Here is a 57,671-nt window from a genome sequence, read left to right on the forward strand (position 1 = left end):
CTGTACCGTCAGGCACAGAAAATACATCCTGAACGGTGGTCAGGTAAAACGAGAAACTGGCAGCCGGAAGGTCCGGTGACCCTGAATCCGGACAGGGAAAAACAGGCGGCTTAAATTAACCGGGGGTGACAACTACCTTAACACTTACCGCAACGCTCAAGGTGAGCATTCTGCGGCGGCGGCAACGCCGATAGGTTCAGCGAGCATCAGGGCTTCATCGCAGAATTCGGGGGGGACTGTTCCCGACCCGGGCAGATCGGCAGTTACGTAAACTAATGTAAATAATCACGGCATATTCAGAATTATTCAATTTTCTGTTCATTTTTGACAGTTATTTACGGTATAAAAATTTATCCCTCTGCTGCCTGTGAGAAACGCTGCCGATGAGCCATATTCCTGCCCGTAAGATTATCACCTGCCTGTTGTTTGCCACCCTCGCCGGTTGCTCGTCCGGACCGAAGCATGCCGCGACTGCTGACACCCGGGGGGCGGAACAGCCGGATTTAATTCCGGTACTGGCGGCGTTACATGACCAGATGGATGCCTGGCAGGGGACCAGATATCAGTGGGGCGGAACGAAATTAACCGGTGTTGATTGCTCTGGCTTTGTCTGGCGGACTCTGAAAGATCGTTTTAATATTCCGATGGAGCGGGTAACCACCAGACAATTAATCAGTATGGGGCAGCCGGTTAAGCAGGCAGATTTGCTGCCCGGGGATTTAGTGTTCTTCAGGATAAAGAATGAATTACATGTCGGATTTTATGATACAGACCGGCAATTCCTCCATGCTTCCGTCAGCCGCGGGGTTGTCCGTTCGTCACTGAATAATCCTTACTGGAAATCGGTCTATTTAGAAGCCAGACGTTTGCCAAGAGAGTATAACTCTCAAATTACGTTTAACTATTCCCCCGTCACCGGCTGAACCGCGGAGCTGAATATTTCCCCGCTCATTTCTGCCAGCGACCGCACCTTCCCCCGGTAATGCCTGTGTTTTCCTGTTGCAGTGCACGGTTACAGGCCGTGTACTGACCTCGTTTTTTCTCCGGCCTTGCCCGCGTAAAACGACAGCATAGTTCACGTTATGCGTAACATCGTTTTATTAACACTGGTTAAATCGATATTCATCACAGTATTCACCGGTAAATAGCGCTCTTATACGCGGCTGAACGGAGGAATTTTGCGAGGATTTCCATGAACATCACAACAGACAGCTGTGTTATTCGCGGCAGGCATCAGGTCGGTGTTATCAGCCAGCAGCTCAATTATCAGGGAACCGGCACCCTGGTACGTATTACCCGTGGCGGGATTTGTGGTTCCGATTTGCACTATTACCAGCATGGCCGGGTCGGTAATTTTACGGTGAAAATGCCGATGATCCCGGGCCATGAAGTTACAGGGTATGTGGTGAAAAGTGATAACCCCGGGTTAGCGGAACATCAGAAAGTGGCGATTAACCCGGCAAAGGCATGCGGCCATTGCAAATACTGTGCAGCGCAGCAGGAAAACCAGTGTACCGGTATGCGTTTCTTTGGCAGTGCGATGTATTTTCCTCATGTTGACGGTGGTTTCAGCCAGTACATTATTGTCGACAGCGCCCAATGTATTCCTTTTGATCATCAGGCAGATGAGAAAGTGATGGTGTTCGCCGAACCACTGGCGGTCTGTCTTCATGCGACTTATCAGGCCGGTGAGTTACAGGGGAAAAAGGTGTTTATCTCCGGGGTCGGACCGATAGGCTGTCTGATTGCGGCGGCAGCAAAAGCCCGCGGAGCCACTGAAGTGGTGTGTACGGACATCAGCCCGCGTTCTCTGGCGATGGCACAACAGATGGGCGCAACCCTGACGCTTAATGCGGCAGACGGCGATTTTTCGCCTTATCTGGCGGAGAAAGGTTATTTCGATGTGTCTTTTGAAGCTTCCGGCCACCCGGCGTCTTTAATCCGCTGTCTGGATGTCACCCGGGCGAGAGGTACGCTGGTTCAGGTGGGAATGGGAGACGATATCCCGGGCTTCCCGCTGATGACGCTGATAGCAAAAGAGATCAGACTGACGGGGTCGTTCCGTTTTACCAGCGAATTCGCTCTGGCGGTTAAGTGGCTGGAGAACGGCACTGTCGATCCGCGGCCACTATTCAGCGGAGAATATCACTATAGCGCGATTGAGGCTGCCCTGATTTTTGCGGGTGATAAGCAACAAGCCGCCAAAGTACAGCTGACGTTCTGATGCCGGAGACGGTTCGCGGGACGGGGAGTTGCCCGGCCGCGTCCCCTGCGGGGCCCGGAGAAATCTGCGGCCTTACCTATTAGTTATTTTATCTGTACCTTTTATGGGAACTGAGATATGCCGATTACAATAATAGTCCTCGGGGTGATATTGCTGCTGGTGCTGATGATTGTCTTCAAAGCCAATGGCTTTCTGGCGCTGATTTTTGTTTCTGCGGTGGTGGGGATTGCCGAAGGCATGACGCCGCTGCAGGTGGTGACATCGATCCAGAAAGGCGTTGGCGGGACGCTGGGCAGCCTGGCAATGATCCTCGGTTTTGGTGCCATGCTAGGTAAGCTGGTATCCGATACGGGTGCCGCCCAGCGGGTGGCGACGACCCTGATTGCTGCGTTCGGTCAGCAGCGGGTCCAGTGGGCGTTAATGGTGACCGGACTGATTGTCGGTCTGGCGATGTTCTATGAAATAGGCTTTGTCCTGTTGTTGCCATTAGTGTTTACCGTGGTGGCTGCCACAGGTATGCCATTACTCTATGTCGGGGTGCCGATGGTGGCGGCCCTGTCTGTGACCCATTGCTTTCTGCCGCCGCACCCGGGCCCGACAGCGATAGCCACCATTTTCGGGGCGAACCTCGGTACGACCTTGTTGTACGGGATGATTATTACGATTCCGGCAGTGATTGTCGCCGGGCCAGTATTTTCCCGGTTCCTGCGTAACTTCGAGAAGTCGCCGCCGGAAGGGCTGTATAACCCGAAAATTTTTGCCGACCATGAAATGCCGGGTTTCCGGACCAGTATTTTTGCGGCGGTGATCCCAGTGATCCTGATGGCGATTGCTGCGCTATTTGAGCTGACTACCCCTGAAGGCAATCCTCTGCGGCAGTTTTTTGAGTTTATCGGTAACCCGGCGGTCGCCCTGTTTATTTCTGTGGTACTGGCGGTCTTTACCCTCGGGCTGCGTAATGGGCGTAAAATCGAAGAGGTGATGGAGATGTGCGGCTCGTCGATAGCCTCTATTGCGATGATTGTTTTTATTATTGCCGGCGGCGGGGCTTTCAAACAGGTGCTGGTGGATAGTGGTGTCGGTGAGTATATTGCCGGAATGATGAAAGGTTCAGCGTTGTCACCGTTGCTGATGTGCTGGACGGTAGCCGCCATGCTGCGGATTGCTCTGGGCTCGGCAACGGTAGCGGCAATTACCACCGCAGGGATTGTGGCGCCGATTATCGCTATCACCAATACGGATCCAGCACTGATGGTACTGGCGGTAGGGGCCGGCAGTGTGATTGCCTCCCATGTGAATGACCCCGGCTTCTGGCTATTCAAAGGCTACTTTAACCTCAGTGTTACCGAAACCCTGAAAACCTGGACGGTGATGGAAACACTGATTTCGCTGATGGGGCTGGCAGGCGTATTGCTGCTGAATGGCATTATTCACTGAGCTGCCGCGGGCTGAGAGGGCCAGCCCGCGAAAGCGTAAATATCAGGGGTTAAGGGGTTCAAATACCGGCGCGGTAGCGTGCTGGTATTGGGCCAGCGAGTAACGGTTATAGTTGAGGTCTGAATAACTGCGGATATATAGTTCCCCGCGGCTCAAATCTGACAGGCTGGTCCAGAGAGTATATTCCGACTGTGGCGTGCCAGTCGGGCCGGATTCTCCCATATCATCGGTGGTAATATTTTTCAGACGGTCAAACCGGTTCATAATATGTCCCAGAATATTGACCGCTTCTGCCGCTGAGTCTGCCTGCGGAGCATAGCTGGTATAGAAGACAGCACGGATAAAACGATCCACTGAGGTATCCGATGCCGGCAGGGCTGCGGTTGCAATACCACTGTCCGGCTGGACAACGCGGATATTCCCCAGGGTAGCGACGGAGCAATCTTTATTCGTCAGCTGGGTATAGTTGTTCAGGTTCATCAGATGCCATGAAAACTCCGGACTGTTGGTCATGGCGCGGGTCGGATTGTTATAGACCCGGAATTTGCCGTCTTTTGCCTCCACCACAATACTGCCGCCGTGTTTGTCATAGAACGCAAAATGGAACGGCGATACAGCCCCGCCGAGATCTTTGAGCACCGGCGACCAGAAACAGCCCTGATTAACCGCCTGTGTCACTTGTTCAACGTTACTGAATAAGCTCAGGGCCCATTCACCGAGGGCTGTCACCGGTATTGATTCCGGGTAATCGGCGGCTGCCAGCGGATCCAGTCGGGCCTCCCGGACCATATTGGCACTGAAGGATAAGCCTGCTCCGTTAAAGCCTTCGAGCATATTGTGCTGACCACCATCAAAATACATCGGGGTAGTGATAGCCAGCAGCGGGGAATGGTTACTGTAGCTGATTGCCTGGCTGCCATCGACAGCCAGTTTGCGGAAAGCGGTGCCTGTCGGGTAATAGGTCAGCTGGCAGGGTAATTCTTCTGTCAGTTCGAGGGTCCGGCCATGATAAAGATTACCGGCACTGTCACTGATCGCCAGGCTGGTACAGGCGAGAGCCGGGTGTGGCACCCGCGGAGATAATGCTGAGGGTAATGTCATAATGCACCTTATGATCTGCGCTAAACCGGATAACTGAATAAATATTATTAATGTTTATCTCAGAGTGTAGCCCGTTTCCATACATCCGGAGGGCCAGGGGGCAGATTAATCGTCAGGAAGATGCTATTCACCGGAGCGGAGCGGCAGATGGCGGGGGGGCAGGGTAAAGGGGCAGAATAACCGGCTGGCTTCTGCCAGCCGGTGTATGATCAGGGCATAAATTTCACATCGGTGGGTGAGCCGATCTGTACGGTGACCCCGGTGGAGTGCAGCGAACCGTCCTGTGTATTCCGCGACAGTTCGACAATATTATTGGAATAGACATTCGCCACCAGCATATATTGTCCGCTGCGGTCAAAGGCGAACGCCCGCGGTTCAATCCCCCCGGCAGAAAATGCCTGTTTTTCCGTCAGCCTGCCATTGTGCGGATCGGCTTTAAACACCAGGATTTCATTCCGTTGCTGGCGGTTGCCGATATATAAAAACTTTCCGTCGGGGCTGAACAATATGCCGGCCCCGCCTTTGTCCTGCGCGGAGGTGCTGTCGGTCAGGCTGACGGTCTGGATACTCTGCAGACGATCATGTTCTGCGCTGTAGACGTGTACCTGCGCCGCCATTTCAGTGACGATATAGGCGAATTTTCCGTCAGGAGAGAAGGTCATATGTCGTGGCCCGGCGCCGGCAGGGAAGCTGAGATCGGCGGCAGTTTCCGGCACAAACGGGGTTTTGCTGCCGGGCTGGTAGCGGTAAGCCCGTACCTTATCGGCCCCCAGGTCGGCGACAAATAACATTTTTCCGTCCGGGCTGATGGTGACTGAATGAGCATGTCCGCTGTCCTGACGCCCGTTAACTATCCCGGATCCTTTTTCAAACGGAATATGCTGCACCGGCTCACCGATTTTTCCCTGTGCCAGAATCGGGAACAGAATGAATCCGGCATTTTTTTTGCTGGCCGCATAGTTAGCCACCAGCAGGAATTTGCCGTCCGGGGTCAGGGTTGCGTGTGTAGGGTGCTGGCCCCGGGTGGATACGGCATTGATAAATTCAAGTCTGCCGTCGGCCAGTACTTTCATCGCACTGACTTCACCGTTATCACTTTCATTGGTCGTATACACATATTGATGGTCATGACTGATAACAATCCATGAAGGATTCTGCATTTTCAGTACATCCAGTGGCAACAGGGTGCCGTCCTGGTTCAGGCGTAAACGGTAAATACCTTCACTGGGATAAAAGATTTTTTCGGCCAGCGGGTTGCCGGAGGTGCCTGTCCAGCTACCGACCAGCAGTGTCTGAGGTTGCACGTTATGATGTTCCTGAGTCAGAGGGATACTTTCCTGAGCATACGCGATATTCATCGCCAGCAACATTGAGACAGAAGAAAGTCTGAAGACAGAACGCAGCCATTTTTTTTGTGATGTTGTCATGAACGCAATAACTCCTGAGGTGAAATAGTCATTATTTTTTTTACTAAGCGATTAGCACTTCAGTGCGTCTGCCGGACGGCGGGCAGGCCTGAAGGGGTAACAAACTATCACCTTGTATTTCAGAATGAAACCAAATGTTAATGATGCGGAACATTCTGAAGTCATGACCGGGATCACCGGCAGCAGCAAAGTAACGACAGGCAGAAGGAGAAATAACTGTAAGGCCCGTCCCGGCAACGGATGACAAAGGTCAGACATCTGTCGGGACGGAAACAGAGGAGCACTAACCGATCAGCAGGATAATCACCAGTCCCCATAACGTCAGAAAAGTATTACTGACCGCATACGGGACTGTATAGCCGAGCATCGGCACATTACTTTTTGCCGCGTCAGCAACCATCGCTACCGAGGCTGTACTGGTTCTTGCGCCGCCACAGCAGCCAAGGTTAATTGCCGGATCAAAGCGGAAAATATATTTACCGATTAACGGGGCGAGCAGCATTGGCATTGCGGTGGCAAACAATCCCCAGAAGAAGATGGTAAAACCGACATATTTCAGACCAGCGATAAAGGTTGGCCCGGCGGTAATACCGACCACCGCAATAAATATATTTAATCCGGCAGAATTCATAAACCACAGGGTTGACGCCGGGACGTTGCCCAGTTTGGGGATAAAAGTGCGTAACCAGCCGGTCACCAATCCGGCAATCAGTGCACCGCCGGAGGTTGATAATGTCAGCGGGATCCCCGCCACAGGGACGACAATCGCCCCCACCAGACCGCCAATTAAAATACCGGCCCCGACCAGAACCATATCGGTGGCACTTTTTGGCCGGTCGGCGTACCCAAAACGCTGACTGGCGGCATCAACATGTTTCCTGGTACCGACCAGGGTCACAATGTCACCGCGGTTGAGGACTGTTTGTGCCTGTACCGGAATGTCCACCCCGACAGAACCACGGCGGATACGGGTGAGATAGACCCCGTGCACGTCATCGTGCCGGGCAATTTCCAGCAGGGTTTTACCGTTTATCCATTTGTTGGTAATAAACAGATCCACCGATTCAACCGGGATATTCAGCAGTTCGGCGTCATTGACCTCTTCGGCACGTTGCGACCATTCAATCAGGGATTCATGCTTGCCGGAAACAGCGATAATATCGCCAATCTGCAGACGGGTGTCGGGGGTAAAAGGGATAATTTTTCCGTCGCGGCGCAGATTTTCAAGGAACAGGCGTTCGCCGGCGCTTTTTTCTGCTTCGGCCACGGTTTTTCCTTCGATAAGCCCGGGCTGATTGATTTTAAATGCCCGTATCACATACTGATTCCAGGCTGACATCATGCCGTCTGCCGGTGCGCCTGCTGAAAGCTGCTGTTCATAACGTTTGCACTCTTTTTCGAGGTCAATACGCAGTATTTTTGGGCCAGCAAACGCAATGATCCAGCCGGTACCGATGGTGCCAAATAAATAACAAACCGCATAGGCGACCGGAATTAAATCCAGTTGTTGTTTGGTTTGTTGCGGGGGAAGGCCCAGCTGGTTTATGGCATCCGTTGCCAGCCCGATGGATGCTGAAATTGTCTGTGAGCCGGCCAGCAGTCCTGCGGCCAGGCCGGGACCGTAGCCGGAGACTCTGGCTGCAATATATACCCCCAACAGGCAGAGTAACGAAATCACTACCGCAAACACGGCCTGTGGCAGGCCATCGTTAGCCAGTCCCCTGACAAACTGTGGTCCGACACCGAAACCCACCGCAAACAAAAACAGGATAAAAAAGATCGATTTTATCTGTGGGGATATATCGATTCCCAGCTGGCCGATCAGTACTCCGGCCAGTAAGGTGCCGGTGACCGGACCGAGACTGAAGCCACCAAATTTCAGTGATCCGACCCGGTAGCCGATGGCAAGGGTCAGAAATATTGCCAGCTCCGGATTCGCCCGTAGTGTTGCCGTCAGCCATATCCAAATAACCATAGTGATCTCCGTACTCTGCCCTGGGGGTTATCCACGTTTAATCGGTTGTTTTCAGGATCTGTAAACCGAGTCTGGCCTCATAGCCATGCACTTCTTTGACATCCAGTTTCCGCATAAAGGTAATGACGTCCTGGTTGATCACCTGACCCGGCACCAGAATCGGGAATCCCGGCGGGTAAGGGATAACCATTTTGGCGGAGACCATCAGCGGCCCTTCTTTCAGTCGACGATCACACTCCTCACTGTGCAGAGGGATATATTCATAAGATCGCGGATCCCAGCTACGGAAGAAGGCTGTACGGATATCACCTTCCACGGCGATTTTGCCGTCAGTGTCGTCACGGAATTGCTGGTCGAAATAACTGAAATTTGGCAGGTCAGGTACATCCTGCATCAGGCTTTGTACCCGCTGCTGAAACTGTTGTTGCCCCGCCGGACCGGCATGGCCCAGTTTGTCGTCAATATCGCGGGATATCTCCAGCAGAACATGAATAAGCTGTGCCACATCACTGCGGGTGTTATTGATGTTAGTCTGCAATAGCACGGAATTACGGGATGTTTTATTCAGCTGAATATCGTATTGATTAGCAAGAATATTTTTAAACTGAGTACCGTCGAAACCGGCCTGGCCACACAGCAGGGTGATACGGGTCGGGTCAAGGAAGAACTCGTCATCTCTGAGGGCCGGCAGGGTGTCGCTCCAGTGGGTATCGGGCGTCAGAAAATCACGGAATCCGCTTTCACGGAATTCAGCGGGGATCATTTCATCGGCTCCCAGAACGTGGAAATAGCGTGAGATCAGCGGATGGGTATTGATCTGATGACGAATATCCAGTGCGGTCTGGATCGCATTACTGACCAGGCCATAACCTTCCAGTTCCATCTGCCGGCGGGCCACGTCCATAGAAGCAATTAATTGCTGGTTAGGACTGGTGGTGGAGTGGGCAAAGACAGCTTCGTGTAACTGCGGTTCAATCAGATAAAAATCGACATCTTTTACCAGTACCATCGAGCCCTGCCGGATGGCTGACATGGATTTATGGGTGGAGTTGGTCTGATAGATACGCAGCCGTACCTGAGACGGATCGGGGATCAGCCGCGTCGCCAGCAACTGTTCATCTGTCGGGTGCTCACCCAGCGCCTGCTGTTGTTCGGCATAACGTTGTGCAGACTGAGGATCTTTCAGCCATTTTTCCAGTTCTGCAGCAGCGCCCATAGCGGTTCTTGGACGCAGGAACGGCGACCAGTGTGCAAAACCAAACCAGGCTTCGTCCCACAGAAAGACCAGGTCCGGTTTAATTGCCAGACATTCTTCCATTACGCGGCGGGTATTATAAATATGGCCGTCAAAAGTACAGTTGGTTAAATCAATCACCCTGACACGGTCCAGCTTATTTTCTGCTTTCAGGTTTAGCAGGGCTTGCTTAATGGTTTTCAGCGGCACTGCGCCGTACATGGAATAGGCTTTTAGCGGATAAGCTTCGACATAATAGGGTTTCAGCCCGCCAAGCACTGCACCGTAATGGTGTGATTTATGGCAATTCCGGTCGACGATAATAATATCTCCCGGCTGTGCCACTGCCATCAGTACCATTTTGTTGGAAGTACTGGTGCCGTTGGTGACAAAGAAACAGTGATCGGCACCAAAAGCGCGGGCCGCTTTTTGCTGGGCAATTTTAATATTACCGGTTGGTTCGAGCAGGCTGTCCAGTCCGCCGGTCGTGGCCGACGATTCGGCAAGGAACAGGTTACGGCCATAAAACTCGCCCATATCGCGGATCCAGTCCGATTTAAAAATCGATTTACCCCGGGCAATAGGTAAGGCATGGAAGGTACTGATCGGCCGGTAAGCGTACTTTTTCAGATTATTAAAAAATGGCGTGTCATATTTCTGGTTGATCCCTTCGAGGATCGATAAGTGCAATTCGGTAGGTTCTTCGACAGCATACAGGATCCGCCGGATATGGCTGGCCCGCGGATCACTGGCAATATCCTGCGGATGCTGATCGGTTAACAGATAAATATCCAGCTCCGGACGATGAAGGGCCAGCTGCTCTGTCAGTTGTAAAGCCAGATTATCTTCATCCACAGAAATATTCAGTGCTGCCATCATGTTATCTATCTGAGGTGTCGGGAAGCGGCTTTTAAAGCCGAATCCTTCAAAAATAGCCACAGCGCAGATATTGGTATTAGTGGCGATGGCGCAAAATGCATCCTGATAGCTGCTGACTAATACCGGTTCATAAATAAAAGCATCTTCTTTACGGCGCTGGCTGTGTAATAAGGTGACATTACGTTGTGTATGAGGTGTCTGAGGTGCCACGATCAGTAATTCAAAATAGGGTCTGCCCGGACGTTCGGCGTCATTATTCAGAATTTCATTTACCGGTGATTCACCGGGAGTGATCATCCATTCTGACGGATCATTTTTATAGTATTTTGCCAGAATGGAAAAAGAAATCCGGCCTGCTAATGTCAGAAATTCATCACTGCGCCCGGCAATTAATGCCTTTTCCATCGCATGAAGTAATAATGTCCCGGGGTACGCATGAAAAGATTCACTGGCAGAGAGGGCAGTGAATGCCTGTTCCAGTGGCTGTTTATCTGTTTCTCCGGCTATCCATTTACGGGTTAATGTGATAAGTGCACGCCACTGGTCAGGACGCTGGGCATTAAGAGTAAATATCTGGTCAATAGAAGGGGTATTCGCAGGGAGTGACGGTTTCATATCTCATCCTCAGGTTAATCCATAACATCGCAGTGGTTTATAACAGTCGTGCAATTTCATCCGCCGGATATATTCAGCAGAAGTCTTCAGGAGAGCAAAAGAGTAAATAAGAAAACAGATTAATGTTCTGCAACAGATGCAAAATTGTCAAGTTATTCCGGGAAGATATCAGGATGTTATAAAAATATCGCGTTTATTTAAAACTGCCTTTCTTAATAATTCAGTATTTAGCTCTGAAATCATAACTGTCAGTGATTTACAAATACTGCCGGAAATTATTTTCAGGATGACTGATTATTCGCAGACATTTATTCTGCGGAAAACAGCGTTAAATAATAATCCCGGCTCTTGTTTTTATTTAACCGGCTGTATCTGCATTTTCGGCACGGGTGCTGAACATACAAGCGGACCAACGGATATTCCGGAGAGCCGCTGGCGGTGATTTTTTACCGGCAGGCTGCCGCGAAAGGGATAAATACCGGCACCAGTCCCTGACTTTATCCGCAGTGGCTTCTAACCGGCCACTGACTGTGACTCCGGCGTGGTTACAGCGGGCCTTAACCCGCGACCTGCAGGCTGAAAGATATTATCGGTTGTCCGGTTTTTCCGGAGCGGACTTTGCGGCGGATAATCCATTGATCAGGTTAATGTTTGATGTCAGAGACCGGCCACGGATCTACGGTTTTTTTCCGGAGAAAGTTGTTTTGCATGGTCAGTTGTGGCCATTTATTTAGCATAAAAAACTATTTTCATCGCCTTCAGGGATATTTCTGTTAAACAGGATCCGCCTGTGGAATAGTGAACTATACTGTTTCCGATTCAGTAATACTTATGAATGTAGTGAATTCTGAGGCTTACCTGACGAGCCGGATGCTCAGGGCTATTGTGCGGGCTTTGTATAACAGAACACTGATTGACGGATGATGTTTGCTGCAGACAGGATGAATGATGATGTTCAGACAGCTGATAATGAGGCGTAACTACTGGATTTCCCGGGCGATGATGTCGGGAGTCTGTCTTCTGATATCCGGCTGTTCATTATCTCCGGCGATACCCGTATTAGGCGCGTCGTTTCCCTCCTGGCTTTTTTGCCTTATTGGCGCTTCAGTTTTATTAGCATTATTTCATGTACTGGTGGCCCGTAAACAGTGGCAGGAACATTTTTCTCCGCTGGTCGTCAGCTATTCGGGACTGCTGTTTTTATTCGCAGTAATACTGTGGTTTCTATTTTTTGTGAACTAAAACGATGATGACTGGCTCAGCGGCGGCAGCAATGCGAAAAAAATGGCCATTACTGGTGATAGTGGTGGCATGCATTATTGGTCTGATTGTGGTTATCTGGCAATTACAGACCTCTCCTGAAACCAATGATGCGACTGTGTATGCGGACACTATCAGTGTGGTTCCGCAGGTCAATGGCACCATTATTGATATGCCGGTAAGTGATAACCAGCGGGTCAGAAAAGGGGATTTATTATTCCGCATTGATCCGCGTATGTATCAGGATTTACTGGACGGTGCAGAAAGCCGGCTGGCAGCTCTGGATGCCCAAATAATGCTGACACGGCGGACTATACAGGCACAGCAGTATAACGCCGAATCTGTTTCCGCTGCGGTTGCCAGAGCGGAAGCGGTGGTCCGGCAAACCACTTCGACCCGCATACGGCTGGCCCCGCTGGTACCTAAAGGCTTTGCTTCTCAGCAGGATTTGGATCAGGCAATTACCGCCGAAAAAGCGGCGCGCGCGGACCTGGCCGCCACCCGGTTGCAGGCAATGCAGGCTTCTTCGGCCGTCAGTGGTGTACAGGCGCTGGAAGCACAGCGCGGTGATGTATTAGCGCAAATAGCCCTTGCCAGACTGCAACTGGAACATACTTATGTTACAGCCCCGTTTAACGGTATTGTGGTGGCGCTGAAAACCACCACCGGTCAGTATGCTTCGGCGCTGAAGCCTGTTTTTTCACTGATTGATGATCAGAACTGGTATGTGATTGCCAATTTCCGTGAAACAGATTTGGATCATATCCGCCCCGGCAGACCCGCCAGGATTCGTGTTATGACCGACCATCAGCGGATTTTTCACGGTGTGGTTGATTCTGTCGGTGCCGGGGTGATGTCTGGCGACGGCATCAGTTTGCCCGGCGGTCTGCCATATATTCAGAAGAGTATTAACTGGGTGCATGTCTCTCAGCGTTTTCCGGTAAAAATCCGTGTTGATAATCCGGACCCGGCATTGTTCCGTGTTGGTGGCTCAGCAACGGCATTGTTATTACCGCCTGCCGGTGACCATTGAGGGGGCGTCAATGAGAGGTTCATGGGGGGAGTTTCTGCGCCGCGAACTCCGGCCGCTGCCCGGCAGAGGCAGTTACGCACTGCGGCTGACGGTGACTTGCGCGATCCTGATCCTGGTCTTTATGACCCTGCAAATCCCGCTGTTATCGGTGGCGATTATCGTTGCATTTTATGCCAGTCAGTCGAACGTGGTCATTATCAAACTGCTGAGTGTGGTGTTCTTTTTCCTGGTCACCCTGATCCTTGGCTGCGTTATTCTGATGCTGAAGTTCACCTATGACTATCCGCTGTTACGATTGATCTGCTCATCGTTGCTGTTTTTTGGCGCAATGTTTCTGATGCGGGCCTTCGATAAACTCGGGCTGGCCTTTTTTATCGTCGCGCTGGCGGTCATTTTTGCCCAGACATTCCCAGCGATGACCAGTGACAGTGATCTGGTCATCCGGCTGATTATGTGGCTGTGGGTATCGATTAATACGTCAGTACTGGTGACGTTTCTGGTGAATGCCAGCTTTCGTCAGGCGTTTCCCGGCTACCAGTTCAGGCAGCAACTGGCGAATGATTTTGACGATTGTGCCGCACAGCTCAGTCATTATCAGCGCACCGGGGAGCCGTCCGGGCAGGCGGATACCACGGATATGGCGAAACAATTTACCGGATTGCAGAGCCTGTTTAGCCTGGCGTGCGGCGCTTCTCCGGTCATCCGGCGCAATAAAAGCCACTGGCAGGCAGTGATGGCCGTTGCCATCCACAGCTACTACCTGGTGATGCTGATACGGCCACTGCCACTGACCGGTGTACAGCAGCAACTGGCCGGAGAACTCAGTGACTATCTGCGTCAGCTGGCTGACGAGTGTCGTCAGGCCGATAATCCGCTGGCACAGCTTCCGCCAGCCCCGCAGCCGGTCAGTGATAATGTGATCCTGCGGCGTCTGGCAACCGTCTGTACCCGGCTGGCGGCAGGGGAAGAGATTGAGCTCCCTGAAAAACCGTCGGGAAAAGCCCCGTTACTGGCAGCGGATGCCTTTACCAATCCGGCATACCCGCAGTTTGCGTTGAAAACCCTGCTGGCGACCTTAGTCTGTTACCTGTTTTATACTGCCGTCGACTGGGACGGTATCCACACCATTATGCTGAGCTGTGTGATAGTCGCGCAGCCGGGATTAGGCCCGACAATGCAGAAAACCTGGCTGCGTGTGGCCGGGGGATTACTGGCTACCGCTTTTGCCCTGCTACTGATTGTCTTTATTCAGCCGTTTACTACGTCAGTGGTCGGATTACTGATGATGTCAGTGCCGGTGATGTGGCTATCTGCATGGATTGCCGGGGGCTCAGAACGTACCGCCTATGCCGGTATCCAGATAGCATTTACCTTCGCGATGGGGTTCCTCGACTGGTTCGGCCCGCTGTATACCCTGACGGAATTACGCGACCGGGCGATAGGCATTTTACTGGGGGTACTGGTTTCTTCGCTGGTACATATGTATCTGTGGCCAGAAAGTGACGCTCTGAAACTCAGACAGCAACTGAGCCGGTTATTTAAACAGCTGAGCCAGTGGATGGCTGATGATAAACCGCCTCAGGAACGTCAGTGGGTCCCGGTGTACCAGGCGCTGCTGACAACCGAAACCCTGATGGATCGTGTTGCTGCTGAACCGGTCTATGCATGGTCTTATCCTCACCCTGAACTGAGAGACTGGCCGGTAAAACAAACGTTTGTACAGGCACGGGAAATTCTGCGCCTCAGCGAAGGATACCGGTTGTACGGGGCGGATGAACCTGATTTCCTGCAACATTGCGCGGCTGCGCTGCAGGCATATTCAGGGCAGATAGTCGATCAGGGGGCAGCGATACCTGCGGTCCGTTTGCCGGGGGGAGATAACCCCTATCACCGGCCGCTGGCACAGGCGATCGAGACACTGCCTTGCTGGCCGGAAGCAGATAATCAACATCCTTCAGTTCTGCGGACGATGAAACAATGACAGTAACTTCCCGGGCAGTACGCACTTTCAGATTATCACTGGGTTTCAGTGCCATCCTGCTGCTGGGCGGATGCTCAATGCTCCCCCACGACCCTGCTGAGGTGGCAATTATTAACCCGCAGCAGGCGCAGTTATCCGCGGTTATTCATCTGGCAGGCAGTGGCTGGCCAGCCAGTAACTGGTGGACAAAATATAATGATCCGCAACTGAATATGCTGATCAGCCAGGCATTACAGAACTCACCACGGGTACAGGCGGCTCAGTTACAAATTGCTCAGTCAGAAGCCAATGTGGATGTGGCACGTTCTTTGTCCGGAGTGCAGGCGACCGCGGTAGCTGCACAAAACCGTTTACGGACCAGCCATCGCTCTTTTACCTGGCCTTACTCTTTTTCCCTGCCTGAAAGCAGCAGCGGTCCCTGGTATACCCTGAATACTGTCGGTATTGGCGGTGCGTTGAATATCGACCTGTGGGGAACCGATCGGGCACGGGTCGCCGCGGCAATTGGCGAAAAAAATGCCCGGCTGGCGGAAACAGCTGCCACAGAACAAGCCGTGGCAGCGAATGTGGCACAGCTATATTTTTCGATACAGAGTAGCTGGCAGCGTATTGCCCTGTTGCAACAACAGGAGCAGATCAGCAGTTTTTCGGTGGCTGCTCATAAAGATCGTGTTGCCCGCGGGCTGGAAGACGATGTCGCCCTGGCCGGGGCACAAAGTGAATATTTGTCGGCACAGCAGCAGTTACTTGGCGAACAAACGGTACTGGCATCGACGAAAGAAGTATTACGGGCACTTATCGGCGCCGGTGCTGATTCTGCGGCAATAGCCTCATTACAGCCGCGGCCGCTGCCACAAACACAGCAAGGATTACCGCCGGTACTTTCTTATCAGTTACTGTCGCGGCGTCCGGATTTACAGGCACTGCGGGGCTATGTACTGTCTTCCTTAAGCCGTGTAGAAGTGGCCAAAACGGCCTTCTATCCGCATTTTGATATTAAGGCATTCTGGGGGTATAACGCGCTGAATGTCGGCGATTTATTTAAATATTCTTTCCAGCAGATCAACCTGCTGCCCGGTTTATATCTGCCATTATTTAACGGCGGACGGCTGAATGCCAACCTGCGGGCAGCACGTACAGCCAGTAATATATTAATTAAACAGTATAACCAGGCTGTGCTGGATGCGGTCCGGGATGTGGCCGTCAGTTCACAGCAACTGAATTCTGTTAACCAGCAACTGGTAATGCAGCAGCAGAAAGTGGCGGCGGCACAGGTCAGTGCTGACAGTGCTGATGCCCGTTACCGGCGGGGGTTAATGAGCCTGTATGCCAGCCGCGAAGTACAGCGGGTGACCCTGGCCCAGCAATTGTTACTGACGGATATGCAATACCGGCAAATTTCAACCGATATCAGCCTGACTCAGGCGTTAGGCGGCGGCTATAACAGTCCTTTACAACCACTGCATGCACACCAGTGAACAGCACGGCAGTGCGGCAGTCCGCCGCAGGCTGACGGGTTCACTGACAGGAGAAACAGATGATAAAATTTGCCGGCGCATTACTGGCTTCAGCTATCAGCCTGGGTATGACAGCCCATGCGGCTCCGCTAACCCCCAACGGGGTATTACTGGAAAAAGCGCCGTTACCGGCCGATCACGGTTTATCAGAGGCTTCGGCACAGTATCTGATCCATTACACATCGATTAGTGGCATTGATGGTAAAACACACCGTGAAGACAGTGGCGCGGTTTTTTTACCGAAAGGCCCGGCCCCTGAGGGCGGCTGGCCAGTGGTGGTATGGACCCACGGTACCGTCGGCGTTGCTTATCAGTGTGCCCCCTCCCTGAACCCGCGCACCCCGCGTGATCAGCAATATCTGAACAGCTGGCTGTCGCTGGGATTTGCGGTGGTGGCTCCGGATTATGCAGGGCTTGGCTCTCCGGGGTTACATCATTATCTGAATTCCCGTTCTGAAGCCTGGAGTGTGCTGGACAGTATTTCAGCGTCTCTGAAAAGCTTCCCGTTAAGTAATAAAATTATCATTATCGGTCAGTCTCAGGGAGCACATGCTGCCTTTGCTGCTTCCGGTTATCAGCCGTCTTATGCGCCGGCACTGCATGTCCTGGGCACGGTACTGACCGGTACACCTTATATTAATGCGCATACCACGGTCAGTGATATTTTTAAATCAACGCACAACCGGGTCGGTGGTGATCCGAAAATGCCGTATGCCTACTATATCTTTTTGTCGGCAGCCGATGAGAATAAGCAACTGAAAGCCGCTGACTACTTTCAGAAACGGGCGGTATCGGATGTTAAACTGGCCGAAACCTTATGTATTGCTCCGCTGACCCGTCATGTGATGACACAGGGGCTGAATGATAAAAACAGTTTTCAGCCTGACTTCCAGGGACTGCTGGATTCACAGTTACCGTCTTTGCGTTATAACACACTGAAAATTAACCATCCGGTGTTTATCGGTATCGGCCTGAACGATATTAATGTCCCGACGGCCATGCAGCAGCAATTTGCCCGTGAGGTAAAAGCTGCGGGTACTCCGGTGGAAGTAAAAGAATATGCCGGTATGGATCACAGCGAAACGGTTAACGTCTCCCTGCGTGACTCGGTTCCTTTTGTCTTTAAAGTCATGTCAGGCGCACAATAACTCTGGTGTAACAACGGCATATGCCGTTGTTACAGGTGTTCAGTTAGCGGATTCCGGAAGCGGAGGCCGCCGCCGGCGTTGCTCTGACTTGCCGGACCTGCGCAGCCACGGATGAGCCGCGGGGTGATGATGGTCGGGTGATACGCCAGGAAAGTGGCCAACTGTGAAGCGTGACGGTCGACAAATCGACTCATGGCGAGTGTCTGCTGTTATAATTACCGATTAGCCGATACCGGTATATCACCGGTTGCAGAGAAGAGGTAATACGCAATGACACAGGGCCCCCTGACAGAGAAAGAGCTTGAATGGCTGGATGATATCTTCATGAAATATGGCGATGAAACTTCAGTGCTGGATGTTTCGGGGCTGGATGGGCTGCTGACGGCAATTCTGTCCGGACCGGTGATGGCTGAACCTGATCAGTGGCTGGTCGCCGTATGGGGCGGGGCAGATAAAGTGCCGCGCTGGCGTTCTGAGCGGGAAATGGAGCGCTTTATGACGCTGACTTTCCAGCATATGGACGATATTGACCAGCGTCTGACCGAATATCAGGATCAGTTTGAACCATTGTTTGGGGTCAGAGAGATGGAAGGTCAGGAGTTCACCATTGTTGAAGAATGGTGTTTTGGCTATATGCGTGGCGTTGCACTTGGCCGCTGGCCTGAACTGCCGGAAAGCCTGCAACCTGCCTTTGAAGCGATTGCTTTGCATGGTAAAGAAGAGAACTTCGACCGGCTGGAAACCCTGACCCCCGAAGAGTATGACGCCGCGATTGAGATTATCACACCGTCAGCACTGGCTCTGTATAACTACTGGCTGGCGTTACGTACAGACCACCCGCCGCAAGTCGTCAGTCAGCCCTTTATTGCTGAAGTTACCGCCGGACGTAATGATCCTTGTCCGTGTGGCAGTGGTAAGAAATTTAAACAATGCTGCCTGCATTGATCCATACCACTGACTGATTGCTGCGGGTGTTTGTTTAATTACTGACTGCCCGGCGGATATCCCCCTGACAGCCACCGTTCCCTGAAATAACAGGGGCGGTGGCTGTTGTATTTTTGTCTTTGCCATCAGGCGATCAAATCCCGGCAAATGATCACTGGCTGGTCTGTTGATTGCTCTGCACTTTCCCCGTCGATCTGTTATTCATTTATGCTGTTACTGCGTCTGTTGTCAGCTCATAAACACATCGTCCGCAGGGCGGTGACCGGTATATTGGTAATGTCACTATCCGATAAAACATTTTTCAGAGATCAGGAGAACACATGATGTCAGCGTATTTTTTTTCGGTGTCTGCACAGTCAGTTACTTTTTATCATCCGCAGGATACGGTGCTGTCAGTGCTAAAAGGCGGTTATCAGCAGGCGGGAGATGGCCTGTTTTCTGCCGGGCAGGCAGATGCGCTGGCTGTGGAGACGCTGATTTACAGGACAGAAGAAATCCTTGAATCACAGGGGAAAATACTGCCGGGCAACCTCCATGCCATTAGCAGCGATATGCTGCTGCACCGCGTTTGTCAGCGCTGGCTGGCGGGCAGCGATGATATTACGCCACAGGCAATAGAGTCGGCATTTAATCAGCTGACAGATCGGCTGTCTTACGGGCCATTCCCCCTGACTGAACCGGAGATTGCTGAGTTTTGCTATTTTGTGTTTCTGCGGGAAATGGCCCACCATCTGGGTATCGTCCGGATCCGTTATCAGCCCTGAAGATCTCCGCCGGAGAAATTTTTTACAGGGATACGGATGACGGTAGCCAGCAGGTAAGGGATTATGTAATATGACGTCCAGACATCCAGATGGATATCTGTTTAGAAGGATATATGCCCGCCGGGACAATGGCGGGGGTCAGGCAGGACAGACAAAGCAGCAGTTACAGAAATTAAAATAATCAGCCTGTTCACAGGCGGGCATTTCGGGGCACAACATGAAAAAGATAGCACTCTCTTTACTGGCACTGAGTTTACTGGGCAGTACACCGGTTTTCGCGGATGTCATGGCACCTTTACCGGCAGCACTGGCAAACCACCATGGTCCGGTGCGTATTGCTGTGATCCGTAACCTGGGATCTGACGATAACACGACCCAGTTTCTGGCCGGTGCAATTAAGCAGGCCAGAAAACTGGGCTTCAAAGTGAATACTTTCCTGAGTAATGGTGACGATGCCCGTTTCCAGGACTTTGTGAATCAGGCAATTATCCAGAAATATGACGGCATTATTCTCTCCCAGGGACGTGCACCCTATTCAGACGATCTGGTAAAACGTATTACCGATGCAGGGATTGCGGTGTCGGTGTTTGATACTGCCGTACCGGACAATATTCCGGCAGTGACCGTTACCCGCCAGGATGATGCTTCACTGACGGATATGTCTTTCGGGCAACTGGTAAAAGATTTTCACGGGAAAGCAAATATTGTGAAACTGTGGGTTGCCGGGTTCCCGCCGATGGACCGTCGTGAGAAAGAGTACCAGCAGCTACTGAAAAAGAACCCGGGGATCACACAGCTGGAATCTCTGGGGGCAGTGTCTACCGATGTGCAGGGTGATACCGCGAATAAAGTCGGTGCTATCCTGGCGAAATACCCGAAAGGTAAAATTGACGCTATCTGGGGGTCATGGGATGCCTTCAGTCAGGGAGCTTATAAAGCATTACAGGAAAATGGCCGGACAGAGATCAAACTGTATAGCATCGATATTTCTAACCAGGATTTACAGATGATGCACAGTAAAAACAGTCCGTGGCAGATGACGGCAGCGGTTGATCCGCAGCTGATTGGCGCGACTAACGTGCGGCTGGTTGCCCTGAAAATAGCCGGAGAACCCACCCCGGCCACTTATGAATTTAAGGCCGATGCCGTATCTCAGGCGTTGCTGAACCAGCAGAGCGGTGATGTGAATATGGCCAGCCTGCCAAAAATTATCCCCGGCTGGGGCACCACCAATGATTTCGTTGCACCATGGTTCGCTACCCTCGAAGCGAAAGCGAAATAAGGCAGAGATAATGAGCGCATTACCGCAACCGGAATACAGCCGCAATATGCGGCTGATCGGTCACAGTGATCAGGGAGGGCGTCCTGACGGGGTTCAGCTGATGGTGCATCGCGGTTTTGCGTATATCGGACATATGGTCTCGGGAGGATTTTCGGTGGTGGATGTCCGGGATCCCCGGCAGCCGAAAACCGTTAATTATGTAGCAGCACCGCCGGGTACCTGGAATATACATCTACAGACCCATGATGATCTGTTGCTGGTGATCAACGCCCGTGACCTGTTTGCGGATACCCGTTTCGCCGATGAGAAAGTGTATTACACTCGTCAGGTCGGAGATACGGTCAGCGATATTGAACAGCATGGCTGGAGTGCCGGATTACGTGTTTTCGATATTTCTGTGCCGCAACAGCCCCGTGAAATCAGCTTTTTGCCTCTGAACGGGATCGGTATTCACCGTATCTGGTATATCGGCGGACGCTGGGCCTATGTATCGGCACTGATTGACGGTTTTACCGATTATATTTTCCTGACCATTGACCTGGCGGATCCGCGCAAGCCGGTAGTCGCCGGAAAATGGTGGTTGCCGGGTATGAATCAGCAGGCCGGGGAAGTGCCTGACTGGCCGGAAGGTAAACGCTATGCCCTTCACCATGCGATTATCAGCGGGGATACGGCCTATGGTAGCTGGCGTGACGGAGGCCTGACCATCCTTGATATTAAGGATCGCAGTGCTCCGAAGCTGCTCAGCCACCGTAACTGGAGCCCGCCGTTTGGCGGCGGTACCCATACGGCGTTACCCCTGCCGGAGCGGAATTTGCTGGTGGTTCTGGATGAAGCCGTGCTGGATAAACAGCAGGATGGTGAAAAGTTTATCTGGTTGTTCGATATCCGTGACCCGTCCAATCCGGTGAATATTTCTACCTTTCCGCAGCCCGGCGAAGCCGATTATATTGCTAAAGGGGCACATTTTGGCCCGCATAATTTGCATGAAAACCGGCCGGGCAGTTTTATCAGTTCAACGCTGATTTTTGCCACCTATCAGAATGCCGGCGTCCGGGCCTATGACATCAGTGATCCTTACCGTCCGGAAGAGACCGCAGCCCTGGTTCCGGCCGCACCGCAAAAAATGATGGATACCCGGCCGGGAAGGCCGAAAGTCATCCAGTCCTGTGATGTGTTTGTTGATGCTCAGGGGATCATTTACAGCACTGACTACAATGCCGGATTATCGATTATTGAATACTCTGGCTAAGGGGAGCGGCGGCAGGTACTGGCGGTATCCGCATCCGGCTAACGAATTGCACCACAGACCTTTATGCTAGTATAAGGTCTGTCGCTGCTGCATTCTGCGGCAGCCAGAGTGAGTGAATGGAAACAGTATGATTACCTTACACCATCTGAATGATTCCCGTTCTTTCCGCGTCCACTGGTTATTGCTGGAAGCAAAGATCCCCCATCAGGTTATTTATTATCAGCGTGATGCTGTGACGCAGCTGGCCCCGGAATCTCTTAAGAAAGTACACCCGCTGGGCAAATCCCCGGTGATTGAGCTTGACGGGCAGATTATCAGCGAGTCAGGCGCGATTATCGAGTTACTGATCGAACGTTTTGCCCCTGGCCTGCGTCCGCCGGCCGGCAGCCCGCAGTATGCCGAATACTATGAGTGGATCCATTTTGCGGAAAGCTCGGCAATGGTCCCGGTACTGTTACGTCTGTTTAATAGTTTCGAAACGGCTGCCGGAACCGAACTGCGCTGGACAGAGAATTACGCGAATAATGAATTTAATAAAGTGTTCAGTTATGTAAATCAGCAACTGAGTGGCCGCCGTTATATTACCGGTGAGCAGCTGACGGGCGCTGATTTTATGATTGGCTGGGTGCTGCTGTTACTGCACAAACGGGGAATGATCGACGGCCTGTATCCGGCGATTGATACTTATCTGCAGACATTATCGGCGTTACCTTCCCTGCAGCAGGCGCTGGCGCTGGATGCCGGACCTGTTGGCGGATAACTGCTTACTTGCCGGTGTGCCGGTGTGCCGGTGGCAGCCGGCACGATATTTCAGCGCAGTTTTGCCACTTTTGTTATCAGTTTTTCCCTTGCCAGATCCAGAGCTTGCGGGTTGGTGTGCCGTGATAGTGTGTCACGTGTTTTTTTACCCAGAAAATAATGGATCCTTTCGCTGTTGGCCCCGGAAGGATGGGGTAAGCCGGTCAGGATTTTCGCCGGATCAATCTGTTGCTGCTGAACCAGCCATTCAACCCCGGCGCTAGCCACCGGGCCTAAAGGGACAAAAACCGCATCAGGCAACTGGCGGGCTTCGGCTGCAAACCCGCGTTCGATACTGTGCTGCAGTAAAGGGGAGTGACGGAAAGAGGGCGTGTTATTGTAATTTTTACCATCGATAAATACCGGCTGATTAAACAGGGAAGTGAAGTGCACTAAAGATAGGTGATCGCTGAATAATGAGCTGCAGGACGTGATACCCAGCCAGCCAGATAAGCCAATCGCGTCCAGTAACTGCGTCAGATTATTACGGATCGCACCACTGAAGGCTCCTTGCTGTTTGGCAAGATATAATGCCTGCTGATCAGTCGCTCCGTTTTTCAGCGCCTGGTGTGCGGCTGTTACCGCATGCAGCCACTGCTGATAGCCGGGGGTAATGCCCACCAGCACGAGACGTGCAGCAGGGTTAAGGTAGTCGAACGGAATATAGTATTCGGTCAGCCTGCCTTCACGGCTGAGTAAAAAGTTATCAGGTAACTGGCGTGCAGGCGACGGGGTAAAGTCCATTATTGCCTGCCGGAAGGTGCTGAACATCATTGGTGATTATCCTGAAGCTGATATCCGGAAACAGCGGGCAGGATAACACAGTGACTGAGAGGAGGGGCTGGTGCGGCTCCGCACCGCGGGGATACGGAACCGCTATTTGCGGTGTGTTTATGCTGTCAGTCTGGCCAGTGCACGGGAGAAAAAGGCCTCATCACCAAAATTACCTGATTTTAAGGCCAGTCCGAGGGTTATTTGTCCCTGTTTTACCCGTAATGCCGGGACGCCGGTACTGAGTTCGGCACCGATAACCAGACTTTCAATGCCCAGGCCACTGACAATCGCCCCGGATGTTTCTCCGCCGCCGACTACCAGACGCCGTACACCGGCCCCGACCAGCTGTACCGCCAGAGCCGCGAAAAATTGTTCAATCGCCTGAGACACTTTTTCGCGGCCATAATACTGCTGTAACGCCGTAACCTGCGCCGGATCTCCTGAAGTATAAATCAGGGGATATTTTTGCTGATTATCATCGACGAATTTCAGCAGTTCTGCGGTGTCGGTGTCGCCGCGGATAATTTGCTCAACATCCAGAGGCAGTACGGCATATTGCTGCCGGTGGTAGTCAATCTGGCGTAATGTGGTGCGTGAACAACTGCCTGCCAGAATCACACCTTTACCGCTCACACTGAACTGCGGAGCAATTTCGCCTGCCGTTTCACCACGACGAATAAAATTATGCGGCAGGCCGCGGGCAATAGCCGATGCTCCGGTCAGCAGCGGTGCATCGGCACAGGCCCCGGCAATCTGCAGTAAGTCCTGATCAGTGATCGCATCCACCACCACCAGACCGATCTGCTGCTCAGCCAGTCGCTTTAATTGGCGGCTGATTTCATCGCTGCCTTGTTGTACCTGTTGCCAGCTGATATATCCCTGTGGATGCTGCGACTGTCTCGCCAGTACACGACGAATATCCGCATCGGTCATCGGGGTCAGGGGGTGGTTTTCCATCCCTGATTCATTCAGCAACTGATCATTGACAAACAAGTGTCCCTGATAGAGCGTACGTTTCATTGCCGGAAATGAAGGACATACCACCACGCCGCCGGTACCGAGTTTACGGGCCAGGGCCTCGGCCACCGGGCCAATATTGCCCTGAGGGGTGGAATCAAAGGTGGAACAATATTTAAATACAATTTGCCGGCATCCGCTGGCCAGCAGCCAGTCGCAGGCCTGTAATGACAGGGCGATAGCTTCGCTGGCAGGCAGTGAACGGCTTTTCAACGCAATAACCCCGGCACCGATCTGTGGATCTGCCGCCTGCTCAGGCACCCCGATATATAATGCTGTGCGCAGGCCACCTTCTTCCGGCAGCCCTGTTGTCAGGGTGACGCCAATGTCGCTGGCGCCGGTGAAATCATCTGCTATTACTCCAATCAACATAAGGCGCTCCGTTTGTCCCGCGTGAGCCGGACTCTGTGGTTAACGTGGCGGCTGTTGCCACCGAAACTGGCGCAGGAGGCTATCTGATGGCTAAAACCCGGCAGGCCGGTTACCGTTTTCGCGGAAGTAGCCCCCGGACAGGCTGGCAGCCGGTGGTCGTTTCAGCCTGCAGATCTGTCTGCGATATAGTGATTAATTCTGGCTTTGCAGACCGAACTTTTCATATCTGGCGGCGGCGTCTGGTGAAGTGACTATCTCTGTCAGTGCTGCGGCCTGTTGCTGATGTTCAGAGTGAAAGCTCCGGGCAATAGAAAACGAGGTACTTTTTTGCAGATCAGCGGGCAGGTCGCCGGTGATCTCTACGCCCGGCACCGCCAGCAGTTCGCTGACTTGCTGGATAGCAAGATCCGCATCACCGCTGAGAAGTTTTTCTGCGGTAAAACCCTCCGCGATCGGGCAGGCTTTAGCGTCAATTTCCTGTTCGATCCCCAGCATCTGTAGTACGGTTTTAAAATGTATACCGCTGGCTCCGCCGGTGGAATAGCAGAGTGAGCGCGCGGCACGAAGTGTTTTTATCAGTTGTTCACGGTCAGAGACATCAACGTGAGGCGCGCCTTTTCTGACGGCAAACCCGATGCGGGAAACCACTAATGGTCTGCGGGTTGCCGGATCAGCAATTCCCTGAGCAATCAGCTGCTCCATGGCCGGATCGGTCACGATCACCAGGTCACAGAGCTGGCCGTTTGCGATATTTTCCATTAATACGCTGGTCGGGTTCCAGTGGATGCAGAGGTCGCCAAACCGGCGGCGATAACCTTCCAGTAATCCGTCGTCAAACGGAGAGCGAACAACCAGTGCACTGTACAGTGTCAAAGGAGATAACCTTGTCATTTTATTTACCTGCGCCTGTGTGTTCCGGCAATAAGCGGTGAATTACCAGTGACATGCAAATTTTTCGGTCAGTTCCTGAATTGCCTGCGGTGGCAGAGGATCGGCCTGGCGTCGGGTGGCGACCCATAGCCGGGCTGTTTCCTCTAATTCTTCCAGGATATCGCAGGCCTGAGAAACACTGTTCCCCCAGATCACCGGGCCGAGTCTTGCCAGCATAACCCCTTTCACTGTTGCAGCCAGCCCGGCCACGATTGTCGCCACTTCCGGTGAGCCGGGATACCGGTAGTCAATCAACGGTATTTTTCCGACTTTCATCACCTGATAGGGGGTGATGGGCGGCAGGATCGCTTCCGCAGACCAGACGCCCTGCAGTGTCAGTAATACCAGTGCGTTTGAGTGGGTATGCAGTACGCTGCGGGTAGCAGGATTATGCTGATATACACCTTTATGTAATAACAGGGTCTTGGAAGGTTTGTTACCCGTCAGCCATTCTCCGTCGGAGCTGACTTTGGCAATATCGGCCGGGTCCAGAGTGCCCAGACAGGCATCGGTCGGTGTAATTAACCAGCCATCATCAAAGCATGCACTGATATTACCGGAAGAGCCGACCGTATAACCCCGGCTAAATAATCGTTCACCGGTGAGACATATTTCTTCGCGTAGTTTATTTTCGTCTTTCATAACTTCTTTTATCCCGGAATATATCGATAAAGGTGATTTTCGGTGAGCGGATATCCAGCAGACTTTGTTTACATTCACCGGAAACCGAATCCGTAATAATTTCATCCAGAGCCGTTAGGGGACAGACAGTGTAAAAACCGTACTTTCCATATTTACTGCTGTCAGAGACGAGGATATTTTTATTTGAGACAGAAATAACGGTCTGTTTTACTACGGCTTTCTCTTCATAGGGCGTCGATATACCGTGGGTCAGATCCCATGAACTGGCGCTGAGAAAGGCCAGGTCAATATTCAGTGTTTTAATAAAGCTGGCAGCGCTGAAACCGACACAGGAAAGGTTACGTTTATCGACTCTGCCGCCGACATGGTAGAGGTCTGTGGCCGGATTCGACATCAGCAGCTGGCTGATCGAAAAGTCATTAGTGACGACAGTCAGACGAAAATCAGGCGGAATACAGCAGGCAATTTCGAAAGTGGTCGTCCCTGCATCGAGGTAAATAATACTGCCCTCAGAAATCCGAGTGACTGAACATTTACCCAGCTCTTTTTTGAGCCGGTGATTCAGACAGGACTTGTCCTGATAAGGCAGTTCCTGATGCAGTAAGACACTGAGGCGAATTCCCCCGTTAACCCGCCGGACTTTCCCTTCCTGTTCCATCAGTTGTACATCACGGCGGATAGTCATATGGGAGACATTCAGCAGTGATGCCAGCTCCTCATAGAGTGCGATCTGATTTTCATGGGCATAACGATAGATAAAATCCCGGCGTTCATTCGCAGTTAATCCCATCGCCATGATTCGCTACTCTCTGGTTATTTTTTATGTCATGGAAATAGTTTACGGATAACAATTTCACAATAAAAGTTGCTGAATCACAAAAATGAAAAACAGGTTATGACGACAATTTAAATATAATATTATGAATATAAATGTATTTTTTATTTTTATGATGGATTTTATTTTTCACATAATATTGTGAAATTTTTACTGGCGAGCAGGTGAAGCAGAACGGGTTATATAGCCGTCAGGGCGGAAGAGGCCCTGTCCCGGACGCCGGACAGGGCCCCGCAGGTCAGAAACTCACCCCTGTCCGTAGTAAGCATGTTTACCATGTTTACGCTTGAAGTGTTTATCCTGCAGATAGGGGGGGATAACTTCAGGTTGTGGCTTCAGCTGACAACTGAGCCATGCCAGTCTGGCAACTTCTTCAAGGACGACTGCATTATGTACCGCTTCTGCAGCATCCGATCCCCAGCAAAAAGGACCATGCTGGGCAACGATAACTGCCGGTACCTGCATCGGCGGACGATCCTGCAGGGTATGGATGATCACTTCACCCGTATTACGTTCATAGTCATGGCTGACTTCTTCTGCTTTCAACTGACGGGTACAGGGAATTTCACCATAAAAATAATCTGCGTGGGTGGTACCTAATACCGGCACCGGACGCATCGCCTGTGCCCATGCAGTGGCGTAGGTTGAATGGGTATGGACAATCCCCCCCAGTTCCGGGTATTGCCGGTAGAGCGCCAGATGAGTTGCTGTGTCTGAAGACGGGCGCAAAGGACCATGATAATAGCCGTCGGGCTCAACCACCACCATATCTTCCGGACGCAGTTTTTCATAGGCAACTCCGCTGGGTTTTATCACCATCAGACCACTTTGCCGGTCGATGGCACTGACATTGCCCCAACTGAAGGTCACCAGTTGATGGGCCGGCAGTTGCAGATTGGCTTCACAGACTTGTTGCTTTAATTGTGTCAGCATCGGTTTATCCTCCGGCCGGCAAGCCCGCCAGGCGCATTTTTTCCAGTACCTGGCAGCGGGCGGCAGACACCTGCTGGCGCGGGTTTTCTCCGCTGCCGCTCCACATTTCGATCAGATAGGGGCCGCGATAACCATTAGTGTGCAGGGTGCGAAAGCATTGTTCGAAATCCACGATACCCTGGCCGAACGGAACGTTTTTAAATTCCCCGCGGCGGGTGTCTTTCACATGTACACCCACAATGTGGCCAGTCGCAGCCGTCAGCTCCAGCTCGACATCATTATCCCAGGCCGATAAATTGCCGATATCAGGGTATAGCTGGAACCAGGGGTTATTCAAATAATGGCTATAACCGAGGGCTTTGCTGACCGAGTTCATCAGACCGGTATCCATAATTTCCATCGCCAGGGTAACCTGTGCTCTGCTGGCCATTTCCATCGCCAGTGACAGACCGTCACGGAATCGCTGACGGGTACAGGCATTACTTTGCTGGTAGTACTCATCGTAGCCGGCCAGCTGGATAACCCGTATTCCGGTATCCTGTGCCAGCCGGATGGCTTGCTGCATAATCTGTAGTGCCTGACGCCGGATGCTGTCGTCTTCGCTGCCCAGAGGAAAACGCCGGTGGGCGCTGAGACAGAGGGAAGAGACACGGATACCGCTGGTCAGTACCGCCTCTGTCAGTGCCAGGCGCTGCTTATCACTCCAGTGGAGGCGGGCCAGTCGCTGGTCAGTTTCATCTATCGACATTTCGACAAAATCAAATCCCAGTTCTGCGGCAAGTCCGAGGCGTTGTGGCCAGTTTTCATCGGGCGGCAGGGCTTTTTCGTAAATACCGAGCAGCACTTTTTCTGACGGTGACATACTGGCTCCTTAGCCCCAGAGCTGATGAATTTGCTGCCGGAACCGCCGGGCAGCGGCGACAGGATCACTGGCATCACGGATACTGCGTCCGGCAATAAATGCATGGATCGGCAGATGCCTGAACAGGGGCAGGTCGTCAGCCTCCAGTCCGCCTGTGATGGTGAGTTTAAAGCCCATATCACAGAGTTGTTGCAGGATAGCCAGGTCCTGATCGCTCCAGTTTACGCCTGCTGCCTGAGCATCACGACTGCGGTGGTATACCAGCTGGCGGATACCGGCATCGTACCAGCCAGAGGCCTGAGATATTTGCCAGCTGCCGGTGAGTTCTATCTGGACATCACCGTTATACTGTTGTGCCACCTGCAGAGCACCTTTCACCGTATTGATATCAGCGCAGCAAATGACAGTGATCCAGTCTGCACTGGCCTGAAAACACATTTCTGAGAGTATTTTTCCGGCATCGGCAATTTTGGCATCGGCCAGCACGATATGGCCGGGATAGAGTGCTTTTATTTCCCGCACTGCACGTACACCTTCACTGACACATAAAATGGTACCAATTTCGATAATATCGACTTCACTGGCAATCAGACGGGTGGTAGCAAATGCCTGATCGAGGGTTAAATTATCCAGTGCGATTTGCAGCAGAGGTCGCTGACATTCCATGGCCGGCACTCCTTATTGTTCGCGGGTCACTGAGGTTTGATGGATCAGATCAAGTACCTGCTGCGGGTGGCGGCAGTCACGTAAACGCTGAAAATTATCAGGATCGTCGAATAGCTGTACGACCTGAAGTATTCCGACCTGCTGGTGAGTATGGGCATCAACGGCCGCCAGGGTGATCAGGATATCGATCGGATCGTTATCCTCGTCGCCAAAGCAGACCGGGTTTTTCAGGGTGACTAAGGCAAACCCGGTCCGTAATACACCCTCCTCGGGACGGGCATGGGGCATTGCCAGGCCGGGAGCAAGCAGGAAATAGGGGCCGTACTTACTGACCGCCGAGAGGATCGCCGGAAAATATTCCGATCCGACCACCCCTGCATCCACCAGCAGATCGGTGCCGATCCTGATGGCCTGTTGCCAGTCTTCGGCTTCGGCCTGCAGGCGGATGCTGTTATTATCCCGCAGAGAATCACTTAGCTTCATCAGCAGTTGCTCCTGAGAGGTCGCCAGGAAAGTGCTGACGAATAACAGCCATCAGTTTGGGGCCGAAATCTTCAGCAGACAGCATATTTCGTACCTCGATAACATGTTTATTACCGCTGACACTGATTTCACCGGCAATATGTGTAGAGGCAAGAATAATATCTGCCTGACTGAGCTCTGATTTATATTCACCGACAGCACAGCTGTTTACGCTATGGTCTACCTGCTGAAGCGTGAGAAACTGATCAACTTTCATCTTCATGATCATTGAGCTTCCCTGTCCGCAACCGCACACTGCCAGAATTCTTACTGTCATATAAGTGTTCTCCTGTGGTGAGGGTACTGATGGCTATCGGCCTGCGGCACGTTCTTCAGCACGCAGGCTTCGGCCGGCAAAGTACATATATAAGGCAGCGATAATCAGTACCACGCCCATAAACCAGAGCCCGGAGCTTAATCCCTGCATTAACGGTGGCGCCAGAATTGACCAGTCTGCCATGCCCATCCAGGCATCCAGTCCGGTCAGTTTTATCGCCCAGACACAACCAAAGATTTCTATCATTCCCATCACCAGGCAAATTTTAAGTGCCGCCCGCCAGCCCCCATAGTGATTAGCAAATACGCCGATTGTGGCATTTGAAAAGAACATCGGAATAAACCCGGGGATAATCATGATAGGAGACTGCAGCAGCACCAGAATACCGACGGCAATCAGCTGGCCGATGGTGCCCCACATAAAACCCCATACCACTGCGTTAGGCGCAAAGCTGTAGATAGCAGCACAATCGATGGCTAACACCGCCCCCGGAATCAGGCGCTGTGAGATACCGTTAAAGGCTTCAGTGAGCTCGGCGACAAACATGCGCACGCCCTGCACAATGATAAAAATCGCGACGGCAAACATCAGCCCGGTCTGCAGGATATAAAGGGTCCAGTGGGTGCTGCCCGCCATAGCCTGCAGGGTGGTTAAGCCGAAAGAGAGCAGGATCGCGCCAAAAAACAGTGTCATCACAATGGCGGTTGACACTATGTTGTCATGGAAAATATTCAGCCAGCCGGGCAGAGAAAGCTTCTCGACACTGTCCTGTTTTTTACCCAGGCAGGGGGCCAGTTTGCAGGCAATCCATGAGGCAAACTGCTGCTGGTGGCCAATGGAAAATCCGCTATTGTCGGTCACGGACTGGGTCGGGAGGTACATCATATTGGCGGTGATCCCCCAGTAGAGGGAAGTCAGTACCGCACTACAGATAACGGTGGTCCACATGCTGTAACCGGACAGATAAAAGAATACGGCAATCAATCCGACCTGCTGGAACATAATATGTCCTGACAGCATGATAGTTCTGATACCCGTCAGCCGTTTCAGTAGTACATATAAAATATTGAGCGCCAGCGCCAGTAAAACCGCATAACCGACCCAGCTGTAGGCGGTATCCATTCGGTCTATTACTGTCATCATTGATGCATAGGTGTCTGATATTGCACCGTTAATCTGATAGACCTCTGACAGTTTACTGACAACCGGCTTAAAGGTACTGGTCAGAATGCCTGAGCCCGCCTGCAATAACATAAAACCGATAATTGTTTTCAGTGTACCTTTAATGATTACCGTGGCGCTTTTACGCAGCAGTAAATAGCCCAGTAAGGTGACCAGGCCCAGCAGTAGTGGCGGATTGGTCATCACCTGGTTAAAAAAAACAGTGAACAGGGTATAAAGCGTTTCCATACGGATCTCCAAAGCATTGCTTACAGAGCGCGAATACTGACGGGCAAACCGTGCCGATACGGTTGCCTGAGTTTTATTATCCCGAACGGCTTACTCAGGGAGCCTTCACCATAACAATCATAAAACGTCACAAAAAGATTGATTTTGATTATTTGTGATCCTCTTCACTGGATATTATTTAATTATATGAATGCACTGTATATTGTTGTTTTTTCGGCTGCATTTATTTAAAAGTTATTGTTATATATGCAGTTAATTTCAGCGTAACGGAGAGTATAAAAAGCGATTTTTTCATATTGAGAAGACAGATGAACGGTGGTAATTTGAATTCTCTGTGATTGTTTATGATTATTTTGATTGTTGTCGTCAAAGGATGGAGAGAATATGATGAGTAAAATAACATCAATCAGCCGTGAATCCTGGCTACTTAGCACCTTCCCGGAGTGGGGATGCTGGCTGAATGAGGAAATAGAACAGACAGAGGTTGTCAGCGGCACTTTTGCCATCTGGTGGCTGGGGTGTACCGGGATATGGCTGAAATCAGACGCAGGTACTAATCTGTGTGTTGATTTCTGGTGCGGGACCGGTAAACAGACACACAGTAATCCTCTGATGAAAGCCGGTCATCAGATGCAGCGGATGGCCGGCGGGTTAGCCCTGCAACCTAACCTGCGGACGGCGCCTTTTGTTATGGATCCCTTTGCTATCCGGCAGCTGGATGCCGTATTAGCCACCCATGACCATAACGATCATATTGACGTTAATGTTGCGGCAGCGGTAATGCAGAATTGTGCAGAGGATGTGCCCTTTATCGGACCGCAGTCCTGCGTTGATATCTGGACTGGCTGGGGGGTGCCGCGTGAACGATGCCATGCAGTGGTGCCGGGCGATATTATTACCCTCAGAGATACACGGATTATTGTGCTGGATGCGTTCGATCGTACCGCACTGATTACCCTACCGGAAGGACAGGCAGCTGCCGGGGTATTACCGGCAGGGATGGATCAGCGGGCGGTTAATTATCTGTTTGAAACGCCGGCCGGGACGCTGTACCACAGTGGCGATTCTCACTATTCAAATTATTATGCCAGTCACGGTAACCGCTTCCCGATTGATGTTGCGCTGGGCTCCTTCGGTGAAAATCCGCGTGGTGTGACGGATAAAATGACCAGTGTCGATATATTACGTATGGCGGAGTCCCTTAAGGCACAGGTTGTGATTCCGGTACACCATGATATCTGGTCAAATTTCCAGGCGGACCCTAAGGAAATACTCAGCCTGTGGGAAATGAGACGACACCGGCTTCAGTACCATTTTAAACCTTTTATCTGGCAGGTCGGTGGTAAGTTTACCTGGCCGACAGATAAGGATAACCTTGAGTATCACTATCCCCGTGGTTTCGATGACTGTTTTACCCTTGAGCCTGACCTGCCTTTTAAAGCCTTCCTGTAAAACCACAGGGCGATTTATGGTGCGCACTTCTGCAGCAAAATGATATTAATAATCAGACTGTGCGCCTATAATCCACTGCTGATGTTTTATCTTGTAACGGAATGTCCATGACTGAGTCCCAGCGGCACCATGCCATCCTTGAGTTGTTACATACTCAGCGGCAAATTTCTGTCGCCGATTTGATCGCTGCCTTTGATATTTCGCCGGCAACTGCGCGGCGTGATATCAATAAACTGAATGATAACGGGCAATTACGTAAAGTGCGTAACGGTGCCGAGGTGCTGAATGTATCTCGTCAGTTATGGAGCCCGCTGAATATTCAACAGGTCAGTCATCTGGACGAAAAAATACGGATTACTGCCGCGGCGGCGGCCCTGTGTCAGCCCGGAGAGAGCGTGGTGATTAACTGCGGCTCGACCGCCTTTTTGCTGGGCCGTGAACTGTGCGGTAAAGATATTCAGGTGATCACCAACTATCTGCCACTGGCCAATTACCTGATAGAACATGAACATGAACGGGTGGTAATTATTGGCGGCCAGTATAATAAGCAGCAGTCGATAACTCTGGCTCCGCAGAGCAGCGAAGCTGACCTGTATGCCGGTCACTGGATGTTTACCAGTGGTGTCGGCCTGACCAGCGACGGATTATATAAAACGGATATGCTCAGTGCGATGAGTGAGCAGAAAGTACGGCACTATGTTGGCAAGCTGGTCGTGCTGGTGGACAGCAGTAAAATCGGCCAGCGGGCAGGGATGCTGTTCAGCCGCGCAGCAGATATTGATATTGTTATTACCGGGAAGCAGGCTGACCCGGCAGTGATCGGGCAGCTCCGCTCGGCCGGCGTTGAGGTAAAGCTGGTCTGATGATTTAGCCACGGGCATGGCAGCGAAGGGCTCCGGGACACAGCCAAAAAAAAGCCTCATCCGTAAGATGAGGCTTCTGTTATTTAGCGTACCGCAGACGTTTGTCAGTCATCCAGGAAGCTGCGCAGTACTTCTGAGCGGCTCGGATGACGTAATTTACGCAGGGCTTTGGCTTCAATCTGACGGATACGTTCACGGGTCACGTCAAACTGTTTACCGACTTCTTCCAGTGTATGGTCGGTATTCATATCGATACCAAAACGCATCCGCAGTACTTTCGCTTCACGGGCAGTCAGTCCGGCCAGGACATCGTGGGTCGCTGAGCGCAGGCTTTCTGAAGTCGCAGAATCCAGCGGCAGTTCCAGAGTGGTATCTTCGATAAAGTCGCCGAGATGTGAATCTTCATCATCACCGATCGGTGTTTCCATCGAGATCGGCTCTTTAGCGATTTTCAGCACCTTACGGATTTTATCTTCCGGCATCAGCATCCGCTCTGCCAGTTCTTCCGGTGACGGCTCACGCCCCATTTCCTGCAACATCTGACGCGAAATACGGTTCAGTTTGTTGATGGTTTCGATCATATGCACCGGAATACGGATAGTTCTGGCCTGGTCTGCAATTGAACGGGTGATTGCCTGACGGATCCACCAGGTTGCATAGGTCGAGAACTTGTAACCGCGACGATATTCAAACTTATCAACGGCTTTCATCAGACCGATGTTACCTTCCTGAATCAGATCCAGGAACTGCAGACCACGGTTGGTGTATTTTTTCGCAATCGAAATAACCAGACGAAGGTTAGCTTCCACCATCTCTTTCTTCGCACGGCGGGCTTTTGCTTCACCGATAGACATACGGCGGTTGATATCTTTAACCTGCTCGATGGTCAGTCCGGTTTCTTCTTCCACCATGGACAGCTTATGCAGACCGCGTTCGACATCTTCTTCGACGTCCTGCAGTTTTTCAGACCATGGTTTTTTCAGTGCCAGGGCTGCTTTAAACCAGCTGTTATTCGTTTCGTTGCCGGTGAACAGGGTGATGAAGTTTTTCTTCGGCATTTTGCAGATTTCAACACACAGCCTCATAATGGCACGTTCCTGACCACGGACACGATCCATCATCTGGCGCATGTTGTTAACCAGATAATCAAACTGTTTCGGTACTAAGCGGAATTGCTTAAACACTTCAGAAAGATTCTGGATTTCTGCAATCGCATCAGCATGACTGCGACTTTTACTTTTAATCACCGTACGGGTGATTTCGTACTGGGTGCGTAATTCAGCAAATTTTTCACGGGCCAGTTCAGGATCGATAGAGTTATCGTCATCTGAACTGTCGTCATCTTCGTCGTCATCTTCGTCGTCATCATCACGATCTTCTTCAGACAATTCAGACCCGACGTGGGTTGCTGTCGGTGCCATATCTTCTTCGGCATTCGGATCGACAAAACCGGTAATGATATCGGAGAGACGTGCTTCTCCGGCTTCGACTCTGTCGTACTGTTCCAGCAGATAAGTGATGGCTTCCGGGTATTCTGCGACCGAGCACTGAACCTGGTTGATACCATCTTCAATGCGCTTGGCAATATCAATTTCGCCTTCACGGGTCAGCAGTTCTACCGTCCCCATTTCACGCATATACATGCGGACAGGATCAGTGGTCCGGCCAATTTCAGATTCCACGCTGGACAGCACCTGCGCGGCGGCTTCTGCTGCATCTTCATCAGTATCGGAACTGTTTTCATTCAGCATCAGATCATCGGCATCAGGCGCTTCTTCAACGACCTGAATACCCATGTCGTTGATCATCTGAATGATGTCTTCAATCTGATCGGAGTCGACAATATCTTCCGGCAGATGGTCATTGACCTCAGCATAGGTCAGATAGCCTTGCTCCTTACCACGGGTGACAAGTAGCTTCAGCTGTGACTGCGGGTTTTGCTCCATAAGACGGTATCCACACTTCTGTTAATGAGATTGGTGTTTGCCGGGGGTAGCCGGCAAATAACAGTAAAGGCGTTTCAGTGGCTGCGGCCTTCATCGCAGCAATGGGCATCTGCCCTCAGTAATCGGCAATTAAGCCGCGGGTAATCTTTTTGTCATCATTCGGGTTTCATTATACCGGAACCCGGCACTCTCTGTAGAAACTGGCGCATTTTTCGTCAGGATTTACATTTGTAACCTGGGGTCACCGGGCCGTACTGCCGCCGGTCACCTTAATCTTATTTTTTCGCCAGCGCGGTCAGTAGTGACTGTAACTCACGCCGCTGTTCACTGTTCAATCCCTGAGTTCGATCCCTGGCAATCAGCTGTTCAAGCCGTTGTTCCAGGGCAGAATCGTAAATACTGGCTAACGAATCACTGAACACCGCGTCAGCTTCGTCATCAACTATCATGTGGTTCCAGATCGCCAGACTTTCAAGGGACTGAGCCATTTTTGTATCGCGATAGTTTTCCAGTAACTGGGCAGTGGTCAGACCAGGGTGCGCTTTACAGTACTGTACCAGCTCAGCAAACAACGGCAGTCCGGCGATCCCTGTTTCCTGTAATCCTTCAAGAGAAGGCACTTTTTCTGCCAGGGCCGGATTTTGCAGTAATAACGCCACCAGAATACGCATGGTGGTTTTTTTCATGACCGGTGATGCGACAGCCGGTCTGGTGTCAGCCCGCGCCGGCAGTAATTTTTCCAGCTGGCGGTCATCAAGGATCCCCAGTTTGTTGCCCAGAGCCTGGCGTAAATAAATACGCAGTGTTTCGCCCGGGATCTGGCTAATCAGTGGCAGTGCCAGAGTACTCAGACGGGCTTTCCCGTCACGGGTACTCAGGTCGACCTGCGGCAGCAGGTTATCAAACATAAAGTCTGACAGGGGAACGGCCTGTTCCATCCGCTGTTCAAAGGCTTGCTTGCCCTCTTTGCGTACCAGCGTGTCCGGGTCTTCACCGTCCGGCAGGAACATAAAACGTAACTGACGGCCATCGGTAATATAGGGCAGGGCCGTTTCCAGTGCCCGCCATGCCGCATCGCGTCCTGCTCTGTCACCGTCATAACAACAAATAACAGTGTCGGTGTTTCTGAACAGCAGCTGGATATGTTCACTGGTTGTTGAGGTGCCTAGTGAGGCAACCGCATAATCGATACCAAACTGTGCCAGTGCCACAACGTCCATATAACCTTCAACCACCAACAGTTTCGCTGGCTGGTTGTGGGCCCTGGTCACCTCATAAAGTCCGTATAACTGACGTCCTTTATGAAAAATCGATGTTTCAGGAGAGTTCAGGTATTTTGGGGTATCGTTACCCAATACCCGGCCACCAAACCCGATCACTCTGCCGCGTTTATCGCGGATAGGAAACATGACCCGGTCGCGAAAACGGTCGTAACTCCGGCCGTTGTCATTGGTTACCAGCATACCGGCATCAATCAGGGACTGTTTGTCATCCTGATTTTTGCCAAAACGTTTGAGGACGTTGTCCCAGCCGGGAGGGGCATAACCAATGGCAAAGTTTTCTGTCACCTGCTGACTCAGTCCGCGGCTGTGAATATATTGCCGGGCCGGTTCAGCCTGTGGTTGTGTTAACGATGTCTGATAAAACTGGTTCAGTCCGTCCATCAGCTGATACAGGCTCTGGCGCTGATGTCGTTCCATCGGGGTGTCGCCGCTACCGCTTTCGTAGGGAACTTCCAGCCCGTTCATGGTTGCCAGCTCTTCGATAGTTTCGACAAACTCCAGACGGTCAAAGTTCATCAGAAAATCGATAGCGTTACCATGGGCACCACAGCCGAAGCAGTGGTAAAACTGTTTGTCACCGTTCACAGTAAAAGACGGCGTTTTTTCGTTATGGAAAGGGCAACAGGCGTGATAATTCTTGCCTTGCTTTTTCAGCTTAACGCGGGCATCAATAAGGTCCACGATGTCCGTGCGTGCAAGCAAGTCATTGATAAATATACGCGGTATTTTCCCAGCCATAGACTCCGGATCTTTAGCTTATAAACGACAACAAGCCGCGCTTCCTTTCGGAAAGCACGGCCTTTCACTTTACTCAGTCTGCGTTTAACACGCGGGGGAGCGGGCTCCCGGACAAATTAGTACAGACGAGTGCGGCGTGCGTTTTCGCGAGCCAGTTTCTTGGCGTGACGCTTAACAGCAGACGCTTTAGCGCGCTTACGTTCGGTCGTTGGTTTTTCATAAAACTCACGACGACGAACTTCAGCCAGAACGCCTGCTTTTTCACAGGAACGCTTGAAGCGACGCAGTGCTACGTCGAAAGGCTCGTTTTCACGTACTTTAATTACCGGCATGTAACTCTCACCTCGATAAATTCGATTTGTGCAGCTGGCTGCAGCGCCAGCTTATTTCAAAATGGTGCAGTATTTTACTCCAGCGGTAGCTGGCTTGTAAAGCACCATGAACAATTTCAAACCAACAAAGCGCTTAACGGCGCTGTGGTTGCCGGTTTTTTTCAGACCGCGGAGTATAGCCTATTCTTTGGCCGGTAAAAAATCTTTTTAATGAAATCCTGCGGCGTAGGCCAGAATTATTAGCTGTGGTACACTCCCGCGGCGAAATCAGAGGTGAGTGTGATGCGAGTTTTGGGTATTGAAACGTCTTGCGATGAAACCGGAATTGCAATTTATGACGATGAATCCGGTCTGCTGGCTAACCAGTTGTATAGCCAGGTCAGCTTACATGCCGATTACGGTGGTGTTGTGCCGGAGCTGGCATCGCGCGATCATGTCCGTAAAACGGTGCCTTTAATCCGTGCAGCACTGGCTGAGGCCGGATTAAGCGGTAAAGATATTGATGCTGTCGCCTATACCGCTGGCCCGGGACTGGTCGGTGCTTTGATGGTCGGAGCAACCATCGGGCGTTCCCTGGCACTTGCATGGCAGGTGCCGGCAATTCCTGTCCACCATATGGAAGGGCACTTACTGGCACCGATGCTGGAAGATAACCCACCGGAATTTCCGTTTGTGGCATTGCTGGTTTCCGGGGGACATACCCAGTTAATCAGTGTCACTGGTATCGGAGAGTACCAGCTGCTGGGGGAGTCAATTGATGACGCGGCCGGTGAGGCATTTGATAAGACTGCAAAATTACTGGGGCTGGATTACCCGGGCGGTCCTTTATTATCCCGAATGGCAGCTGAAGGCGAAGCCGGGCGTTTTACTTTCCCTCGACCGATGACCGATCGTCCGGGGCTGGATTTCAGTTTTTCCGGCCTGAAAACCTTTGCGGCTAATACTATCCGTAAACATGATGACGATGCACAGACCAGAGCAGATATCGCGCGGGCTTTTGAAGATGCGGTAGTGGATACGTTAATGATCAAATGTAAACGCGCGTTGCAGCAGACCGGATTCAGCAAACTGGTGATTGCCGGCGGCGTCAGCGCCAATAAGACGTTACGTGCGCGGATGGCAGAGATGATGCAGCAGCGGGGAGGCGAAGTGTTCTATGCGCGCCCGGCATTTTGTACGGACAACGGGGCAATGATTGCCTATGCAGGTATGGTGCGTTTTAAAGGCGGCTTTGACAGCGATTTAGGGATTACTGTACGTCCGCGCTGGCCGTTATCGGAATTACCTCCGCTGGCTCAGTGACAGTGTCAGACCAGCCGCAGAGAATGGCTGGTTTACTGCTGGTCTGAGGAGCGATGCCGGGAGCGACGTTTCCACAAGCGATGCTCCCGTCCGCGCCATAACCGCTGGATATTGTCATGATGTCGCAGCAGGATCAGACAGGAAAGCATTGAGACCGGAAACGTGAATTGCGGCTTGAACCACCACACATAAAACGGGGCTATCAGGGCACTGATAATTGCCCCCAGCGATGAATAACCACTGAGTAATACCGTCAATATCCATGTCCCCATCATCAGTCCTGTCAAGTCCCAGCCGATCGGTGCTATGGCGCCGAGAGCGGTTGCCACGCCTTTCCCGCCCTGAAAATTGAAAAACAACGGATAAATATGACCGAGGCAGGCAGCGATCGCCGTCAGGCCGAGATAAAAGGGCGAAACATGCAGTGTGTACGCCAGCCACACCGGTAACATCCCTTTAAATACATCAAACAGTAATACAGCAACGGCTGCCAGTTTTCCGCCGACGCGCAAAATATTGGTCGCCCCCGGATTACCGGAACCCCGGGTACGTGGATCCGGATAACCGCAGATTTTGCACAGCAATATTGCGCCGGAAACGGAGCCGCAAAGATACGCAAAAAGGATCATACCCGCCGCGATTACTGTCATAATACCGTCCATACCTGTCCGTTGTTTGGGTTGCTGACTGGATAATACGCATAAAGCAGCGGAAGTGGTATCTGATAACCGTAAAAACACAGAGAGTAGCATCATGGATATAGTCTTTATTGAACAACTGACAGTATTTACCACCATCGGCGCCTATGACTGGGAACAGACAATCCGGCAGAAATTGTTACTGGATATTGAGATGGCCTGGGATAACCGGCAGGCGGCAAAGAGTGACGATGTGGCAGATTGTCTGAGTTATGCAGATGTCTCTGATGCGGTATTACAGCACTTACAGGGACAGCGTTTTGCGCTGGTAGAACGGGTGGCAGAAGAAGTTGCTGAGTTACTGATCCGTCGTTTTGCTCTGGAAGGCGTCAGAATAAAGGTGAGTAAGCCGGGGGCAGTGGCTCAGGCGAGTCAGGTCGGTGTACGTATCGAACGTGGCGTTATTCCTAAATAACCAGTAACTGGTATTAAATAATTGCCATCAAAATGAAACCCGACCAGAGTATTAATTGTCTTTACGTCCGGGCGCTTGCTGACCGGGATTATCTGTTGTACGCAACAGACCGGCCACAGCCCCGCAGACGATATAACGACTGACGGATATCGTCCGTGTCCGGATGAGCAATTGTGGTGTTTTTATCGGGTGGATTTGGAGAGGGTATTTTGATGGCGGATATGCATCACCTGTTGATCGCGGCTATTCTGGGGATGGTTGAGGGGCTGACTGAGTTTTTACCAGTTTCTTCGACCGGTCATATGATTATTGTCGGCTACTTACTGGGATTCGAGGGTAAAACTGCGGATACTTTTGAAGTGGTTATTCAGTTGGGGTCTATTCTGGCGGTGGTGGTTATGTTCTGGCGCCGGTTATTTGGCCTGATAGGGATTCATTTCGGTAAAGTCCCCCACCAGGGCAGGGGAAACGGACACCTGACACTGATCCATATTCTGCTGGGGATGATCCCCGCGGTAGTGCTGGGATTGATATTACATGACCGGATAAAGTCCCTGTTTACACCGCTGAATGTGATGTATGCCTTAATCGCCGGTGGCATTCTGCTGTTACTGGCCGAGTACTTTAAACCAAAACAACCGAAGTCCGTTGGCCTGGATGATATCACTTACCGGCAGGCGTTTATGATTGGCTGTTTCCAGTGTCTGGCCTTATGGCCGGGGTTTTCACGCTCAGGAGCGACCATTTCCGGAGGGATGCTGATGGGGATCAGCCGCTTTGCGGCGTCCGAATTTTCGTTTCTGCTGGCGGTGCCGATGATGATGGGAGCAACAGCGCTGGATCTCTACAAGAGCCTGGGTTTCCTGACCCTGAGTGATATACCTATGTTTGCTACCGGGTTTATCGTCGCTTTTCTGGTGGCATTGGTGGCAATTAAAGTTTTCCTTGAACTGATAAAACGCATTTCGTTTGTGCCGTTTGCTATCTATCGCTTTATTCTTGCAGCAGTAGTCTATTTTATTTTTACCTGACAGCGCAGCCGTACGGGGACCGATTACCGTCCCCGTACGGCGTGTATGGCTGCGTTGCACCACTGAGCTGATATTTATGGACAGGAAGGGCGAATGGCCTGAATACGTCGCCGGGTCAGCTCATGACGAATATCGGGGCCTTTAAAACCCGCTCTGACGATGTCGGTGACGGGAACTGCGGCAGCCAGATTATATAACTCTCTGATAAACATCGCCTGTGGATATTGCTGCTCCGTCAGCCCTTTACGTCCGCGGGCATCTGCTTCGCTGGCAATCGTCAGTTGTTCAAGCCGCTCCGGTTTCCGCCATACATCAATCCGGTCAAACAGACGGATAATGTTCTCTGCCGGCTGACGCTGGACGGTATGAATCACATCATGAAACTCGGTGATGACTAATGCCAGATCGCGGAAGTGATTAGGCACTTTCAGACGCAGGCACAGGGCGGTTACTAGCGGTAAACCGGCAATGCCGTGGCCGGGATGAGACGGCAGCAGTGCTTCCGGCGTCAGTGCTTTACCGGCATCATGAAACAGGGCAGAAAAACGGATGGCCGGGTCTTCTGTCAGTCTGGCAGCCATAGCCAGTGTCATCAGACTATGGATACCGGTATCGATTTCCGGATGCCATTTGACCGGCGCAGGGACCCCGAACAGATTATCCAGCTCCGGAAATAATACTTTCAGAGCACCGCACTGGCGTAACACCCGGAAATACACTTCCGGTTGCCGGACAGTCAGGGCTTTTTCTGTTTCTTTCCAGACCCGCTCGGCGGTCAGATGTTGCAATTCTCCGCTGTCGGAGAGTTGTGTCATCAGCGCCATGGTCTCTTCTGCAATCGTAAATCCCAGGTCGGCAAAACGGGCGGCGAATCGGGCGACCCGCAATACCCGCAGCGGGTCATCAACAAAGGCAGGAGAAACATGGCGCAACAGACGCTGCTGCAGATCCCGCTGGCCGTGCCAGGGGTCAATGATTTCCCCGTGGCTGTCCTGAGCCATGGCGTTAATCGTCAGGTCGCGCCGCTGCAAATCTTCTTTCAGGGTGACATCCGGGGAGAAACAGGTCGTAAATCCCGTATAGCCGTGGCCGGCTTTTTTCTCGGTGCGGGCAAGGGCATACTCTTCATGACTGTCGGGATGTAAAAAAACCGGGAAATCCCGGCCAGCCTGCTGATAGCCTTCAGACAGCAGCGCCTGCGGCGTGGCACCGACCACCACCCAGTCCCGATCTTTGACCGGCAGATTAAGCATGGCATCGCGGACGGCACCACCGACCAGATATGTTTTCACTGTATCACTCCTGTGTTTCTCCGTCGTTCCCGCATACGGCTGAGATTAGCTGGCGGAAGCGGCTGTACAGAACAGTAAATTCCGGGACGTCCCGGCCAGCAGTCAGCGCATCCAGCGATCGTTACTTTTACGGCGTGGCATCATACGTGGCAGTAACAGACCGATTAATAGCCCCAGTCCCATTACACCACCGCCATACATAAACCATTGCATGATAATCGCACGTTGCTTGTCATCCAACTGAACATTAGCGGCATCGACTTTTTTCTGTGCCACAATCAGTGCATTCTTCAGGTTCTGATTTTCCTGTTTCAGTGTGTTAATTGCTCCGTCACTGCCCGCTACCTTTTTCTGCATATCGGCAGTACGCTGATTCCAGCTGGTATCAATATTCGCCAGCTTATCAGTGAGATCTTTTACCTGTTGTTGCAACTGCGGTACCTGAGTACGCAGACTGGGGGTTTCACTCAGCTGAGACAGGGGGATCCAGTTAGTACGGCCCTGGGAGTCGCGGATTTCAGCATACTTAGTGTCCGGGCTGGACTGCAGCAGTGTTACTTGTTCACCGGCATTCAGTTTACCGACCAGGCGATACTGGTCACCGGGACCACTGCGTACCCAGGTTGACAGTTCATCGGAAATGTAACGGGTAGTATCAGCATGAACCGCAGGGGCTATACTACTGAAAGCCAGGAAAAAAAGGCCAGTGCGTGTAAGTTTATTCATTAGACGTCGTTTTTGCATAGTATATGGGTAAATTTAATGCCACAGTCTGGAGAGGGGCTGTATAGAGATAAATGAGAACTTTCCTGTTCTCGGCGATGCTAAAGCCTAACAAATCAAAGACAGTGCGTCTTTACTGGATTACTCTGGAAGCGGAGTAATTTAACGGTTTATTGATAGTAATTGTGACATTCAGAGATTCTATGACCATCGAAACAGAACTAAAGTTCATTGCCAGTCCGCTGGCTGCCTCACAACTGGCAGACCGTCTTAATGGCTGGCCTCACCAGCACTCTGCGCCTCAGGCTTTGGCAAATATCTATTTTGAAACGCCTGATAATCAGTTACGCCGCTGGGATATGGGGTTACGGATCCGCGGTATCAATCAGCACTATGAAATGACGCTGAAAACCAGCGGCCAGACGATTGGCGGATTACATCAGCGTCCGGAATTTAATGTCAGCTTAGCTGACGACACTCTGGATATTCGCTTACTGCCGGAAAGTGTCTGGCCGGAAGGTATTGATGTTACGGAACTCCAACAGCGACTGCAGCCCTTGTTCCGCACGGATTTTGTCCGTGAGAAATGGCTGGTGAGTTGTGGTGACAGTGAAATTGAAGTGGCTTTTGACCAGGGCGCTGTCATTGCCGGAGAGTTGCAGACTCCGCTGTTTGAAGTGGAGCTGGAGCTGAAAAAAGGTACACGTCAGGCACTGATGGCATTTGCCTTTGAGTTAATTGCCGGCGGCGGACTGCGGCCCGGCAGTCTGAGTAAAGCGGCCAGGGGCTATCATCTGGCTCAGGGAAATCCGCCGAAAAATGTCCGTCCGTTCCCGCGGGTGCAGGCAGAGAAAAAACTGACCTGTGAACAGGGTCTGCAAACGATGTTGTCTGTATTGCTGAATGAATGGCAATACCATGAAGAGTTATGGCTGGAAGGTAACAAAGAGGCCGGCGTGCGGGTGCGGGAGATACTGTTAGGTATCCGGGAAGTGTTTACCCTGTTTGGCAGCATGATCCCCCGTAAAGCCACTGGCCGGTTACGTGAATTATTGCTGACCCTGGCGCAGTCAGCGGTTGACAGCCCTGCTGAAGAGCTCTGTTTCTCTGCTGCCTCGGCAGAAACCCAGTTAGCACTGACTCACTGGCTGACCGAACAACCGTGGAAAGCCGTACTGGAAGAGAAACACCGTAAAAAACTGCAGGGCTCTTTTAAACGTTTTTGTGACGTGATGCTGGGCCGGGTGGTGGCGGAACTAAAAGGCACCACGGCTGAAGTTAGTCAGCCTGCAGGGTATCAGGATAAAGCTCAGCGTATTCACCGGCAGATACTGGCGGTTTGCCTGTTATGCGGAGCCTATCCGCTGACAGCCGTCGATGAGTGGCTGGCGCCATGGTGGCAGGTATTACAGCAAATTCATCAGGAACGTTATCATGACCTGCCGTGGACGCTGCGTTCATTGCATCGCCAGGCAGCGTTCTGGCTTAACGGTAATGAACCGGGCAAAGTCAGCGAATAACATCAGACCATTTCATCAGATATCACAGGGAATATAGTATGTTGCCGTTACCTTTACTGATGCAGGAGCAATACAGGAAAGTGGCAGAAATGTCCGGTTTTCCATTGTTGCCTCCGGGCGAAGATGCGTGCGCCGTTCTGGCATTCAGTGATTTTGTAGCAGAAAGCCTGCTGCAGCATCCGGACTGGTGGCGGCGACTGCAACAATATCCGCCCGCACCTGATGAATGGCAACAGTATCGGTTATGGCTGGCTGAGTGGCTGGAAGGTGCCGACAGTGAGGCTGCAGTTATGCAGGCCTTACGTCATTTCCGACGTTATATGATGGTCAGAATCGCCTGGATGCAATCGCTGTCGGTGGCGACGACCCGGCAAAGCCTGTTACAGCTGAGTGAACTGGCGGAAGTATTAATTATTGCCGCACGTGACTGGGTTTACCGGCAATGCTGTCTCGAATGGGGAACCCCCTGCAGCCATGAAGGTGTCGAACAGCCATTATATATTCTGGGTATGGGGAAGCTGGGTGGCCGTGAACTGAACTTCTCTTCGGATATTGATTTAATCTTCGCCTGGCCTGCCGCGGGAACCACCCGCGGCGGAAGGCGGCAACTGGATAACACCCTGTTTTTTACCCGTATGGGACAGCGGCTGATTAAACTGCTGGATCAGCAAACGCCGGAAGGTTTTGTCTATCGGGTGGATATGCGCCTTCGGCCTTTTGGCGACAGCGGGCCGCTGGTGATGAGTTTTGCTGCACTGGAGGATTATTACCAGGAGCAGGGGCGTGACTGGGAACGTTACGCCATGGTAAAGGCTCGTATCCTGGGACAGTCGGATAATGAGGGATATCAGGAACTGCAGCAGATGCTGCGGCCTTTTGTCTACCGGCGTTATATTGATTTTAGTGTGATCCAGTCATTACGTACCATGAAAGGGATGATTGCCCGCGAAGTACGTCGTCGTGGCCTGACCGATAATATTAAACTCGGTGCCGGAGGGATCCGCGAATGTGAATTTATCGTTCAGGTATTTCAGCTAATCCGTGGCGGACGTGAGCGTTCACTTCAGCAACGTTCCTGGCTGGCAGCGCTTGATTCTGTCGCCAGTCTGGGCTTGCTGCCCGGCCAGCAAGTGACCCGGTTAAGCGATGCCTATCTCTGGATGCGGCGGCTGGAAAACCTGTTGCAAAGTATTAATGATCAGCAAACCCAGACCCTGCCTTCCGATACTCTGTACCGGCAACGGCTGTCATGGGCGATGGGTGAACAGGACTGGTCTGGCCTGTGTACTACCCTGGCTCAGCATATGGAAAATGTGCGTACTATTTTCGATGAATTAATCGGGGAGGATGTCCCGGGGGCCGCAGAACAGAGTGAACTGAGTGATTACAGTGAATTGTGGCTCGGGGATTATCATGCCGGGGAATTACAGCCCCTGACACCCGGACTTGATGATCAACAGCGGAAGCGGCTGCTGAAACAGTTGCATGATTTCCGGCAGGACGTCGCGCGCCGGACTATCGGGCCGCGTGGCCGGCAGGCTCTCGATCAGCTGATGCCCCGTTTGCTGGCTGAGCTCTGTGGCGGCCCGCAGGCCGATGAAACGCTGCACCGTTTGATTCCGCTACTGAGCGGAGTGCTTACCCGCAGCACTTATCTGGAACTGCTGACAGAGTATCCCGGTGCATTGTCGCATCTGATCCGGCTGTGTGCTGCTTCACCAATGGTCGCGGATCAGCTGGCTCGTTACCCGTTGTTGCTGGATGAGTTGCTGGATCCTGCCACCCTGTATCATCCGCCGGCTATCGATGCTTACCGTGATGAGTTACGCCAGTACCTGATGCGTATTCCGGCAGATGATGAAGAACAACAACTGGAAGCATTACGTCAGTTTAAGCAAACTCAGCAGTTACATATTGCTGCAGCTGATATAGCCAGAACGCTGCCGGTGATGAAAGTCAGTGATCATCTGACCTGGCTGGCGGAAGCTATTCTGGAAATGGTGGTCCGCCAGGCATGGAATATGATGGTTGCCCGTTACGGGCGGCCCTGCCATCTGAGTGATCCGCAGCAGTACGGTTTTGCAGTCGTGGGGTATGGCAAACTGGGTGGGCTGGAACTGGGGTACAGCTCAGATCTTGACCTGGTTTTTTTGCATGATTGCCCCGAAGATTCTTCGACTGACGGGCCACGTAGCATCGACAGTCGCCAGTTTTATCTGCGTCTGACACAGCGCATTATGCATCTGTTCAGCACCCGTACTGCCTCCGGTATTTTATATGAAGTGGATGCCAGACTTCGTCCGTCAGGTGCGGCTGGGATGCTGGTCAGTACTTTCAGTGCATTCCACCAGTATCAGCGTGAAGAGGCCTGGACCTGGGAACATCAGGCCCTGGTGCGGGCACGGATTGTCTTTGGTGAACCGGCCCTGGCGGAGCGTTTTAACGCTATCCGTCGTGATATTCTCTGTCTGCCAAGACAGGCACAAACACTGCAAAAAGAAGTCCGGGAAATGCGCGAAAAAATGCGTCAGCATCTGGGGAATAAACATAAGGGGCGCTGGGACATTAAGGCTGACAGTGGCGGTATCACTGATATTGAATTTATCGCCCAGTATCTGGTGCTCAGTCATGCATCCCGTCAGCCTGAACTGGCCCGCTGGCCGGATAATGTGCGGATCTTTGAGGCGATGGCCGCTGCCGGTATTATGCAGGAAGAAGAAGCGGCACAATTGACGGCCACCTATGTCACTTTACGGGATGCCTTGCACCAGCTGGCATTGCAATCTCTGCCTGCTGCGGTTGCTGCGGATTTATACTCAGTACAACGGCAGACAGTCAGCCAGAGCTGGCATCACTGGCTGGCACAGTCACCCGTATAAAGCAGCGCAACTTTTCCGTCTGTCTGTTGCCATAGTTAAGATTTATTTTCAGGGCAGGTAACCCGGCCCGCCGATTTGGTTTGCAGATAACAGCTACCTGCGGGTGTTTATGTTATTATCGGCAAAATTTTTTAGTCTGGTTTACACGCTCTGGAGTCTCTGGAATGAAAGTAACGCTGCCTGATTTTGGCCGTGCGGGTGTATTGGTGATTGGTGACGTTATGTTAGATCGTTACTGGTATGGACCGACACAACGAATATCTCCTGAAGCCCCGGTACCTGTGGTTAAAGTAGAAACGATAGAAGAGCGGCCTGGCGGTGCGGCCAACGTCGCAATGAACATTGCCGCGCTCGGAACGGCTTCACAAATTATCGGGTTAACCGGTGCCGATGACGCTGCAGCCACCCTGTCCCGCACCCTGGAAAAAGTGCATGTCGGGTGTAATTTTGTCCCGGTAAGCACGCATCCGACGATCACTAAATTACGTATTCTGTCGCGTAATCAGCAGTTAATTCGTCTCGATTTTGAAGAAGGGTTTGAAAATATTGACCCTGAGCCGATTAATCAGCGGATGCGGGAAACCGTCGGTAAAGTCGGAGCAGTGGTGCTTTCCGATTATGCCAAAGGTGCCTTATCTGATGTACAGACGCTGATCCGTCTTGCCCGCGATGCCGGGGTTCCTGTATTGATTGACCCGAAAGGCACTGATTTTGAGCGCTATCGCGGCGCCACACTGCTGACACCTAATCTGTCCGAATTCGAAGCTGTGGCCGGTAAATGCCGTAATGTCGATGATATCATTGAGCGGGGGATGGCGCTGGTGGCGGATTATGAATTATCCGCTTTACTGGTCACCCGTTCAGAACATGGTATGACCTTATTACAACCAGGGAAAGATCCTGTGCATTTACCGACCCTGGCACAGGAAGTTTATGATGTTACCGGAGCCGGAGATACGGTGATAGGGGTGCTGGCAGCATCGCTGGCAGCCGGTTGCTCTCTGGAAGATGCCTGTTTCCTGGCGAATGCCGGTGCCGGCGTGGTCGTCGGAAAACTGGGTACTTCGACAGTCAGTCCTGTTGAGCTGGAAAATGCAATTCATGCCCGTCCGGACAGCGGCTTTGGTGTGATGAATGAGCAGCAACTGAAGTCTGTGGTCGAACAGGCCCGTGCCCGTGGTGAAAAAGTCGTCATGACGAACGGCGTATTCGACATTCTGCATGCCGGTCATGTTTCTTATCTGGCAAATGCCCGTAACCTCGGCGACCGGCTGATTGTTGCGGTGAACAGTGATGCTTCGACCCGCCGTCTGAAAGGAAGCAGTCGTCCGGTGAATCCGCTGATTAACCGCATGACGGTTCTGGGGGCACTGGAAGCTGTAGACTGGGTGGTTTCCTTTGAAGAAGATACTCCGCAGCGTCTGATCGGCGAAATTTTACCGGATTTGCTGGTCAAAGGCGGTGACTATAAGCCGGAAGATGTTGCCGGGGGAAAAGAGGTTGTGGCGAACGGCGGAGAGGTGCGTATTCTTAATTTTGAAGACGGTATCTCGACAACCAATATCATCAGGACCATTACCAGCCGTCAGTCCTGATCGTTCAGCAACAAGATACGGGGACCACAGGTCCCCGTATCTCTGTACTAGGCGTCAGTCTCTGACGGTTTTTGTTCTGTGGCCGGTACCGAAGCTGCTGCTTCCAGGGCATTCAGCCGGAGCTCCAGCGCTGCCAGTTTTTCACGGGTGCGCAGCAATACCTGAGTCTGCACATCAAACTCTTCGCGGTTAACCAAATCCATACGGCCAAGCTGGGCCTGTAGTACCTGACGGATTTTCTTCTCGACGTCACCGCCTAAATTGCGGATCCCTTGTGGCATCGCATCCTGTACCTGGCGGGCGAGTTGTTCAATTTTCTTAGCATCAATCATGACAGATTCCTGTGGTGGTCGCCCTGAAGCGAATGAGGCGCCGCCGCTGGCCGCCTCCTGAATAAGACAAGTGTAATCCCTCAGCCGTCAACGGGAAACCTATAAATTAAACCGCAGTAATGGTTAATAACTTTTAGCCGTCCGGTGATTGCCGTTTTTTACAATAGGGGATATAGTGAATTTGCTTATTCTCAGGGCGGGGCGAAACTCCCCACCGGCGGTAAATCAGTTTTCACTGAAAGCCCGCGAGCGCTTCAGCCTGTGGCTGAAGGTCAGCAGATCCGGTGTAATTCCGGGGCCGACGGTTATAGTCCGGATGGGAGAGGGTAACGATATCTGACGGACCTGACCGGTTCTTACCGTTATTTTTTGTCTTGCTGACATTCCTCCTAAGCTGCCCTGGTTCTGGTAACATTTATAACTAAAGGGTTTTTACCATGAATCAGACACTTCTTTCTGAATTTGGCACGCCTGAACAGCGTGTGGAACGTGCATTTTCCGCACTGCGTGAACGACGCGGGGTGATGGTGCTGGACGATGAAGATCGTGAAAACGAAGCAGATATGATCTTCGCCGCCGAAACCATGACCGTGGAGCAGATGGCGCTGACCATCCGTCATGGCAGTGGCATTGTATGTCTGTGCATGACCGAACAGCGTCGTCGTCAGCTTGATCTGCCGATGATGGTAGAAAACAATACCAGTGCTTATGGTACCGGCTTTACAGTAACCATTGAAGCGGTTCAGGGCGTAACGACCGGTGTATCGGCCAGGGATCGTATCACAACTATAGGTGCTGCCATTGCGGACGATGCACAGCCTTCCGATTTGAATCGTCCCGGCCATGTCTTCCCGTTGCGTGCCCGTGAAGGCGGTGTACTGACCCGTGGCGGACACACAGAAGCAACTATTGATCTGGTGCGTCTGGCCGGTTTTAAACCGATGGGTGTACTTTGTGAACTGACCAATGATGACGGTACGATGGCGCGGGCACCGGAAGCGATCGCTTTTGCGAAACAGCATGATATGCCGGTAGTGACTATCGAAGATCTGATTGCATGGCGGCAGCAACACGATAATCGTCAGGCAGTCTGAGACCCTGTACTGCAGTAGCATACCATCAAAAAAGCTGACCGGAGTGTCAGCTTTTTTATTATAACCAATTGATTGTTCTTCGTATTATTTCATTCAAATTCTCTGAATATGATCATCATTATCCCCCGCGTGTGTTCCTGATAAAAAAGCGTATGTTGGTATGTATTAGAAAGCTGATTTGCGGAGTTTATTTATGACAGGTTCACGTATGCCGGCTGTATTCCTCGGCCATGGCAGCCCGATGAATGTGCTGGAAGATAATCGTTATACTCAATGCTGGCAGGCGCTGGGGGAAGCATTACCACGACCGACCGCCATTGTTGCCATTTCTGCTCACTGGTATACCCGTGGAACGGCGGTAACTGCAATGGCGGAGCCACGGACGATCCATGACTTCGGTGGATTCCCTCAGGCATTATTTGATACCCGTTACCCGGCGCCGGGTTCACCGGCCCTTGCGGCACAGGTTGCCGAATTATTAGCGCCGGTGCCGGTAACGCTGGATCAGGAATGGGGACTGGACCACGGGTCATGGGGAGTACTGATAAAAATGTATCCGGACGCATCCATTCCGGTTGTGCAGCTCAGTATTGACGGGACTCAGCCAGCCGAATATCACTTTGCTCTCGGTCAGAAACTGGCCGCCCTGCGTGAACAGGGCGTCATGATTGTGGCCAGCGGTAATGTGGTGCATAACCTGCGTAAAGTACGCTGGGAAGGCGGATCCGGGGCTTATCCCTGGGCTGAATCATTTAATAATTTTGTGCGGGAAAATCTGCACTGGCAGGGCGACAGGGCACAGCATCCGTTAGTTAACTTTATGCAACATGAGGGCGCGGTGTTGTCTAATCCTTCCCCTGAACACTATCTGCCCTTGTTGTATGTGCTGGGGGCGGTATTACCGGGCGATAAAATTTCAATACCGGTCGATGGTATTGAAATGGGGTCACTGAGTATGTTGTCGGTGCTGGCTGACTCATGAATGATAAAATCAGGGGCAGCAAACGCGCCCCTGATAGCTGTTTCAGCCGGTAAAACAGTGCGGATAGAAGCGTGACAGGTCCTGGGTAATCAGTTGCTTATCTTCACGCAGTCCTATACCGGCAGGCTGGTCATCGATTAGCCAGCTGCCAATCACCGTATGATTACCGTCAAACTCGGGTAACGGATGATATTGCTGGATAATGGTGCCTTCTTCACCGTAAGGCCCGTCGGCACTGGCTATCTCACGGCCCTGATCGATAATCCGGATATTCGAGCCTTCGCGGGAAAATAGCGGTTTAATAACATATTTCTCCGGCAACGGCGGGTTATCTTCGGAAAACCATGCCGGCAACAGATTAGGGTGGCCGGGAAACATTTCCCAGAGTAATGGCAGGATGGCTTTATTTGAGATAATGCTTTTCCATGCCGGTTCCAGCCAGCGAACCCCGGCATCGGCCAGTTTCATTGAGAAAGATTCCCTGAACATAAATTCCCAGGGGTAGAGTTTGAACAGATTACTGATCACCTGATCCTGAAGATCAGTAAACTGCCCTTTTTCACCGAGGCCGATATCATCAATATACAGAAATTCGTTTGGCAGCCCGGCCTCACTGGCACAGTCCTGTAAATACTGAACTGTGGCCCGATCTTCGCTGCTGTGCTGGCAGCAACTCAGATGCAGGCTATTGAAGCCAGAATGTTGCTGTAGCTGACGGAATCGGTCGATCAGTTTTTCCTGAAGACTGTTAAACTGATCACAGCCTGCCGGTAGCTGCCCGGCAGCCATTTGATCCTCCAGCCAGATCCACTGAAAAAAAGCCGCTTCATATAAGGAAGTGGGAGTGTCTGCGTTATTTTCCAGTAACTTAGCATCACCGCTGCCGCCCCAGGCGAGATCCAGTCGTGAGTAAAGTGACGGTTGCCGGTTGTGCCAGGACTCGCGGACAAAATCACGGACATGTTTCGGGATCCGGAACTTATCCAGTAACTGTTCACTGGCGATGACGCGCTCTGCGGCCTGTAAGCACATCTGGTGCAATTCAGCGGTGACGTCTTCCAGATATTCGACCTGTGGCAGGGTAAAGCGGTAATAGGCATCTTCACTCCAGTAAGGTTCTCCGTACAGGGTGTGAAAATTAAAACCATACTCTTCGGCTTTACTGCGCCAGTCCGGACGTTCAGTTATGGGCAGGCGTTGCATAATACAGTTTATCCTCCGAAAGAACGGGTACTGCGCGTTGTGGCAGGGCTGCGGCTGGCCGGGCTGGCAGCATTACGCTGCATTGTATTCTGGCGGGCAACCGACTCACCAAAACCACCACGGGTAATGGTCGATGTGGTGGCCGGTTTGGGGGCCATCGCACTTTTTGGCACTGTCGCGGTACGGCCGCCGGTGGCAGGCCCATAAGATTTTCCTGAGGCATCAACAAATTGGCCGTTGGCCGGGCTGGCGGCATTACGCGGTGTAAACAGTGGCTGAGACATACCGCCGCCCATCATCCGTCCCATCATATAACCTGCCATCAGTGGCATCCAGAAACTGCCACTTTGCTGAGGCTCTGCTGCGGTTGATGCCTGTGCCGGTGCCTTCTGGCACTGATTTTCGCCGAACTCCGCCACGCAGTCTTCACGGCTGGCATACTTTGGTGCTGTGCGGGCTGCTTCTTTCACCGCATTATTATAAGCCGAATCACACTGTGCCTGCTGGCCGGGGTTTGCTTTACTGCATTGATCGGCATTCATATACATAGAGACATTTTCATCTTTTTGTTCGCAGCCGCTAAGCATAAAAACTGCCGAAATAGCGACTGCGACCGGCGTCAGATGACGCGCCTGCCAGCTTTTACGGAATGCTGCATGGCGGATATTTTTTGTCCGTTTCATTTTATTTTTCCATAGCCCAAAGGTCAGGCCTAAGGATAGGGGAAGGGCGGTTAAAAATGAAGCTGGGAGGCTGATGCTGAGGGGATCTTTACGTTGTTATACGTTTGCCGGGGCGAGGATCCCCGGCAAATACAGACTACTGACGGAAAGGGTTACCACTGTGACGCGGGGTGGCTGGTTTCCTTTCTGCTGCCGGTGTTGCTGTTACCGGAGCGTTATTGCCATCGGCTTCCGCAACCTGCTGCGGATTTTCCGGAGCAACAATATCCGGAGAGGTTGGTACTTCCGGGCCGAGCTGAGCGTTTAAGGCGCCGAGATCCTGCTCATTCAGGGTACCTAATGCATATTTAATATTCAGCTGATTAATCAGGTAGCTATAACGTGCATCTGCCAATTGCTGGCGTGCATTGTACAGGGTGGTGGTTGCATCCAGTACATCAACGATAGTCCTGGTGCCGACCTGGTAGCCGGCTTCCATGGCATCGAGGGAACTTTTCGCCGAAACCACTGCCTGTTTATAAGCATTGATGCTGCTGATTGATGCATTCACGTTGTTAAACGATGACCGGACAGTCTGAACCGCAGAACGGTGTGCGCTTTCCAGTTTCTCGCTGGCGCTGACAAAGCTGAATTCCGCTTGTTTGACCTGAGAGGTCACAGAGCCACCGCTATATAACGGAATAGACAAGCTCAGACCAATCTGGTTAGACCCGGAAATGGAATCCTGGTTAGAACTGGTAGTATGAGCACGGCTGCCGCCATATTTGCTGTTGGATAAGCCGGTCGATGCCGTCAGACCAAGGGTTGGCATATGTCCGGTTTCAGCATATTTAATTTGTTCGCGAGCTAAATCCTGCGACAGACGGGCAGACAACAATGACAGGTTATGATTGTCGGCTTGTTTCAGCAGTGAATTAACGTTTTCCGGTTTTTCGGTTCTGAAGCGTTCCGTATTGACGGAAGCCAGTGCATTGTAATCATTACCTGTCACCTGACGTAATTTCTCGACCATATTATCAAGATTATTACGAGCTGTGACTTCACTTGCCAGCACCGTATCGTATTGCGCCCGGGCGTTTTGTACGTCAGTAATCGCTACCAGACCGACATTAAAACGCTGGGTGGTCTGATCTAATTCACGATAGATAGACTGTTTCTGTGCTTCAGTATAAGACAGGGTATCAATCGCATTCAGTACATTAAAATAGGCAGTTGCAGTATTCAGAATCAGTTCCTGTTGCGCTACCTGATAGGTAACATCCTGAATACCTGCTGTTTTTTCCTGTAATGTCAGGGCGCGCCATTTAGACATATCAAAGATTGTCTGGGTAAGCTGTAACGATGCGCTGGTGGTATTTGAATGAATACCGCTGTTATCCCGGTAACCGCTATTGAAAGCGTAATCTCCGCCCAGACCTAACTGAGGTAACAGCGGGCTGCGTGATTCATTGATTTTTTCAAACGCGGCATCACGATCGGCGGCAGCACTGCGCAGGTCCGGATTCGAAGTACGGGCCTGTTGATACACCTGGAGCAAATCTTCGGCCTGGCTAAGTTGTGAAAAGCCGGCAAAACTCAGGCTAATGATAACTGGGAGCAATTTTTTCATTTGCATTCCTTGTATTGCAGCGAAATTGCATAAATGGTGCTGTCGGGAGCCAAAAAATAATCAGCGATTCTATCAGAGTACGATGGCATGTTAAGTTGGCTGAACGTGCCATCTGCGTCAGAACACGCGAAATAATAGCCGAAATTCTCCACCATCTGATGTCACAATTGCAGTATATAACTTTACGTCAGCTTGTCATTATACCTTGTCAGGAGTGAAGCGATGCCGGGTCAAAAATCATCACCTGTTATTTTCGGGCGCAGCGATGTAGAAATTATTACAAGGGAAAGTGTCTATAAAGGTTTTTTTTCATTAATTAAGTACCGGTTTCGCCATCGTTTGTTCAGCGGTGAAATGAGCCGCGTGGTAGAACGGGAAGTGCTGGAACGCGGCAATGCGGTAGTATTAATGCTCTATGATGTTTCACGTGACCAGCTGGTTATGATCGAGCAGATACGTATCCCTGCCTATGAGAACTCTGCAACGCCATGGCTGCTGGAAATGGTGGCGGGTATGATCAAGCCGGGAGAGTCAGATGAAGAGGTTGCACGGCGCGAAGCCCGGGAAGAAACAGGATTAGCCGTAGGCCGGATCGAACCTGTGTTAAATTATCTGTCGAGTCCCGGGGGAACCAGCGAACGTATTGCGGTGATGGTCGGGGAAGTGGATGCCAGCCAGGCAAAAGGATGTCACGGGCTGGAGGAAGAGAATGAGGATATTCTTGTCCGGGTGGTCAGCCGGGAGCAGGCTTACCGCTGGGTTGAAGAGGGGATTATTGATAATGCAGCTTCAGTGATTGCTGTGCAATGGCTTGAACTGCACCACAAACGACTTAAAGACCAATGGAAAACCACATGAAACAACGTTATACCCCCGATTTTCCGCAAATGATGCGTCTTAATGAGACTAACTATGCTCAGTTGCGGCGTCTGTTACCCCGCAATGATCGACAGGGCGAGACTATCACCTACCAGATTAAGGGGGCCAGATATCGTCTGACAATAGAAGAATCAACACGTTATACCACTGTCGTTAATATCAGTCAGATAGCACCTGCAGTAAGTTACTGGAGTCTGCCTGCGATGTCTGTCAGACTTTATCATGATGCGATGGTTGCGGAAGTGTGTTCGACGCAACAGATCTATCGTTTTAAAGCACGCTATGATTATCCGAATAAAAAATTACATCAGCGTGACGAAAAGCATCAGATAAACCAGTTTCTTGCCGAATGGCTGCGTTATTGCCTTATTTATGGCGCAATGGCCGAAGCCGTATATTAAAGAATAATGGTGTGCTCACTAAGGATTTGCCTTGGATAGTGTGTTAATACCCGGGATTGCCGATACCGCGCGGATTAAAGTACTGCAAATAACCGATACGCATTTGTTTAAGGGAAAAGATGAATCACTGCTTGGTGTGAACACCTGGTCGGGTTATCAGGCAGTACTGGATGCGGTGATTGCAGGACAGGAGCAATATGATCTGATTATTGCTACCGGCGATTTGTCGCAGGATCACTCCGCAGAAGCCTATCAGCACTTTGCCGAAGGTATTCTGCGTCTACCGGCCCCCTGTGTCTGGCTGCCG

51 protein-coding genes and 1 riboswitch (1 of these 52 cut by a window edge) are annotated in these 57,671 nt (G+C 51.7%); of the genes, 26 read left to right on the forward strand and 25 right to left on the reverse strand.

Annotation, left to right across the window (positions count from 1 at the left end):
• The first annotated feature begins 383 nt into the window (after positions 1–383).
• The 3 genes from JK216_RS12190 to JK216_RS12200 all read left to right on the forward strand — a co-directional run bounded on the left by JK216_RS12190 (position 384) and on the right by JK216_RS12200 (position 3,661).
• The gene (locus JK216_RS12190; RefSeq protein WP_212711729.1) at positions 384–923 is read left to right on the forward strand and encodes an NlpC/P60 family protein; all 540 of its coding nucleotides are present in this window, start codon (positions 384–386) and stop codon (positions 921–923) included.
• Between the two features lie 269 nt (positions 924–1,192).
• Positions 1,193–2,224: an L-idonate 5-dehydrogenase gene (gene idnD, locus JK216_RS12195; protein WP_212711730.1), complete on the forward strand. Its 1,032-nt coding sequence runs from the start codon at positions 1,193–1,195 to the stop codon at positions 2,222–2,224.
• 117 nt (positions 2,225–2,341) lie between these two features.
• Positions 2,342–3,661 carry a gluconate:H+ symporter gene (locus JK216_RS12200; protein WP_212711731.1) on the forward strand — a complete coding sequence of 440 codons (1,320 nt, stop codon included), beginning with the start codon at positions 2,342–2,344 and terminating at the stop codon, positions 3,659–3,661.
• 42 nt (positions 3,662–3,703) lie between these two features.
• On the opposite strand, the gene JK216_RS12205 is transcribed toward JK216_RS12200, so the two are convergent.
• The 4 genes from JK216_RS12205 to JK216_RS12220 form a co-directional block, all read right to left on the reverse strand.
• The gene (locus tag JK216_RS12205; RefSeq protein ID WP_212708578.1) at positions 3,704–4,762 is read right to left on the reverse strand and encodes a linear amide C-N hydrolase; all 1,059 of its coding nucleotides are present in this window, start codon (positions 4,760–4,762) and stop codon (positions 3,704–3,706) included.
• A 209-nt stretch (positions 4,763–4,971) separates the two neighbouring features.
• Complete coding sequence (locus JK216_RS12210; RefSeq protein WP_212708577.1) at positions 4,972–6,189, reverse strand: lactonase family protein; 1,218 nt, start codon at positions 6,187–6,189, stop codon at positions 4,972–4,974.
• A 283-nt stretch (positions 6,190–6,472) separates the two neighbouring features.
• Positions 6,473–8,164 (reverse strand): aspartate-alanine antiporter, encoded by a 1,692-nt coding sequence (aspT, locus tag JK216_RS12215; protein ID WP_212708576.1) that lies wholly within the window; start codon positions 8,162–8,164, stop codon positions 6,473–6,475.
• 37 nt (positions 8,165–8,201) lie between these two features.
• Positions 8,202–10,892, reverse strand: coding sequence for a beta-eliminating lyase-related protein (locus JK216_RS12220; protein ID WP_212710951.1), 2,691 nt, complete (start codon positions 10,890–10,892; stop codon positions 8,202–8,204).
• A gap of 969 nt (positions 10,893–11,861) precedes the next feature.
• On the opposite strand from JK216_RS12220, the gene JK216_RS12225 reads away from it, so the two are divergent.
• The 10 genes from JK216_RS12225 (at position 11,862) to JK216_RS12270 (ending at position 22,834) form a co-directional block, all read left to right on the forward strand.
• Positions 11,862–12,134, forward strand: coding sequence for a YtcA family lipoprotein (locus JK216_RS12225; RefSeq protein WP_212708574.1), 273 nt, complete (start codon positions 11,862–11,864; stop codon positions 12,132–12,134).
• Between the two features lie 7 nt (positions 12,135–12,141).
• On the forward strand, positions 12,142–13,185 hold the full coding sequence (gene mdtN / locus JK216_RS12230; RefSeq protein WP_212711757.1) for a multidrug transporter subunit MdtN: 1,044 nt from the start codon (positions 12,142–12,144) through the stop codon (positions 13,183–13,185).
• A 10-nt stretch (positions 13,186–13,195) separates the two neighbouring features.
• Positions 13,196–15,166 carry an FUSC family protein gene (locus tag JK216_RS12235; protein WP_212710950.1) on the forward strand — a complete coding sequence of 657 codons (1,971 nt, stop codon included), beginning with the start codon at positions 13,196–13,198 and terminating at the stop codon, positions 15,164–15,166.
• Positions 15,163–16,644, forward strand: coding sequence for an MdtP family multidrug efflux transporter outer membrane subunit (locus tag JK216_RS12240; protein ID WP_212708572.1), 1,482 nt, complete (start codon positions 15,163–15,165; stop codon positions 16,642–16,644). Before JK216_RS12235 ends, JK216_RS12240 begins: the two co-directional genes overlap by 4 nt.
• 59 nt (positions 16,645–16,703) lie before the next feature.
• Positions 16,704–17,831, forward strand: a complete 1,128-nt coding sequence (locus tag JK216_RS12245; protein WP_212711732.1) for a lipase family protein — start codon at positions 16,704–16,706, stop codon at positions 17,829–17,831.
• Positions 17,832–18,101: 270 nt separating this feature from the next.
• Entirely contained in the window at positions 18,102–18,776 is a 675-nt protein-coding gene (locus JK216_RS12250; RefSeq protein ID WP_212708570.1) for a YecA family protein, read from the forward strand.
• Positions 18,777–19,096: 320 nt separating this feature from the next.
• Complete coding sequence (locus tag JK216_RS12255; RefSeq protein WP_212708569.1) at positions 19,097–19,540, forward strand: hypothetical protein; 444 nt, start codon at positions 19,097–19,099, stop codon at positions 19,538–19,540.
• Between the two features lie 217 nt (positions 19,541–19,757).
• Positions 19,758–20,822 (forward strand): sugar ABC transporter substrate-binding protein, encoded by a 1,065-nt coding sequence (locus JK216_RS12260; protein WP_212710948.1) that lies wholly within the window; start codon positions 19,758–19,760, stop codon positions 20,820–20,822.
• A gap of 10 nt (positions 20,823–20,832) precedes the next feature.
• Positions 20,833–22,074: an LVIVD repeat-containing protein gene (locus tag JK216_RS12265; RefSeq protein WP_212711733.1), complete on the forward strand. Its 1,242-nt coding sequence runs from the start codon at positions 20,833–20,835 to the stop codon at positions 22,072–22,074.
• 127 nt (positions 22,075–22,201) lie between these two features.
• Complete coding sequence (locus JK216_RS12270; RefSeq protein WP_212708566.1) at positions 22,202–22,834, forward strand: glutathione S-transferase family protein; 633 nt, start codon at positions 22,202–22,204, stop codon at positions 22,832–22,834.
• Positions 22,835–22,884: 50 nt separating this feature from the next.
• Here the strand turns inward: JK216_RS12270 and JK216_RS12275 are convergent, their stop codons facing one another.
• From JK216_RS12275 to ulaA, 11 genes are all read right to left on the reverse strand, one after another.
• Positions 22,885–23,646 (reverse strand): hypothetical protein, encoded by a 762-nt coding sequence (locus tag JK216_RS12275; protein ID WP_212711734.1) that lies wholly within the window; start codon positions 23,644–23,646, stop codon positions 22,885–22,887.
• Between the two features lie 117 nt (positions 23,647–23,763).
• Entirely contained in the window at positions 23,764–25,035 is a 1,272-nt protein-coding gene (gene otnK, locus JK216_RS12280; protein WP_212711735.1) for a 3-oxo-tetronate kinase, read from the reverse strand.
• Between the two features lie 192 nt (positions 25,036–25,227).
• Positions 25,228–25,926: a substrate-binding domain-containing protein gene (locus JK216_RS12285; protein ID WP_212711736.1), complete on the reverse strand. Its 699-nt coding sequence runs from the start codon at positions 25,924–25,926 to the stop codon at positions 25,228–25,230.
• A 42-nt stretch (positions 25,927–25,968) separates the two neighbouring features.
• The gene (locus JK216_RS12290; protein WP_212711737.1) at positions 25,969–26,607 is read right to left on the reverse strand and encodes an aldolase; all 639 of its coding nucleotides are present in this window, start codon (positions 26,605–26,607) and stop codon (positions 25,969–25,971) included.
• Positions 26,591–27,403 carry a DeoR/GlpR family DNA-binding transcription regulator gene (locus tag JK216_RS12295; protein WP_249213117.1) on the reverse strand — a complete coding sequence of 271 codons (813 nt, stop codon included), beginning with the start codon at positions 27,401–27,403 and terminating at the stop codon, positions 26,591–26,593. Before JK216_RS12295 ends, JK216_RS12290 begins: the two co-directional genes overlap by 17 nt.
• A gap of 285 nt (positions 27,404–27,688) precedes the next feature.
• Positions 27,689–28,372 (reverse strand): L-ribulose-5-phosphate 4-epimerase, encoded by a 684-nt coding sequence (locus JK216_RS12300; RefSeq protein ID WP_212710953.1) that lies wholly within the window; start codon positions 28,370–28,372, stop codon positions 27,689–27,691.
• A gap of 7 nt (positions 28,373–28,379) precedes the next feature.
• Positions 28,380–29,237 carry an L-ribulose-5-phosphate 3-epimerase gene (locus tag JK216_RS12305; RefSeq protein ID WP_212711738.1) on the reverse strand — a complete coding sequence of 286 codons (858 nt, stop codon included), beginning with the start codon at positions 29,235–29,237 and terminating at the stop codon, positions 28,380–28,382.
• Positions 29,238–29,246: 9 nt separating this feature from the next.
• A complete protein-coding gene (locus JK216_RS12310) occupies positions 29,247–29,903 on the reverse strand; it encodes a 3-keto-L-gulonate-6-phosphate decarboxylase UlaD (protein WP_212711739.1) in 657 nt (218 codons plus the stop codon).
• A 12-nt stretch (positions 29,904–29,915) separates the two neighbouring features.
• Positions 29,916–30,386 carry a PTS ascorbate transporter subunit IIA gene (ulaC, locus tag JK216_RS12315; protein WP_212711740.1) on the reverse strand — a complete coding sequence of 157 codons (471 nt, stop codon included), beginning with the start codon at positions 30,384–30,386 and terminating at the stop codon, positions 29,916–29,918.
• Positions 30,373–30,702: a PTS ascorbate transporter subunit IIB gene (gene ulaB, locus JK216_RS12320; protein ID WP_212711741.1), complete on the reverse strand. Its 330-nt coding sequence runs from the start codon at positions 30,700–30,702 to the stop codon at positions 30,373–30,375. The genes ulaC and ulaB overlap by 14 nt, the downstream gene beginning before the upstream one ends.
• A gap of 33 nt (positions 30,703–30,735) precedes the next feature.
• The gene (gene ulaA, locus JK216_RS12325) at positions 30,736–32,112 is read right to left on the reverse strand and encodes a PTS ascorbate transporter subunit IIC (RefSeq protein ID WP_212711742.1); all 1,377 of its coding nucleotides are present in this window, start codon (positions 32,110–32,112) and stop codon (positions 30,736–30,738) included.
• Between the two features lie 387 nt (positions 32,113–32,499).
• Here ulaA and ulaG point away from each other — a divergent pair, with 387 nt between their 5' ends.
• Positions 32,500–33,564, forward strand: a complete 1,065-nt coding sequence (gene ulaG, locus JK216_RS12330) for an L-ascorbate 6-phosphate lactonase (RefSeq protein ID WP_212710941.1) — start codon at positions 32,500–32,502, stop codon at positions 33,562–33,564.
• Between the two features lie 107 nt (positions 33,565–33,671).
• Complete coding sequence (gene ulaR / locus JK216_RS12335) at positions 33,672–34,427, forward strand: HTH-type transcriptional regulator UlaR (RefSeq protein WP_212708555.1); 756 nt, start codon at positions 33,672–33,674, stop codon at positions 34,425–34,427.
• A 104-nt stretch (positions 34,428–34,531) separates the two neighbouring features.
• Here ulaR and rpoD read toward each other — a convergent pair whose 3' ends face one another.
• From rpoD to rpsU, 3 genes are all read right to left on the reverse strand, one after another.
• Positions 34,532–36,373 (reverse strand): RNA polymerase sigma factor RpoD, encoded by a 1,842-nt coding sequence (gene rpoD / locus JK216_RS12340; RefSeq protein WP_212708554.1) that lies wholly within the window; start codon positions 36,371–36,373, stop codon positions 34,532–34,534.
• Positions 36,374–36,648: 275 nt separating this feature from the next.
• Positions 36,649–38,394, reverse strand: a complete 1,746-nt coding sequence (gene dnaG / locus JK216_RS12345; RefSeq protein ID WP_212708553.1) for a DNA primase — start codon at positions 38,392–38,394, stop codon at positions 36,649–36,651.
• 116 nt (positions 38,395–38,510) lie between these two features.
• On the reverse strand, positions 38,511–38,726 hold the full coding sequence (gene rpsU / locus JK216_RS12350; protein WP_001144069.1) for a 30S ribosomal protein S21: 216 nt from the start codon (positions 38,724–38,726) through the stop codon (positions 38,511–38,513).
• 282 nt (positions 38,727–39,008) lie between these two features.
• Here rpsU and tsaD point away from each other — a divergent pair, with 282 nt between their 5' ends.
• The gene (tsaD, locus tag JK216_RS12355) at positions 39,009–40,028 is read left to right on the forward strand and encodes a tRNA (adenosine(37)-N6)-threonylcarbamoyltransferase complex transferase subunit TsaD (protein ID WP_212708552.1); all 1,020 of its coding nucleotides are present in this window, start codon (positions 39,009–39,011) and stop codon (positions 40,026–40,028) included.
• A 32-nt stretch (positions 40,029–40,060) separates the two neighbouring features.
• Here tsaD and plsY read toward each other — a convergent pair whose 3' ends face one another.
• A complete protein-coding gene (plsY, locus tag JK216_RS12360; RefSeq protein WP_212708583.1) occupies positions 40,061–40,678 on the reverse strand; it encodes a glycerol-3-phosphate 1-O-acyltransferase PlsY in 618 nt (205 codons plus the stop codon).
• A 103-nt stretch (positions 40,679–40,781) separates the two neighbouring features.
• On the opposite strand from plsY, the gene folB reads away from it, so the two are divergent.
• Both folB and bacA read left to right on the forward strand, forming a co-directional pair.
• A complete protein-coding gene (gene folB / locus JK216_RS12365; protein WP_212708551.1) occupies positions 40,782–41,141 on the forward strand; it encodes a bifunctional dihydroneopterin aldolase/7,8-dihydroneopterin epimerase in 360 nt (119 codons plus the stop codon).
• A 212-nt stretch (positions 41,142–41,353) separates the two neighbouring features.
• A complete protein-coding gene (gene bacA, locus JK216_RS12370; RefSeq protein ID WP_212711743.1) occupies positions 41,354–42,172 on the forward strand; it encodes an undecaprenyl-diphosphate phosphatase in 819 nt (272 codons plus the stop codon).
• Positions 42,173–42,246: 74 nt separating this feature from the next.
• Here the strand turns inward: bacA and JK216_RS12375 are convergent, their stop codons facing one another.
• A complete protein-coding gene (locus tag JK216_RS12375) occupies positions 42,247–43,464 on the reverse strand; it encodes a multifunctional CCA addition/repair protein (protein WP_212711744.1) in 1,218 nt (405 codons plus the stop codon).
• 102 nt (positions 43,465–43,566) lie between these two features.
• A complete protein-coding gene (locus tag JK216_RS12380; protein ID WP_212708548.1) occupies positions 43,567–44,190 on the reverse strand; it encodes a TIGR04211 family SH3 domain-containing protein in 624 nt (207 codons plus the stop codon).
• A gap of 200 nt (positions 44,191–44,390) precedes the next feature.
• On the opposite strand from JK216_RS12380, the gene JK216_RS12385 reads away from it, so the two are divergent.
• The 3 genes from JK216_RS12385 (at position 44,391) to hldE (ending at position 50,181) form a co-directional block, all read left to right on the forward strand.
• Complete coding sequence (locus tag JK216_RS12385; protein ID WP_212708547.1) at positions 44,391–45,707, forward strand: inorganic triphosphatase; 1,317 nt, start codon at positions 44,391–44,393, stop codon at positions 45,705–45,707.
• Positions 45,708–45,796: 89 nt separating this feature from the next.
• Complete coding sequence (glnE, locus tag JK216_RS12390) at positions 45,797–48,586, forward strand: bifunctional [glutamate--ammonia ligase]-adenylyl-L-tyrosine phosphorylase/[glutamate--ammonia-ligase] adenylyltransferase (RefSeq protein WP_249213121.1); 2,790 nt, start codon at positions 45,797–45,799, stop codon at positions 48,584–48,586.
• Between the two features lie 164 nt (positions 48,587–48,750).
• Positions 48,751–50,181: a bifunctional D-glycero-beta-D-manno-heptose-7-phosphate kinase/D-glycero-beta-D-manno-heptose 1-phosphate adenylyltransferase HldE gene (gene hldE, locus JK216_RS12395; RefSeq protein ID WP_212708545.1), complete on the forward strand. Its 1,431-nt coding sequence runs from the start codon at positions 48,751–48,753 to the stop codon at positions 50,179–50,181.
• Positions 50,182–50,228: 47 nt separating this feature from the next.
• On the opposite strand, the gene JK216_RS12400 is transcribed toward hldE, so the two are convergent.
• Positions 50,229–50,513 carry an accessory factor UbiK family protein gene (locus JK216_RS12400; protein ID WP_212708544.1) on the reverse strand — a complete coding sequence of 95 codons (285 nt, stop codon included), beginning with the start codon at positions 50,511–50,513 and terminating at the stop codon, positions 50,229–50,231.
• A 183-nt stretch (positions 50,514–50,696) separates the two neighbouring features.
• Positions 50,697–50,845: riboswitch (FMN riboswitch) on the forward strand.
• 105 nt (positions 50,846–50,950) lie between these two features.
• Here JK216_RS12400 and ribB point away from each other — a divergent pair.
• Positions 50,951–51,607 carry a 3,4-dihydroxy-2-butanone-4-phosphate synthase gene (ribB, locus tag JK216_RS12405; RefSeq protein WP_212708543.1) on the forward strand — a complete coding sequence of 219 codons (657 nt, stop codon included), beginning with the start codon at positions 50,951–50,953 and terminating at the stop codon, positions 51,605–51,607.
• A gap of 193 nt (positions 51,608–51,800) precedes the next feature.
• Positions 51,801–52,589, forward strand: a complete 789-nt coding sequence (gene ygiD, locus JK216_RS12410) for a 4,5-DOPA dioxygenase extradiol (RefSeq protein WP_212710334.1) — start codon at positions 51,801–51,803, stop codon at positions 52,587–52,589.
• Between the two features lie 42 nt (positions 52,590–52,631).
• Here the strand turns inward: ygiD and JK216_RS12415 are convergent, their stop codons facing one another.
• The 3 genes from JK216_RS12415 to tolC form a co-directional block, all read right to left on the reverse strand.
• Complete coding sequence (locus tag JK216_RS12415) at positions 52,632–53,792, reverse strand: glutathionylspermidine synthase family protein (protein WP_212711746.1); 1,161 nt, start codon at positions 53,790–53,792, stop codon at positions 52,632–52,634.
• 8 nt (positions 53,793–53,800) lie between these two features.
• A complete protein-coding gene (locus tag JK216_RS12420) occupies positions 53,801–54,475 on the reverse strand; it encodes a DUF1190 family protein (RefSeq protein ID WP_212708540.1) in 675 nt (224 codons plus the stop codon).
• Positions 54,476–54,611: 136 nt separating this feature from the next.
• A complete protein-coding gene (gene tolC / locus JK216_RS12425) occupies positions 54,612–56,084 on the reverse strand; it encodes an outer membrane channel protein TolC (RefSeq protein WP_212708539.1) in 1,473 nt (490 codons plus the stop codon).
• Between the two features lie 222 nt (positions 56,085–56,306).
• Between tolC and nudF the strand changes: the two genes are divergently transcribed.
• The 3 genes in view from nudF to cpdA are tightly spaced (at most 31 nt apart) and all read left to right on the forward strand, a layout consistent with a single transcriptional unit that may run on beyond the window.
• Entirely contained in the window at positions 56,307–56,942 is a 636-nt protein-coding gene (gene nudF / locus JK216_RS12430) for an ADP-ribose diphosphatase (RefSeq protein WP_212708538.1), read from the forward strand.
• Positions 56,939–57,364: a DUF1249 family protein gene (locus tag JK216_RS12435; RefSeq protein WP_212708537.1), complete on the forward strand. Its 426-nt coding sequence runs from the start codon at positions 56,939–56,941 to the stop codon at positions 57,362–57,364. The genes nudF and JK216_RS12435 overlap by 4 nt, the downstream gene beginning before the upstream one ends.
• Positions 57,365–57,395: 31 nt before the next feature.
• Positions 57,396–57,671: the beginning of a 3',5'-cyclic-AMP phosphodiesterase gene (cpdA, locus tag JK216_RS12440; RefSeq protein ID WP_212708536.1), read on the forward strand. The gene runs 552 nt beyond the window's last position; only the first 276 of its 828 coding nucleotides appear in the window; its start codon is at positions 57,396–57,398; its stop codon lies off the right edge, out of view.

It is taken from the genome of Tatumella sp. JGM94, from assembly GCF_018257595.1.
Taxonomy (GTDB): Bacteria; Pseudomonadota; Gammaproteobacteria; order Enterobacterales; family Enterobacteriaceae; genus Tatumella; species Tatumella punctata.

Excerpts from the sequence above, each read along its gene's own strand:
- ygiD (WP_212710334.1), top strand. The coding sequence starts at position 51,801 with ATGACAGGTTCACGTATGCCGGCTGTATTCCTCGGCCATGGCAGCCCG.
- JK216_RS12415 (WP_212711746.1), bottom strand. The coding sequence starts at position 53,792 with ATGCAACGCCTGCCCATAACTGAACGTCCGGACTGGCGCAGTAAAGCC.
- bacA (WP_212711743.1), top strand. The coding sequence starts at position 41,354 with ATGGCGGATATGCATCACCTGTTGATCGCGGCTATTCTGGGGATGGTT.
- JK216_RS12265 (WP_212711733.1), top strand. The coding sequence starts at position 20,833 with ATGAGCGCATTACCGCAACCGGAATACAGCCGCAATATGCGGCTGATC.
- nudF (WP_212708538.1), top strand. The coding sequence starts at position 56,307 with ATGCCGGGTCAAAAATCATCACCTGTTATTTTCGGGCGCAGCGATGTA.
- JK216_RS12275 (WP_212711734.1), bottom strand. The coding sequence starts at position 23,646 with ATGATGTTCAGCACCTTCCGGCAGGCAATAATGGACTTTACCCCGTCG.
- JK216_RS12295 (WP_249213117.1), bottom strand. The coding sequence starts at position 27,403 with ATGGCGATGGGATTAACTGCGAATGAACGCCGGGATTTTATCTATCGT.
- JK216_RS12250 (WP_212708570.1), top strand. The coding sequence starts at position 18,102 with ATGACACAGGGCCCCCTGACAGAGAAAGAGCTTGAATGGCTGGATGAT.
- tolC (WP_212708539.1), bottom strand. The coding sequence starts at position 56,084 with ATGAAAAAATTGCTCCCAGTTATCATTAGCCTGAGTTTTGCCGGCTTT.
- otnK (WP_212711735.1), bottom strand. The coding sequence starts at position 25,035 with ATGTTGATTGGAGTAATAGCAGATGATTTCACCGGCGCCAGCGACATT.
- ulaC (WP_212711740.1), bottom strand. The coding sequence starts at position 30,386 with ATGAAGCTAAGTGATTCTCTGCGGGATAATAACAGCATCCGCCTGCAG.
- JK216_RS12235 (WP_212710950.1), top strand. The coding sequence starts at position 13,196 with ATGAGAGGTTCATGGGGGGAGTTTCTGCGCCGCGAACTCCGGCCGCTG.
- ulaB (WP_212711741.1), bottom strand. The coding sequence starts at position 30,702 with ATGACAGTAAGAATTCTGGCAGTGTGCGGTTGCGGACAGGGAAGCTCA.
- rpoD (WP_212708554.1), bottom strand. The coding sequence starts at position 36,373 with ATGGAGCAAAACCCGCAGTCACAGCTGAAGCTACTTGTCACCCGTGGT.
- JK216_RS12205 (WP_212708578.1), bottom strand. The coding sequence starts at position 4,762 with ATGACATTACCCTCAGCATTATCTCCGCGGGTGCCACACCCGGCTCTC.
- JK216_RS12245 (WP_212711732.1), top strand. The coding sequence starts at position 16,704 with ATGATAAAATTTGCCGGCGCATTACTGGCTTCAGCTATCAGCCTGGGT.
- hldE (WP_212708545.1), top strand. The coding sequence starts at position 48,751 with ATGAAAGTAACGCTGCCTGATTTTGGCCGTGCGGGTGTATTGGTGATT.
- plsY (WP_212708583.1), bottom strand. The coding sequence starts at position 40,678 with ATGACAGTAATCGCGGCGGGTATGATCCTTTTTGCGTATCTTTGCGGC.
- JK216_RS12290 (WP_212711737.1), bottom strand. The coding sequence starts at position 26,607 with ATGAAAGACGAAAATAAACTACGCGAAGAAATATGTCTCACCGGTGAA.
- JK216_RS12225 (WP_212708574.1), top strand. The coding sequence starts at position 11,862 with ATGAGGCGTAACTACTGGATTTCCCGGGCGATGATGTCGGGAGTCTGT.
- idnD (WP_212711730.1), top strand. The coding sequence starts at position 1,193 with ATGAACATCACAACAGACAGCTGTGTTATTCGCGGCAGGCATCAGGTC.
- ulaA (WP_212711742.1), bottom strand. The coding sequence starts at position 32,112 with ATGGAAACGCTTTATACCCTGTTCACTGTTTTTTTTAACCAGGTGATG.
- ulaG (WP_212710941.1), top strand. The coding sequence starts at position 32,500 with ATGAGTAAAATAACATCAATCAGCCGTGAATCCTGGCTACTTAGCACC.
- JK216_RS12285 (WP_212711736.1), bottom strand. The coding sequence starts at position 25,926 with ATGACAAGGTTATCTCCTTTGACACTGTACAGTGCACTGGTTGTTCGC.
- JK216_RS12210 (WP_212708577.1), bottom strand. The coding sequence starts at position 6,189 with ATGACAACATCACAAAAAAAATGGCTGCGTTCTGTCTTCAGACTTTCT.
- JK216_RS12310 (WP_212711739.1), bottom strand. The coding sequence starts at position 29,903 with ATGGAATGTCAGCGACCTCTGCTGCAAATCGCACTGGATAATTTAACC.
- JK216_RS12385 (WP_212708547.1), top strand. The coding sequence starts at position 44,391 with ATGACCATCGAAACAGAACTAAAGTTCATTGCCAGTCCGCTGGCTGCC.
- JK216_RS12240 (WP_212708572.1), top strand. The coding sequence starts at position 15,163 with ATGACAGTAACTTCCCGGGCAGTACGCACTTTCAGATTATCACTGGGT.
- JK216_RS12420 (WP_212708540.1), bottom strand. The coding sequence starts at position 54,475 with ATGAAACGGACAAAAAATATCCGCCATGCAGCATTCCGTAAAAGCTGG.
- folB (WP_212708551.1), top strand. The coding sequence starts at position 40,782 with ATGGATATAGTCTTTATTGAACAACTGACAGTATTTACCACCATCGGC.
- JK216_RS12220 (WP_212710951.1), bottom strand. The coding sequence starts at position 10,892 with ATGAAACCGTCACTCCCTGCGAATACCCCTTCTATTGACCAGATATTT.
- JK216_RS12200 (WP_212711731.1), top strand. The coding sequence starts at position 2,342 with ATGCCGATTACAATAATAGTCCTCGGGGTGATATTGCTGCTGGTGCTG.
- JK216_RS12255 (WP_212708569.1), top strand. The coding sequence starts at position 19,097 with ATGATGTCAGCGTATTTTTTTTCGGTGTCTGCACAGTCAGTTACTTTT.
- rpsU (WP_001144069.1), bottom strand. The coding sequence starts at position 38,726 with ATGCCGGTAATTAAAGTACGTGAAAACGAGCCTTTCGACGTAGCACTG.
- JK216_RS12305 (WP_212711738.1), bottom strand. The coding sequence starts at position 29,237 with ATGTCACCGTCAGAAAAAGTGCTGCTCGGTATTTACGAAAAAGCCCTG.
- JK216_RS12270 (WP_212708566.1), top strand. The coding sequence starts at position 22,202 with ATGATTACCTTACACCATCTGAATGATTCCCGTTCTTTCCGCGTCCAC.
- dnaG (WP_212708553.1), bottom strand. The coding sequence starts at position 38,394 with ATGGCTGGGAAAATACCGCGTATATTTATCAATGACTTGCTTGCACGC.
- aspT (WP_212708576.1), bottom strand. The coding sequence starts at position 8,164 with ATGGTTATTTGGATATGGCTGACGGCAACACTACGGGCGAATCCGGAG.
- JK216_RS12190 (WP_212711729.1), top strand. The coding sequence starts at position 384 with ATGAGCCATATTCCTGCCCGTAAGATTATCACCTGCCTGTTGTTTGCC.
- mdtN (WP_212711757.1), top strand. The coding sequence starts at position 12,142 with ATGACTGGCTCAGCGGCGGCAGCAATGCGAAAAAAATGGCCATTACTG.
- ribB (WP_212708543.1), top strand. The coding sequence starts at position 50,951 with ATGAATCAGACACTTCTTTCTGAATTTGGCACGCCTGAACAGCGTGTG.
- JK216_RS12400 (WP_212708544.1), bottom strand. The coding sequence starts at position 50,513 with ATGATTGATGCTAAGAAAATTGAACAACTCGCCCGCCAGGTACAGGAT.
- tsaD (WP_212708552.1), top strand. The coding sequence starts at position 39,009 with ATGCGAGTTTTGGGTATTGAAACGTCTTGCGATGAAACCGGAATTGCA.
- JK216_RS12435 (WP_212708537.1), top strand. The coding sequence starts at position 56,939 with ATGAAACAACGTTATACCCCCGATTTTCCGCAAATGATGCGTCTTAAT.
- ulaR (WP_212708555.1), top strand. The coding sequence starts at position 33,672 with ATGACTGAGTCCCAGCGGCACCATGCCATCCTTGAGTTGTTACATACT.
- JK216_RS12380 (WP_212708548.1), bottom strand. The coding sequence starts at position 44,190 with ATGAATAAACTTACACGCACTGGCCTTTTTTTCCTGGCTTTCAGTAGT.
- glnE (WP_249213121.1), top strand. The coding sequence starts at position 45,797 with ATGTCCGGTTTTCCATTGTTGCCTCCGGGCGAAGATGCGTGCGCCGTT.
- JK216_RS12260 (WP_212710948.1), top strand. The coding sequence starts at position 19,758 with ATGAAAAAGATAGCACTCTCTTTACTGGCACTGAGTTTACTGGGCAGT.